Origin of the sequence: Canicola haemoglobinophilus (genome assembly GCF_002015075.1) — a bacterium.
GTDB lineage: Bacteria > Pseudomonadota > Gammaproteobacteria > Enterobacterales > Pasteurellaceae > Canicola > Canicola haemoglobinophilus.
The window spans coordinates 1-56,875 of sequence record NZ_MUXZ01000011.1 but is presented as its reverse complement, the minus strand read 5'-3'; the positions used below and the strand labels follow the sequence as shown (position 1 = coordinate 56,875).

Genomic DNA, 56,875 nt, shown 5'->3' with positions numbered 1-56,875 from the left:
CAAACTTACCGTGCCCAGGACCTAAAGCGTGAAAAATACCATAAATAAAACTCATCACAATTAATCCAACACCTGAGTGAATTGGCGCTTGTTTTATTTGGTGCAAATAGCCTGAAATTAATTGGTTAAACTCTCTTTGCCAAATGAGCACTTGTGAAAATAAATAAGGAAATAAATAAATGCTGCTGAAAGATAAAAATAAAAACAGCAATATGAGTTTATAGTTGGTTTTTATTGACATTGAATTACCACTTTTTGTGCAAAAATAACGCCGAGTGAACTATCTTCACCACGCTGATTACGATCTAAAGAGGCGGCGTATTCCTGTAATTTTTGATCCACTTGGGGTTCGACAATATTTCCTTTGCAATGTTGCGGAAGTTTTGAAAAATCTACCGCACTTTCCTCTTTATTGTCTTTATCGTAATACATAGAAACATAATAAGTGGGATCATAAGTGGATAACTCAAATTTGTTATTAGATAAATTCTGTGGTTTAGTTAGAAAAAAATCAAAATAATACAAAACTTGAGCACCATTAGACTTTAGTCCATAGTTTTTTGGTTGCGCAGAATATTTTATCTTGTCGCCTTTCTTATCAAAGAAATAGCTAAAGTAATGCTCATTGACAACATTTTGGATCATATCATCAATGAATTTCTGCAATTCTTTTTCATTATCTTTCACAAAAGCCAGATCATATAAAACAGCTGCAGAGCTCGCCTCATCTAGAATCCATTGCATTGAAAAACCTGTTAATTTTTGCTCTTCAATTATTGGTTTTGTGCGCATTTCAATAAACGCATGGGGATGAGCTAAGCTATATATAGGTAGAAGGCTGAAGATAATACTAAGTAGGCGAATCAATTTTTGCATAGATTTCCAGAGATGAGATTACATTAGCGATATGCTATCACAATATATTCCTTATGTTCAGTTCTTCTGGAAAAATCATATGCTCTATTTGAATACAACATTAAGACAAAAAGACATAAAAATATGATTTATATCAATAAAATACTAAATGCCGGTTGGTTTGAAGGCTAAAATTATGTAGTATAACCGCCGTCAAGTGATAGCTTGATATTCATAAAGTTCCTAATAAATAAAATAATCATAAAATAAATAGCTAAACTACTTTCCTACCTCCCTTTTGGGAGGTTTTTTTGCTTAAAAATCAATAAAATAGAATAATTTTTTATTTATGATTTTATATCTGTGGCGATTTTGTGGCGATTTGATTTTTGATTTCATAAACCTGAAAGGAATAAGTGAAATATATTTCACTCATTAGAGCCACGTAAAATCATTTATTTCTTATATATTTCAGTTAGTTATTAAATTTTTTCTTTAATTTTAGATCTTCTTTAAGTGAAAAAAACTGAAATTAACTGAAATCTTTTCAGTTAAGATCTAATTGTCTTTATTTTAAGATCTCTTTTACTTACTGACTTCTAATAAGTTTCCCCTCTGAAAATTAACTGAAAAAATGGGAATTTTTAACGAAAATTTCGAAGGGTAGGAAGTGGATTTTACGTGCCTTCGCCGTTGCCGTGAAAATTTTCCGTGAGTTCCTACGCATTGCACCGCGCGTAGCTAACTCTTTATTATTAAAAGAAATCTCGCGCGCAAAAGAAAAACCACGTCAATGCGTGGCTTTTGGTGCTTATAATCGTTCTTTATTCAATTATCGGGCTTAACTTAGCTTTTTCTGCTTTTGCTCTGCTGTTCTGTTGTGAGAATTGCCCGCCCTGGTCTGGCGGGGGTGATCCGTTGTGTGTGTGACTGCTTGCAGTGTCTGCAATATCAGCAACAATCTGTATCAGTTCTTCCAGTATTTTAAAAATATTTTGCCCGCCTGTTCCCATGTAGCTAAGTGGCGCGACTAGTTTGTTTTTAGTATCTGATACTCGCAACGCAATGCCCGCGATCCGCTCTTGCAACGTTCCGCCAACACCCGCGCTTTTATTGCTTGCTATTGTTTCGTCATAGTTTCCCACAACGCTCACGCTTTTATTGCCGCCGATCATCTCGTCCGCGTCTGCATCGATTGTCTTTTCTGATGTACCTATCGATTTAGTTTCTTGATCGCACTCAATAACCCGCGTGAATGATTTATCTTTGATTTGTTGATCAGTTTCCCGCGTTTTATTGCCCGCCGCGTCCGTTCTTTCGTAAACTTCAGGGCGCTGTTGTTTTAACTGTTCGCCAGGTTCAACACTTGGAATCGTCTTATCTTGTGCTAACATTGTTCGCACGAATGGCTTATCAGAACGCCCGTAAGCAAAGCCCACTTCTACCACCGTGCCAACTTCGGGAAAAGCAAAATCGCCGCCCTGTGAGCCTGTACTCGTCACCGGCAACGGCACCGCGGGATAGACCGGCACGGTCTGATCAACTTCGCCGTGTTCGTCCAACAATTGTAATTCTACTGCGTATTTTGGACGGAATGGATCAGAAATATCACCCGCACCCGACGGATCAGCCACGCCTACAACTTTCGCATAGCGCGGCAAATGATAACCGCCCGCAAGCTCTGGGAATGTTTTTTCAATTTGCCGACGCTCTGGGCTTTTCTGTACTGGCTTGCCTTCTTTGTCTAAATTTTCCCAGGACAACACATAATCATCGCCTTTTAACTGCACCGTTTTTATTTTGTTACCGTTAATCAGTGCACCCGGTCGAATAGCAGCCGCGATAGGAATCGTCATATCATTACTTCCGCTTGATAAAGTCACGCTTTCATCTATGCGCACATCACGCCCAAACCAGCGCGAATCATCGTGCGAACCGACGAAAAGTGAACCGTCCGCCGCTTGTTGCCACATATAATTCTGAATCTGATATTGTCGCCCGATATTGTTTAAAAGCTGATAACCGCTGCCAGTATGAGTGAAAAGCGGTATCGGCGTGTCTGCATAACTCGCCGCCGGCACTTTAACATTGATCCCCGTCGCGCTTGTAATCCACGCGCAAAGGTCCCTTAACGTGATATGACGATGCGAACAATTAAGCGGTCTTTCAAAAATCGCCACTTTCTCGCGCACAAATAACTTTTTATAGCCATTTTCGGCTAATTGCTCACGCTCGACGAATCCATCAAACCATTTATAAAAATTGTCATACTCGCCGACGAAAATCACCGCACTTTTACCTTCACAAGGCTTATCCGTGCGAACTGTCACGAACCCGCGCCCCGTGTTGTTTAACTCTAAAATAAGATCCTCTTGCGCAAGCTCTAATTCTTCGCCGTCGATCTCTACTGTTTTAATAACTTTCATTATCCCCCCAACGCGTCATCAATCCATTTCCAAATTGATTTATCTTCCGCCTGCGGTTTTTCTTCAGCTTTCGGCGCACTTGTTGTCGGTTTCGACGGTTCAGCCACTGGCGCGCTTTCTGCTTGCGTCTTCGCTTTCGGTTTCGGCTTGCGCTGTTCTTTTTTCTCTGCAATTGAATTCACTTCGCGCAAGGTAAAGGATACTTGCCACGCCAAGCGCCCGCCCATTTCTGTTGCGCTTACTTGTCCAGTGAATTGCACTTCTCGCATATTGATTGCCTCTGCGATCAAGCACGAAACGCGATACTTCACTTGCTCGCCTTTCTCATTCTCTGCCTCTGCTAAATTAAACAGGCTAGTGAGCCATTCTTTGCGATCATAAGGAATCACGCCGCTCACGTTTAATTCTTTCGCTTTTACGCCCTTATCTGTTTTTTTCGTGCTAGATTTCTGCCCACTCATATCTTTATCATCGCGTTTTACGCTCGCGTTTATATTAATATCGTGTAAATAAATCGGCTTACCGTCTAACGCTAACTGCACGCTAGGATTGCGCTTAATCGTTGCCATTTAACATTCCCTTAATTGTTGAAAGATCCGCACCGATAAACATCACGCAAGCTGTGAATACATTGCTTGCCGGCGGGATATTTAATTTTATTTGCGCGTCTGCTGATTCTAAAAAATCCGATGCAATAAACGCATCAACTAAAACGCTTGTTTCTAACATTTCCGCCACGCGTCGCGCGTTCTGTTGTTCTTTTTCACGTTTTGCCGCTAAAAGTGCGGTTAATTTTGCTTGTGGATCGCCCGCACTTGCCGCTTTCGCTGCGCTCATTGCATTGCGTAAAATTGACTGCATTTCACGATTTGCTCCTGGCGTAATATCTGCCGATTTCGCGAACGCGGGGCTTTGAATTGTCGGCGTCTTAATCATCTTCGTTTCTTGCAAGTCTTTACTTGCTTTCGCATAATCTAACGCTTGCTTAAAAGCCGGTTCTGGCATTAAAACGCTCACTTTCTCAAGTCTATTAATAAAATCTTGAATATCATTGCTTGTTATCATCACCGCGATCACATCTTGACGCCCGCGCGGGCGGTTTGGATCAGCATAATCAACCAATTTCACCGAAAGCGCCTTCACTGCGTTTTCTGGCGATAAATATCGGTTTGATTTCTCTTTTATGCCGTGCGTCCAGTTATGCACCCCAATTTTCACACCTTGCGCCGATAACGAAAAAGGGGAAATAATCCCCCTTTGTGCTTGCTCAAGTGTGTTTTTCGCTTGTGGGGATAATTTTAATTCCTGCTTTTTCCACATAAAACACCCTTATTTTTTAGTCAATCGCTTGAAATACGCTTGGATATTGCTTGCGATTTACTTCGCTTTCATAAGCGGTTTTGCAATGATTTTTATCAAAAAACAAACCATTGACAAAATGAAACCAAAATCGCCAGCGTTTTTTAGGCTGTTTGGCTAAAACTGCGCCACGGTAGCAACGGCTTGAAAAAGTTTCATCTGCGGCACCGCCAGCGACTGCATTTAAAAATTGGTCAAGTCCCACAAAAACATGGTAAAAATAATTTTTTAATTTCTCCATTATTTACCCTCCTCATAAATTTCCGCCCAACCGCTTGAATAATCATATTCCAGCGGATTTTCTACGCTCATCATCGCCATTCTGTGCTTTTCTGCGTTGATATGGTCGGCATTTTCCGTCACGACCATCTGCAAAAAGATTTCATCAAGCAAAGTGCGGTTCATTTTAATGAAAGAATTATCCGCACATTTCCAGTCGATTTCTTTTAATTTATCGATAACTTTATCTAAACCAAGGTATTTTGTTTTCTCTTCCTCGCCTGTCTGAAACCATTTTCCGACCCGTGCGATATAAACCCCGCCTAAGCCATTTTCATAGCGTTTTTGTTTTATTAGTTCCCAAACTTGCGCCTGTTGGTCGGTTTTAATTTGATTTTGCTTTGCATCATCTAAAATCCATTTGCTACCGTCCCAAATATGCAATTCTGAAGGCTGTTTATCGACTAAAATATACTGAGATTGATACTTTATAAGCTGTTTGTTATTAAGCTCATTTTCGTTTTCAAGCTCAATTGCAACAAAATTATCTAAGTTTTCTGGCATTGGGAAAATTTGATACTGATTTAGGTCTGCTTTTAAAAAATAAACGTACATATACCCCCCTTAAATTGCACTAATTTGTTTTAAGTACATACCACCAGATTCCCTTAGTCTAAGTGATGTATCGTCAAGGCATTCGAGTTCAATCGTACACCAACTTGACCCATTATATACCCCTGTACTAATCCCTTTATACTTTCCGCTAGGTCCCGTATTAATAAGATTCTCATCCACAAATACAGATGCTACACATACCCTTTGCGTGTCAGTAAGGGTATGTAAGGATGACACCTGTAAAAATAAGATAAGATGTTTATTAAGCATAGATTCCGATAGTGTAATTCTGCTTTCTATTCCAGCTGTTAAATTCCCTCGCCAAATCACTTTTGCTTTACTGTTTTTTTTCAACCCCTCAAGCTGTTGAAGTTTTGCATCATGCTGTTGGAGTTTTGTATCATGCTGTTGGAGTTTTGTATCATACTGTTGGAATTGTGTATCATGTCGCTCGGTGCTTGCTCTTATGTCTTGGATATCTTGTGCCAAATGAGCGGCATTCATTTGACCTTCGTTTTCAACACTGCCGAATGCCTTAATCCAAAAACGCACATCATCAAAACTATTTTTTGCCTTGATGCAAAGCTTAAACGCAATAGCTTTGGGGCGAGTTTCAGCGCCACCTGTAGCATATTTTGAGGTATTAGTCGGCTTTATCCAACCATTGTCATCTAACGTCCCATCACCCCATGAATCTACCGTTGATCTATCTGTTTGTGGCTCAAATTCAAACCCCTCTCCATACAGTGCAGTGTTTTCATCATGTCTGCCATAATAGGAAATGAGTTTATGCGTATGCGCTTTAATCTCATCATTTTGCTTCTGCCCAACCGCTAAACTGCCATGCGCACTGCGAATAAATCTATCCTCAGCCAACGGGACATTATTGATTGAACCATATTTCGCCACTAAATGCTGATAAAGCTCTGGATAATTTTGTTGTGTGACCGTGGTGCGAATGCTATCAAAGTCAATCCAACCATCAGGGATATTATCCGTTGGAAAATACGCCAACATTCCCACATCTGACCGCTTGATATTAGACACTTTGTTTTTATTGCCTAAAGCCCGATATAAATCGGGATAGGTTTGTGGATTAAATGTTAAATCCTCTACTAACAAAAATCCTTGTGGATTAGTTACCTCTTTAGGGAATGCTACAATAGCCCCAATAGGTATGCCATCACCGCCTGTATCTTTCCAAGAGGTCCAACTTGAGCCATTAAAAAAGCGGGTTTTGATTTTTGTGTCATTGGCTTTACGTGCGATTTGTCGCACGGCATTAGCCTGTCCACCGCTTACCACTTCAATATGCCAAGCATTGCTATCTGGCAAATTTTGACCGTTAGCAAAATAATAGTTGCCGTCCGTTTTATAGTCATTGGCATTACCTGTACTTTGTTCGATTTTAAAATTAGCAATGCCGTAGCCAGCTAATGTATCTGCTGGGGATTGTTTGCTTTCAGCGAGTTCTTTAACCTCTTTGACCACCTTCGTTGTTGCTGCCATTTCTTCGCTGTCGCTGTCGGTGCCTGAATACAACTGCACAAGCCCTTTTTCGATTAGGCTTGCAAGTGGCAATTTGTGGGTGTGTCCTGTTTTGTCGCGCATGCTTTCTGTTGTATCGTCTAAGTCTTTCGGTGTAATACCGAACCACTGCGATAATAAACGGCGATCTGTTACCGCCCCCGCGCTGTCAATATCTGCAATGATTTGCACGTAGTGCTGTCTATTTGCGGAGTCTAAATAGTCGCTTTTCGATTGTTTTAAAAACTTGATTTCTGTTTCGTATGCGCCTGTTACTGTGCAATGGTGAACAACGTCTAAATAAATTGAGCAAGGTAGCGATGCAGCCTGAATTGTCTGCGCTTGTTTAATCTCTGCGCGCACGCCCTCAACGTACGCATGCCCCGCATCAATTGTGTAGTGAGTCCCCGCACCACGTTTCACTAAAAACGCGTCATCGAAAAACACCGCGCGACCGTAAAGATCGCGATTTGTTAAACGGATTTTTTCATCAATCCCGTGCAAGCGCACTGTAAAATCGATTTGCCAAGTATCAGCACTTACATTAATTTGCGTGAGTTTTTTGGCGCCAGCAAACTCTAATAAAACGTTGCGCGTTAAGCTGTTGCCTTGAACGTTGTTTTTGTTGCGCGTTTTCTTGATTGTGTCTGCTTGCACCGCCACGGCTAACTTATTTGTGCGCTTGTTAATCAGCCCGATCCAGTTAAAATCAAAGTCGCCGATCTCCGTCCCAAGCGTTACAGAATACACCACCGCATTTTCATTAATCACGCCCGCTTTACTCACCTCTTGACGATGTTTAATAAGGTTTTCGCTCGGTATTGTTAAATACTGTGCTAGATTGTCTGCGGTCAAATTCGGAATCATTGCAAAAATAAACTCGTCGTATTGAATCACGCCGCCGTTTATTGTTTTTTCTGCGATCTCGCGCTCAAAATCTTGTGTGACTAAAGTCGCCATTTTTTCACCTTTTTATTAATTTATTTTTATGTAGTGACATTCATAATCGTGATCAAACTCGCCGTGCTGTATTGTGACTTCTGTTTTTGAAATCACTTCAAAGGTATAGCGGCGGCAAGTGCGCCCGTATTTTCGAATAATTAAATTTAAAAGCTCGTGATTTTTCGCCAGTTGTGAATCACTTAAATGAATTTTGATAACGTCCCAGTTTTCAACGTCGAATCGCTCCGTTATTTCCACATAACCAATTCCCAAGCGTTCAAAAATACGAATAAATCCGGCTTTGCTGCCGGCGTCTTTTGCGTTTAAAAACGCATATTTCACACGCTTTCTAAATAGCTCGATCGGCTCACCGTCGAACCGCTCAACGTCGCGCTGATACGCGATTAAATTAAGTATTTTCTCGCCACACGTTTCTTCATCTAAAATATTAAAAGGAAATTTCACCGCGCTTAACACATACGCCCACCACTTTTCAAAAAGTAGCGCGATTTTGTTTAATTCGCCTTTATCCATCCAAAACGGTAATTTTATTTTTATCATTTTGTCACCGTCACTGTTAAAGACTGAATGCGCGGGATCGTTAGCTCGCTTTTAATATCTTGCTGACCCCAAACAAGTGAATCAATTTCACTGTGTTTTGCGTGAATTTCTTCCCCCAATTTCGACCAACTGAAACGCGAAAATGGGTAAGTTTTCGTGACTTGATAATTGCGATTTTCACGAAAGGCACAACGGACCATATTTTCAACATCTTGCTTTATTTCGCCTTTTCTCACTTCGCCGATCGCAATGCGCGGATCAAAATAAATCGTGCATGTGATATTGTGTTGTGTTTCCGGCATGGCATAACAGATCAGGTCGTCGCCGTGTCCGTGATTGCCTTCTGTTTGTACATAATTATTCACAACGTCAATAAACGGCTGACTTGTCACGCCAGTATCCAACAACAAATATGCGTTCGCTGTACCTGGACCACGCGGCGCATCATGCTTAAAATAAATACGGTCAACTGATAAGCCCGCCACTTTTGCAATCATTCCACGATAGACGCTATCAATATGATGCTGTCCCACGCTTGCGAACTGCGTGCGATAACGTTCGCGCAATTCGTCGTTCGTTTCTCTGTCCGCACCCGGCTTTGTTAGCCAATCGTCTAAGTTTTCCACTTTCACAACACCAGGGATATTTTCCGCTAAAATACGATAGTAGCCCGTCGCCAAGTTGTAAGCCGTCCCCGCGTGCTCTGCCACAACTGGCACAGGCGCGGTTAACGTCCCGCTCGGGATAATCGTGTTTTCAGTCACAATCAATTTAAAAATCACGTCGTTAATACGCTCCGTTTGCACGACTGTTCCCGCTTTGATTGTTAAGTCTGTCAAGTCGCTTTCTTTTGTGAAATGCACCACGCCTTGCGCCTTTGTTGCGTCTTTAAAATCAAGCCCCACTTGCCATGCTTGGAGCTGGAGCCACTTATCGCGGGCGGTTTTAACAAATAAATTCGGCAAAATCTCAATAATTAAATGATCTGTAAGCCACTGCACTGGCTTGACCGCAATCGCGGTAATTAAGCGCCAAAATGGCGACATTCTCGACGTATTTGTGATTAAACCCGCCTCGTTCGTAATTCTCTCAAACTCTTGGCGGATCTGCGTTTCTTCCGTCGGCAAGCCGTTTTCTTCTAACATTTGCTTAAAATCACTCATTTAATACGATCCCCAAATTCTCAATTTTTCCAAATTCATAAGTTTCAGCCGTCAACCGTAAACGCCCTTGATCTTCTTCCTCTATAAAAATCGTTCCTGGCACTAGCCGTCGGTCTTCTTCAACAATTAAAATCATCTGCAAAATAATATCGCGGCGCAAAATTCGGCTGCGTTCTGCGATTAAAAGCGTCGCAAGCCCGCTTTCAATTAGCGCGTGTTTAATATCTTGCGCGATAGAAATGCGGTTATCGCAAATAACGGGCTGATTACCGCTATCTAGCGTTAAATCTTCACCTGTGATTAATAAATCAAAATACAGTTTTTTAGTCATTTATCACCCCGCGTTTAACTGCTCACGGTCGCGCATCCACTGCTCGAACTTTCTCGGGTCGTCTGCTTTCACAACGACACCGCCGTGAATATTGACTGAACGATTAATATTTTGATTTGTTGTTAATTTACTGCTTACCGAACCGCCCGCGATCTGCGTGCGTTGCGGTTGTGTGCTTGAACCTAGCGCGAATACTTGCCCGCCTTGCTGTTGTGGGCTACCCGCAGCGTTAATTGTTTGCCCCGCGATTTGCGTCGCAAGTGTGGCTGTTTGTGAAAAATCGGCTAATTGTGTCGGTTTTTCGCTCACTGTTGGGATCAGTGGAATTTCTAAGCCTAACTTGCTGCCAAGCTTGTTTGCTTTGGTGATCACCCAGTTCAATGTATCGATAAACATATTTTTAAGACCATTGAATATTTCGCTAAAAATATTCGTTATTCCGCTTGTTAACGCTTTAAAAATCTGTTCCGGGTCGCTTTCTTGCCAACCTTTGATCACACCGTCCCACATCTCAATAATAAAATCCGCCACGTTTGCGAACATATCCGCCATTTTTGTGATATTCGTCACGATTAATTCAATGACTTCAACAACTAATTCAAGCGACCGCCCAACAAAAACCCCGACTTTTTCCCCTGCAGTTGTGAACATATCGACCGAATCTGTCGCACCGCCGAACAAGCTGAATAATTGGGAAATTGTTCCCCATAATCTCTTCAAACTGTCCCACAATTTACCGAACGCCCGCGAAATTGGCTCAAATGATAATCCGACGGATTTAAATCCCTTTATAAAGCCATCAATATATGCCATGAGCTGCTTTCTAAACGTATAAATCACAGTGCCAATACCAACAATTAACGCCATTACCGCCCCAATAGGACTAAATAGAACACTAAAAGCGACACCAATCGCAGAGATAACCCCACTCATTAGTGTTAACCCCGCAGTTAATCCGGTAAATCCAATTAAAGCGCCCACAACATAACCAATCCAGCGCGCGATATTCTTATAAGTCGAAAGCCATTTCACAAATGCCGTTCCCATATCTGCTATTTTGCTTGCGATAGGCTCAATTACGCGCAATACTTCTGCACCAATAGCTGACTTGATATTATTTAAGGTTTGTGAAAATCTAGCCCAGGGATCAGTCATCGCTTGCGCCATTTTTTCCAAGTCGTCCATTCCTTTAACATTTGATAATTCTTGAATAGACCCTTTTAGATTATTGACCTTCGGTAAAAGCAATTTAATCAATGCTACCGCCTCGTCACTACCGAATGCTTTTTTTAGCGCATCAGATTCTGCAAGCTCTAGCGTGTCGCCGAATTTCCCTTTGATTTTGTTCAATATGCTGACCATATCTAGCATATTGCCGTTTGAATCTGTGAATTGTAGATTTAACGCTTTCTGCGCGTTACCAACGCCCGCCAAAAACGCTTTATATTTTGTTCCCGCCTCGCTGCCGCTCATTGTTGCTTGTAATGAACCCAGTACCGCGAATTGCTCCGCAACGTCAATGTGCGCGGATTTCGCCGCCGCACCTACCGCGGTAAAAGCTGAACTCATACCATCGCCCGAGGTTTTAAACATTTTCACCGCAAGCGCCGTTTTCCCCGCAATTTCTTGCACCCAGTTGGCGTTACCCAGTGCTTTTGCGTCTTCTTCAAAAATGCCGTACATCGTCCCCATATAGTTTGTAATTGTTGCTGCGCTGGCTTTTGTGCCTTTCGCTAATAAGTTCGATGCTTTTGTGAATTCGGCTAATTCATCGCCTTGAAGACCCGCGATCGCGGACTGTATATCATAAGAAGAGCGGACGAAATCCGTCGCGGATTCGCCGTATTGTGACGAAAACTCCAACGCCGTGTCTGTGAGTTTTCTAAGTGATTCTTCCGCAACTGATAATGACCGCACTTCACCAATCGCGCGGTTCATCTCAATTGCGGGGGCAATTGCGGCTTGTAATGCAACACCCGCCGCGACAATACCACCGACGCCCGCGCCGATCTTTATCATCGCGTCTTTGCCGCGGTCGCCTATATCATCAATTGATTTCATTACACCTTTAAGGGGTGCACTCACTTGATCGACAAGGCTAATTACATACTCCAAGCCCTTAACTGCCATTTTTGAACTTTCCTAAAAACATTTCGCGATACCGCTTGCGACTGCGTTCGCCATATTCTCAAAATATTGCTTGTTCAGCCAAAGCGCCCGCGCTAAATTTTGTTCGTTGTTGTCTTCGTGCGGTAAGTAGTGCATACGTAACGCAACGGCTTGTGAAAATCCGTTGCGCTCAATTGCACTAACCCGCGCATTTAGTTTTTTACAGTTACCTCAATTTTAGGCACTAAAACTTTATTGACCGCGCCCGCGACTTGAATCGCCAAGCCCGCCACATTGATCACTTGTAAAAAGTCATCTTTCTGAGAAGGTTCAATAATTGCGAGTAAATAATCTTTGATTGGCGTCACTTTATTGCCAGAATCAATTTCATTAATCATTGTGTCGTATGCTGCATTGTCGCGATTGAATTTAAAATCAACGCCCGCCACGTTTACGATCACGCTATCTTTCACGCCCGCGTTTAACTTTTCTAAAAGTGTCTGTGCTTGTGTTTTTTCCATTTTGATTTACCTTTTTGTTTCTGTTTTTTGATTAAAATTGTCGATACATTCATGTGTGTTTTCGTATGCGATAACGCACATTTCTATGCGATTGAGCGCGCTTTCTAACGCGTGCGCTAAATCGCCGTTTGTCTTAATCTGCACGCTTTCCGCGCGGCATTCCGTTGTTTTCGGGCAAATGACTTTGACCGACGTCGCTTTGTCGCTCGTTGAACAAGCGACGCACATCATCAGGCACATTGCCAGCGCTCCAACTTTTAACATCTTCACTTGTTAGCACCTCATTTAATGCTTTTGCGCGCTGTTCTGCTTGCGCTGTTGCGTTCGTTAGTTTATGCGTTAAAACTTTGAGATTTTTTTCATAGTTTTTAATGCTTTTTTCTTGTTCTCTGTTCTTTTCCACTTGCGTTTTTAGTGTTTCCGCCGTTGTTTTGTATTCGCTTTTGTAATAGCTCGCACCAATAAAAAATACTGTACAAAAGAACAGTAAAGCAAAAATTAAATAATCTTTTAAATTCATTTTAAACAGAGTGCCTTTTCTGCTTGTCTGCGAATCGTCAACCCGCGCACTTTGCGACCGCCTGATCTGTCAAAATCGGTAATTCTTCCGCACATTTGCGTAAATTGTTTTGCCTGTGCGCGCTTGTGAATTGTTGTTTGTAATCGCTTGCCTAAGCGCTGGCTATAATACGTTTTTAAATTACCGCAACCGACATTTAGCCCTAACGACACCATGGCATCGAATTGTTTTTGTGTCATCAGCGCGCCGTTGAAATACTTATTCAAGCATTGTTCTACTGCTTTAATATCTTTCTTATAACGCGCCGCAATTTCTTCGTTTGTGTAGATTTTACCTACTTCGATTTTTTCACCGCCCGCCGCTGTACTGCCGATCCCAACGGTCAAAACATCATTGGGGCATTTATATGCTTTTAAGCTGCACCCTTCAAATTTAGCAATAAGCGCTAAACCTTCGGCACTTGTGCGAATCTCCGGAGCTGTGCTTTTCACGTTAGCAATAATCAGCGCGATTGCGCACGCGATGATTGCGCCTTTAGCTTTTCTCATTTCTGTATTTGTCTCGCATTAGTTCTAGCGCTTTCTCTGCGCGTTTATCTTCTTTTCGCTTGAAATACCAGTTTGTTAGCACCGTCAACAAACCGAACAAGATCCCAAAAATCGCCCAATATCGCCCCAACTTAACTGCGCAAAAAATCCCGCAACTACTGAGCCAAAATACGCATTGTGTTCTGTATTTTTAAACATTGCCGATCCCTTAAACTTTTAGCCAAACGACCGCACTTTATTATTATTGTTATCGGCGGTCGTTCGCTAAAAACTGCTGTTAGCCGATGAGATCGCGTGTATCATCTTGTGAGAGATAGGGCACGCCGTTAATGCGCACAAAATCTGGGCTTGTTACAAAATACTTGATTTTTTTCGTTGATTTTGCACCCCCCTTCGGATCGATATTTAACACATCAGTAATCAACATCTTGCACCCGAATGCTTCGACCTTGTCGCGCACATCGCCACGTTGCGCAAAGAAAGTGAAATCACTTTCAGGGATTGAGCGATAACTCCCCGCTACTGCGGCTGCGGCGGTTAATTTCTGAAAGTTTTTTGCATCCAGTTCGATTTCACCTTCAGCACTCACATCACCAGATACCCAACCATCAGGGATTCCGCGCGTCTGTGCTACTGCTGAATTATCCGTGATACTCAATGAAATAGACTCTGCGTGAACTGGAAAGCCCAACACAAAAAAATCAAAACTCATTCCGCTGATTCTTTCCATTTTTTAGTCTCCTAACGTTTCTAAATCTAAGAAAATATTCACTGTGATTTCTTTCGGGCAATCGTACGGACGCACTTTAATATAGATTGTGACTTTCGTTTTACTGTGCCAAACAATCGTCACTGCATCATCTTTAGGCGGCATACATTCGCCTGGGAATTCTTTGCCGTTTACCGTCGCCGATTTGCTCATATCGCGCATAGGTTTTGCGAAATAATTTTTATGAAATTCAGTACTGGACGCGGTCGAATTAAACGAACGATCCGCAATTTTCTGAATGGCTAACAGGCGAACGCGGCGCGCCACTTTATCCACTACGCGAACGTTTTCGATCACTTGATAATCGCCCCCCTCTACATCAAGCGTGCGACCGTCCGCCCAGTAATACCCGTCATAGTCTGGATACCACATCGGTACCGAATAGCGCGCTTGCTCAAGCGTTTTCAAGTGTGACAAGTCAAGTAAAGTGCCATCTTTATCTTTCGGTTTTTCTGCGCTGCCTAAGTCAATCAGCGCACCAGTTAAGACGCGCGCCGGACTGTCTGCCACTGTCACCGCGCGATTAGCTAAACGCCCCGCAATCACGCCCACTTCATTACCAAAAAGCAAGGGTACAAGCATTACATGATCCGCGACAACGGTTTGCTGCAACGTTGTCAACTTCTGCACATATTGCGCCCACGTCTCACCGTCACTACTATCCGGATTCGCGCCCGCAATAGCTTGAATAAAAAACGTTCTGCGCCCAAGTTTCGTTAATAATTCGATATATAATTCTTGTAACTTATTAATTGCGCCTTTATCGACGCCTATCGCGTGTGTATTCACCGCATATTCAAATGATGCAACTTCATTCGCTTTTTTCACGGCGGCGCTAAAATCGTAGCTATCCTGTGGCACGAGCATTACATGCGCAATCCAGTTTTGACCCGCATTAAGCATTGCTGCGCGCACTTGCTTTTTAATTTCATCAGCACCCTCGCCGAAAACTTTGTCGAAATCACTGTCGGGAGTGATGCTTGTGAGTTTCGTTTCTCGTTGCGTTGTTACTCCGACAAATAGCGCATGGCGCTCAATTTCTTTCACTTCACCGCTTAATAAGTTCAGTGTGTTAATTTGTACACTCGGGAACATTTCTTGATCCTCTTATTGTTATTTTTCGATACCCGAAAACTTCAAAATAAATTCTTTTAAAATCTCGGCATTTTCTTTTTCCCGTTCATCTAAAAACGGGCGCAATTCAGTTGGAATAATCCATTTTGTTAAACCTTTGCCTTTACCTTTTCCTTCTTTCTCTTGAAAGTAGCGGATAAGTAAACTTGCTTTTGCGCGTGATAACGTCGCGACAATCTCACGCGCGCTCGGTCTTCGATAGCGTTTTTTTCCGCTTTTCGTCGTACCACTTGGCACTGTATAGCCAAGATCGCGCAATTTTTTCGCTTGTCGCATTGTCGCTGGGTCATTCGGTGTGCCTGCCGGCTCTTTTTTAAAGTCGCGCTTTTTAAATTCGTGATCTAGCCCGCGTTGGTGTTCTTCTGCGATCTGCCCTGTTCGTTTTTTTGTATAGTGCAAGCGCGCTTTATTTTCTGTCAGCGCTTGTGAATTTAAGAGTTTCGCAATACGCCGCAACATCTTCGCATTGCCATTCTTACGAGGTTTCCAGCTTGAACCCGTTGGGGTGCGTTGATTACTTGCACTTTTCATCGCACGTCTTTTCATTGCCTGCAACGTGCGGATTAAAATTTCTTTTTTCTTTTTCGGCGGTATATTTAAAAGCTCTAACGCTTTCAGAAAATCGCGTAAATCGTCTGGATTTACGCCCATTTTGATTGCCGGTTTCATAACATGATCGTTTCTTTCAATGCATCATCGTGCTGCGCATGGCTTTGTTCTTGCGGCATTTTCGGCGTTGGATAGACAAGATCAATGCTGTTCACGATATTAATTTCGATTTCATCAAGTCGATATGTTTTACCGTCAATTTCAAGATCGCCGCTTTCGTCTTCGATGGCGGTTAAAGGTTCTTGAAAAGAGATTGTGAACGTTAAATCCGCCACGTCATCATTGATAATCTCTAGTTCAAACGGCGTTTCATATTCATCTAACACATCGCGCAGATAGTCGTTTTCATTTAGCCAAATTTGAATATCTGCCATTATTTTTTGTGCTGAAATTTCCCGAAATGGGAATTCATCAAAAAATAAAACGGCGTCATATTGAATATGCGCGATCTCAATTCCCGTATCTGTGATACGTTTGCCTTGATTGAGTAATTTGCCGTTTTCTATCCACGCGTGAAAGTGCGCGTGATAACGCTCAGGCAACTTTGTGAGCAAAAATTCGGTTAGCTGTTGATAAAGCATTTTTCTCATATTAAATGCACCGATCCCCGTCTCTTGCCTTTTAACGTGCGAATAGCGCGCGTTGCCTCAGCTAACAAGCTCTTTTGTTCTTCTACGTAGTCGCGGTTTTGATGAACTTCGCGCGACGATAACGCAAAAAACTCAGGTAATAGATCCGCTTTTGCTCGTGCAAAAACTGCTTTTTTATACAGTGTTTGTGCGGGATTTTCGTTGTTCACTGTACTTTCTGCTATTTCTCGCACGTTGTTTATGCCACGTGCTTTATAGCGTTGTTCAACCTCTTTTAAATCCAGCGCTAATTCTTGCATCGCTGTGATTAGCGCCGACTTTACTGTTTCAACCGGCATTTGCAGCGGGATATTTCTTTCTTTTTGAAATTCCGCAATATTAATATCCGCCCAAAATCCACTGTTTAAAATAACAGTATTTTCTAATTGTTGATTTCTGCCATTGAACATTCTTTTACTTCTTCATTAAGTTGCCCGCGTCTTAACTTTTTAACGACTTCTGAAAAATTAATTTCAACCGTGTCCAAGCTAAGAGCGGGCACTGGGGTAAGCTCATTCGGGGTAAATACCCCCTCTTTTTCCAATGCGCTAAGGCGCATATAGCAGCGTTCAATCATACTTTTCACGCCGCTTTTATGATTGAGCTGAAACGCTCGAATACACAATTTAATTGCTAAGATCAGGCTATCGGGATCATCAATTCCCGATGCCTTCACTTCGCCATTTTCATTTCTTAAAAGCAGTGCTGCGGCCATTTTTAGCCATTTCGATTTGACGATTTCGTGCAATTGCCACTTCGTCGCTACGTTTTCAAACACCTGTGTAAAATATGGCTCAACCGAACCGCCCGCACTTGCTGTTTTATTCGCCCAGGTAAAGATTTGATCCGCGATAAAATTCGGCAAAGTCGAATTAAAACGCGCTGGCAAACTTTGTTTTTGCTCGATTGCAATTTCAGATAGCTGTAAAGCTTTGTCGAAATCGCCCACGTCAAACAAATACACAATGCAATAAGCAAAATAATCATTCTGATAAACTGCCTTTTTCTCTAAATATTCATCAACAAACGGCAACCACTTCGGTAAAAAGCGGTTGCGCTTGTGTTCTGCTCGTAGCTCAAGCGTCGGGAGCGCGCGAATTGCATTGACATCATTCGCAAGCGCGATTTCTAGCACGGAGTAATCATTTCCATGCTGTGCAACGACTTCACTTTGTAAAGTGCTGTCATTTGTCGCTTGTTGAATCTGTTGTAAAGCTCTGATTTGCTCTTGAAATTCGCGCACGCCCATATTTACTACTTCCAAGCTCCTTTGCCGTCAGATAACTTCACTTTTGTGAAGTCAAGCGCCATAAACTTACCGCAATCTTCGACCGCATAAGCCTCGTTACGATAATAAGAATCGCGTACCGCTTTTTTATCATCGTCATCTTTCATTCCGCGACGGATTGAACCTTCTTGCGTATAGATTGAAAGATTGCTCAAGCTAGTCACGATTGCCGCACGCGGTGGCATATTCGGCACAATCATCGCCGGCATACCGCCGAATGACTTCATCAAGTCGTGTGTGTTCAATGCTGCTTTTTCAGTTGCAATCAAGCCATTGCCTTTGTAAACAAGGCTTGCCTCTTTCGCTACCAAGTCTGCACCAACTAAGAACACAAGATCGCCTGCGTCGCGATGGCGTGCATCTAAGCCTTGTTTTAAGTCGTAAGCCAATTCATCAAGGTTGACATAGTCCGCGCCTTCACCAAATAAGCGAATTTCACCGCTGTTCGCGCCTTGCGTTAAAATTTGTGTTGCTTTGTTATCTTTCACAAACTGAATCCAGCCTACATTCACATCAGCTAGATTAGCATCGCTTGTGTTTGTGCCGACGGACGTGCCGTAGAATCCAATCTTAATCATATCTAGCGCGATCTGATTTTGTACGAACTCGGCATACAATGACGCGAATTTGTCTTTTAAATGCCCCCATTGGTCTAACTTCGGCCACGGGATAAGCACGCCCGAATCCGTCGGTTGGCATTCATAGACATAACCCGATGCATCCAGCGTTGCTGTATAGCGTCCATCGGCTTTGCGTCCTGTGATGCCTTTTTCTGTCGCACCGTAGATCAATTGACCTTTAATATCTTTTACTAAAACACAATTGATTTTTTCTAAGAAGTTAGATCGCTGTTGAATTGCGCCTAATAAAACACTTTCTTTCGGGGCCTCAATGCTAAATTGCTTGCCCGCTAGTGCTAAAGCGGGGTTTGCGCCGTAATATTCCGCGGCGTCGCTGATTAAGCTGTAAAATAATTCTTGTGCTGTTTTATTCATTTTTTAAATCGCCATGTTGAATTTTTTCTCTGCCGTAGGTACAACATTCGGCACTTGCGTTACTTCTTGGGTTAACGCTTGATTAAACTTATTGCCCAGGTCTTCTACTTGTTGCATAAGTTTGTTGAATTGATCGGCTGTGACACCCGTTTCTACCGGTTTTTCTGCCGGTTCTTGTTCTTCTGTCACTACTTGGGGTTGCTGTGCATTAAAATGCTGGTCGATTTTCTCGCCCAAGCCTTGCACCGCACCGATCAGCTTGTTGAACTGTTCTTCGGTCATTTCGTTTTCCTCTTTTTTATTATTATTGTCGGGAGTGATTGCGGGAATTTCTGTTATCACTTCGTTAGTACCAAACAGTTTTTTCCCAAGATTAAAAAATTTATTTAAAAGGCTTTCGCGCGTTTCATCTTCTGAAAAGGTGATTTTTGAAAAATCTAATTGCTCGCAATTGCCTACTTTTACGCTTTCATCTTTGATACGCTTTGAAAAATTAAGCTGGGTTGTTCCAAGACTTGCCGGCTGATCGGTAAAGGCTAACCCACTCAAATATGCGCGCCCAGTGTTTGCAAAATTCGGCGTAATTTCAATGCTAGTAAAAAGCCCTTGCCCTTCTTTGTTTAACTCAATCATTTCAAGTGAAGGCGCAATGCGCGCATATAAACGCGTTTTTCCGTCTTCGCCGTCTTCTGTTTTTACTTCAACGACGCGCCCAAAATTACGCCAACGCCAATGCTCCCACCAAATGACCGCCGTATATTTTGCTGGATCGTAGGTTTCTGCCATATCTTTAAGGTCTTGCGCGTCAATATGACGACCATCTATCGTATTTCCTGACGTCGCAACACATACAAAATCTGTAACTAATTCGGTTTTATTTCCCATCTTTACACCTGAATTTCATGTAATTGATGTTAATTTTCCTGATTTTTTTCTATAAATCATGCGATTAAATTCGGATATGTTTGGATATAACCCCACTATCTTTAATAACCGTCCATAACCTATTTTTTGTTACTTTGCTACTGGTCTTTGCATTGTCAAAATACCCCTAAAAACTATAAAAAGAACCTAAATGACAACCAAGCTCAGAATAAGAAAAACAAAACGCTATGATGATGAAGTGATTTACTCGGCTAAATTTCTTTATTTGAAAAAATGGACGCCGAATGAAATTGCGAAAGAATTAGGGCTTAATTCTGCTCGCCCGATCTACTACTGGGCGGAAAAATATAACTGGCGCAATCTGATCAATGAAAACGGCATTGAAGAATTAATCGCGCTACGCATTATCACGCTCACCGAACGCGAGAACAAAACAGATCAGGAAATCAAAGAACTTGAGGCATTGATCGATAAAGATATTGAGTACAAAAAACAACGCGCAAAAAAAGCGGCAAACGCGCAAAAAAGTGCGGTTACTTTATCGGAAAGTTTCGGCGATTTCGCGGATTCTGGCGACGGTAACGAGGGTAAAAAGAAAAACAAAAAGCGGGCCAGAAATGACATTTCCCACGTTACACCAGAAATGATGCAGCCGTTTATTGATAGCCTTTTTGACTATCAGAAACATTGCCGCGCGAATAAGCATCATAGCGTGCGGAATATTCTTAAATCTAGACAAATTGGTGCGACTTACTATTTTGCATTTGAAGCATTGGAAGATGCGATACTGACGGGCGACAATCAAATATTTTTATCGGCGTCGAAACGACAAGCCGAAATTTTTAAAACGTACATTATCAAAATGGCGCGCGAATATTTCGACGTGGAATTAAAAGGTAGTCCGATTATTTTAAGCAATGGCGCTGAATTGCACTTTCTAGCAACGAACGCGAACACATCGCAAGGGAATAGCGGTCATGTTTATGGCGATGAATACGCTTGGATTCGGGATTTTGAGCGGTTCAACACAGTTTCATCGGCAATGGCAACACATAAGCATTGGCGTGAAACCTATTTTTCTACGCCGTCTTCTAAATTTCATCCGTCTTACGCGTTCTGGTCTGGCGATATGTGGAAAGAAGGCGATCCGAAACGAGCAAATGTAGCTTTTCCAAGTTTTGCAGAAATGCGCGACGGCGGGCGCGTTTGCCCGGATGGTACTTGGCGTTATGTAATCACAATTGAAGATGCGCTCAAAGGCGGCGCGGGTGTGCTTTTCGACATTGACACGCTAAAACAAAAATACAGTAAATACGCGTTTGCACAGTTGTTTATGTGTGTGTGGGTCGATGATGCGGACTCTATTTTCAACATTAAAAAACTCTTGAAGTGCGGCGTGGATATTACGAAATGGAAAGATCACAATCCAAACGATGCACGCCCATTCGGTGCGCGTGAAGTGTGGGGCGGATATGATCCCGCGCATAGTGGCGACGGGGCTAGCTTTGTCATTGTCGCACCGCCCGCATTATTGAAAGAGAAGTATCGCGTTCTGGCTCGCTATCAGTGGAATGGGCTTTCGTACAAATATCAAGCTGCGCAAATTAAGCAACTCTTTGAAAAATATAATATGACTTATATCGGGATAGATGCGACTGGCGTAGGTTATGGCGTTTATGAACAAGTAAAAGAATTTGCGGGGCGGAAAGCCGTGCCACTGCTCTATAACCCCGAATCTAAAACGGAAATGGTGCTAAAAGTTCACGATCTCGTTGAACATGAGCAAATAGAATGGGACGAAAACGAACGCGACATTGTGCCTTCTTTTTTAATGATTAAACATACATCAACGAAAAGTGGCAATACAATGACTTTTATTGCTGAAAGAACAGTAAAAACACAACACGCGGACGTATTTTTTGCAATTGCGAACGCGATCAACAAGAAATCACTCACAGATAAGCCGCGCCGTAAGTCGCGTGGCTGGAGAATGTAAAAAAAATGGCTAAAAATAAACAAAAAAACGTAAAAAGCACGTCGATTATTTCAATAAATGGCTCGGATTACTCTTATTCTGCCGCGCCTGCGCTGGATTATGTGGGACTTATGCACGATGATATTTATAACTGCTTTATGCCACCAATCAACCGCCACGCGCTCGCAAAATTGCCGCACCAAAATGCACAACATGGGGGCATACTTCATAGCCGCGCAAATATGATTAGCGCGGGCTATATGGGCGGGGCGTTATTATCAAAAATGGATATGCGTGCACTATGCCTAAACTTAATTCAATTCGGCGATGTTGCGCTGTTAAAAATTCGCAATGCGTTCGGGCAAGTCGTGCGCTTACACGTTTTATCATCGCTTTATATGCGAGTTTGTAAAGACGGGAACTATAAATATTTAATGAGAAAATCGCTTTATGATACGAAAGCCGATATTTACGAATACAACAAAAACGACATTATTTTTATTAAATTATACGATCCTATGCAGCAAGTTTATGGCTCGCCTGACTATGTCGGCGGGATTACATCTGCGCTTTTAAACTCTGATGCAACGATATTCCGTCGCCGTTACTACTCAAACGGTGCGCACATGGGCTTTATTCTTTACTCAACCGATCCCGATATGACGGAAGAAATGGAAGATGAAATCGCGGAAAAAATCCGCGACTCTAAGGGCGTTGGAAATTTCCGTTCAATGTTTGTAAATATCGCTAACGGTCATCCCGACGGCTTAAAAGTTATTCCGATTGGTGACACAGGACAAAAAGACGAGTTCGCGAATATTAAAAATATTTCAGCGCAAGACGTGCTTACCTCACACAGATTCCCTCCTGGACTCAGTGGCATTATTCCTGTGAATACGGCGGGGCTTGGCGACCCGCTAAAAATTCGTGAAGCATATCAAGCTGATGAGGTTTTACCACTACAAGATATTATTGCTGAATCAATCAATAGGGATCCAGAAATTAAAAACTCTTTAAAAATCAAGTTTAAACAACCCGATAAAAAAGAATAATTCTTCGTTTTTATTCTGTATGAAATCACAGTGTTTTGATAAAATAAGCTCAATTATTTAATGGTGAAAGGATTATTAAATGGCTAGAACGCTTGATATTTACTGCGATGTTTGCAACTCTAAAGCAATTGTTACACGTACTGATCGAATACACAGCAATTTTAATAAGCTATATTGTTCTTGCCGTAATAAAAAATGCCAACACAAATTTGTTTTTAATTTAGAGTTTAGTCATTCTACGTCATCATCTTTACTGACAAAAGATAAACTCCTCACATTAACACTTCGCCAACTTTCAAAAGAAGATAAAGAAAAAATTAGGCAATTATTAGATGAAGAAAATCGCTAAATTTTAGCGATTTTTTTATGAAAAACTTGCTTTTATTATTATCTTTAGTATAATAAAAACATCTAAAGCAGAGGGCGTTAGATACAAGAAAGCCCCGACTTGTTCAGTTACGGGGCATAATACGGAGTAAGAATGATGAAATCTCTAGCAATCATCATAATCTTATTAGCGTTGTTGGTAGTAAGTTCTCCAGCTTACTAAACGCTAATCCAAAGGGGGAAAATTGAGGAATTCCCCCGATGGCTCCAATCTTAAACAATTCAAGCATAAAAAGCAAGGGTAAAACATGGCAAATTCAAACACAGAACACAGCAAAAAACTACGGGCTAAAACTGCAGCAGCACATATGAAGAAATTGCGCGAACAAGGGCTAATCAAGCAGATTAGTTTGTCACTTCCTACTGAATTAGCCGTTGAATTTGATGCTATTTTAGCAGAGCTTGGGGAAAATCGTGTTTCGGGTATTCGCGCGCTTTGTACCTTTTATCGCCAGTATCAAGGCTAGTTTTCTTGTTGTTTTTCCTTTTGTGAAATAATGTAGAAAATACTAAAATAAATCTTGTCTTATATTTTAGTATGTACTATAATAATTTTGTTTTCAGCGAGGGGTTGAAAATGAAGAAACCGCCCTTCAAGAGAGCGGTAACAAATAGGAACTGGATTATGTATCTTAAGTTGTTAATCCTAGTAATTTTAATCTTAGCAAGCCTGCCAGCTTACTAGATTAGAGTTCTAAAAGTCCTAGCGGTGACTGCCATCATCGCTAGGCAGTTCCTAAACTATATAACATATAAATTTAAAAAGCAAAGGTAATTTATGGGGCGCTTAAAATCAAATTTAACACGGCAAGAGCAACAAGCGAAAAGCGATAAAAAACGTGGGGTGCGTTTGCAATCTTATAAACTTCATGAAGATGTTATTGCTTTGCTTGCTGAAATTTCAGAACAAACAGGGCTTTCTAAGACCCAGATTGTGACCGAGGGAATTAAGTTGTTTGCTGAAAAATGCTAGTTTTCCTTTTGCTTTTCCTTTTGTGGCGGTAAAGGCGGAAGATCATAACCTCCGCCTTTTTTCTTGGTGACTGGGATATGTTTAAATGGTTCGTAAATCGTAATTTATTCCTCCACTAACTCCGATAGCGCCCGTGTTCGCACGGGTGCTTAATACCTAAACAATCCCCTCAACTTCGCTAAATAACTCGGTTCAGTTCATTATCGTCATTTAGACGCAGTGGAGTTGAGTGTTTTGTAATAAACACATCATCAGTGATCATTTTCTCTTACCATGTCACGCACTTCATCGATTTTCTTTTCAATTCTATTGAGCTTAGAAAAAAAGCACATCACAAGTAACACAAAACTTAAACGGGCGGCTTGATATTTATCTAAATCATAAATACCAATAAAGTTAGCGAGTAAAATAACGCCAATTAAATACAACACAATGACTACTAATTTATCCAAAATATATAGTATTTCATAGGAAGGGCACTGCTTCCCCCACTCATCAATTTTTTTAATCATTTTTTTCAAATTCATATTATTCATTCCTTACTTAATACCTAAACAATCCCCTCAACTTCGCTAAATAACTCGGCTCATTGTCGTCATTTAGGCGCAGTGGGGTTGAGTGTTCAGTAATAAACACATCATCATTAATCACTTTTATCGATTGTTTATCGTTCAATCTTACTATTCTGCCTTTCAATAAATGATTTATCACATGATCATTTAAAGGCTTGCTGATTGGTCTGACTGCTTCTTTTATTTTTTTGATGATTTCCTCCCTTTTTTCTAGGTTTTCAAGGTTACAGTTACTGACACAAGTCCAAGGGCGCACGCTGTGCGCATTGTTTGTGTCGCTACGCTCCAATTCTTTGTTATGTCGATTTGGATCCCCTTTCTTAATGACCCACTTTTTAAGACGCGTTTTAATAAAATCGCCTAAACTAAATTTATTGGTCACGCCGTTTATTTTCTTATGGCTTTCTTGGTATTGATTGACCTCGCTATCTTCATAGTGCAAACATAAAGGTACTTCTTTGCGCAGTGCCAAAGGTCCCCCGAGACGTTTCATAAATGCGGCATAGTCGCCAAGGTCAGTACAAATTCTTGCCTCCTCAACGAGTTCATCATCAGCTTGTCCATAAACAAGGCGACGTAACTCACGCCAAACGCCTACATACTTATCGCCATAAAACTGAAATTGACGAATGCCCCAAAGTCTTGCCCAGGCTTGCGCTTTTTTCGCGTTATCTTTTAGATCCATGTTGGCATCTTCGTCCGAGCGTTCGCCATCTAAGGCAAAACCATTAATATTTTTAGAAATATATTTAGCGATATAACCTGTTGGCGTGCCTTTTGCTTTGTCGCAATCTTCGATTTTGCAACGGTGTTCTTGTGCGCCTTGCTCATCGCCTTCAAGCTCCAAGGCTTTTTCACGGAATAATCTTGCCACTTCATCACGGTGCGATTTATGGATATAAACTAATAAATGCCAGTGCGGTGTTGCGTCATGATGCGGCTCCGCTACTCGCATGCCATAAAAAGCAATTTTGCGTTTTTTTAGTAAAGCTCTAAATTGCCCCCAAACTTTATTTAAATAGGCTTGTGTTTGTTTCGGGCTTGCGCCTTGCCATTTCTTGTTTTGTGTACCGTCATTGTGTGTCGCATGAAATTTTGAAGGTGCGGTTAAGGTCAAAAATAAAGCGTGATGCTCGGCGTCTTCCGCCCATTCCTCTAAACCTCTCAAACGGGTCATTAGCTCGATACGACGTTGAGCAGGATTAGCGGAGGATTTCAAATACATATCAAACAGTTCTGCTTGTTCTGTTGGATCGTCAATATTTTCAATAATCATCTGTTTTAAAAAATCATAATTTTTCTTGAGATCGGATAAATAACTGGCAAAACCACTACGAGAAATATAATTACTTCTACGCTTACAAACCTCGCCACAAGCAATGGCAATATGCTCAACCATTTGCTTTTGCACCTTTCGCATACTTTTTAGCCAATGTTTTTCACAGGCAATTTTATGAAAAACCGTATCAATATAATCTAAGCGGACTTTTTGCCCTTTCTTGTGCTTATTCCAGTGCGCCACAGGAAAACCGATGCTTTCGCACGCCTCGCCACAGATTTGATAAATCTTGCGCATGTGTTCATTAAACTCATCATCAGTTAGCGCCGTTTGTCCTTTCTCCACTAAATCCAACATATAACTACGCTGAACTTCTGCGAACATGCTTGCCAACTTATAAGCAATTTCCTTGAGCTTTGTTTCGCTCAATAAATAAAAAGGCATTTTGGCGCGTTGACGTTCTTCACGGCTATAACGCTCAAAATTCTTGCGTAAGGTTAAAATCTCATATTGCTCACTTAATAAACGGCTTTCATAATCCTCAATGGCTTTTTCTTCTTCCGCTAAGTCTGCGGGCGTTTCCGTTCTGGCTATATCAAACTTTAAATCCGCTAACCATTTCGGATCACGTTCATCAAAAGCTAATAACCAAGCCATGTTGCAACGATACTGTGCAAACACAAGGCGGAGTCGAGCGCCCAAGGTTTCACGTAGCCAAGTATTCGCATGCCGGCGTTGCTTATTACCAAAGGCAAAAGCAATGGAACCGTCATCAGCCACAGAACGATATTCACGCAAATACAAATTGCGAAAATGTTCTTGCAACTGCTTACGAGGTAATTTAGCTAATAATTTTTCAATAAACTCATAGCTATCTGGAACTGTTTTAAATAGTTCCAACTGTGCGGCTGTGCCTGTTTTTTCTTGTTGGTAGGTCACGTAGGGAGAGCGCTGAAAAAAAGGTTCTTTTGGACGCTCATGAGGACACGAGCGCCAGCGATTATTTGCAGAAACGTCAACAAATGACATAAGAACCCCAGCCTAAGAAAAGATAAAATTATTGCGGAATATGCGCTTTTAGCTCATTCACTTCCGCGCGAATGGCTTTTAATACATCACGACAATCAGCTAATGTGCTTTTGTCCTCATCACACAACTCACACAGAATTAAGGTATCGACCACGGCATCAAAGGTTTTACAGGTTAACCCCTTGCCTCTTTTCCAAACGCCTTTTTTCATTTAGTGCCAATTGATACAATACATAACCTCTATTACTTAGCTTTAAATGATAACGGTTAGATAATTCAAAAATATGCTCAACCATGTTCAATCCTTAACTCATTGTTTCGTCAATATTGATAAAATCTTTAATTGTCATCTGCGCGGGGAATGCCTTACTAATCATGCGAATTTTAAACATCGCTATTGCGATTTTGCGTCTGCCTATTTGGGTGTAATGTTTTAGTTTTGATTGTTGATTACTTACAGGGTTAACTAAATCACTACTCTCTACATCAGCCAGTGCCAGTACAATTTCTTTATATTCTCTTTCCAAACTATCAAAAGCACGCTCTACAGGATTACCGCTTTTATCTAAGACATGCCACACTAAAGCGAACCCCTCTTTGCACACTTCGTCATGATTAGGTAAGCGTTCAGGTATCATACTTTCTGCATCAAAATGACCGCCCATATTCCCCTCCTGTTGCTTTATGCCCTAACGCCCCAACATATCCCAGAACTTCGCTAATAAACGACGCACACAGCCTTGTTTTTGTTGCGGTAAAGCAATGCGCTCTAATTCGTTTAAACGTTCAAAAATTTCTTCTTTTGTGATTTCATCAAGTTTGTTATGTTCGCTTTGATAGCGGTTTATTCTTCCTTGTATGCGCATTTGATTTTCCAGAACGGTTACACGCTGTTCTAACTTAAAAAGATTGATACGTTTTTTATTAAGTGCGGTGACTTTTTGGCTATTTTTTTGTTTAATCATTTTTCTATCCTCTTATTTCAACTTTATGCGCTAGTACTCACTTGAATTAATTCATTGACTTTATCTTCGACCGTGCTCACAATTTCCCGATATTTCTCGTCTGATGTTGCGCCACGCTTTAACAAAATCGCTTGTAACAACAACTGATTGACTAAATCCACATCCCATATAAACAACAAAGGAGCATAAACAGATGAAAACAGAAAATGCGCTGTCTTATTTTTTGTATCATTATCCGTTGCAAGACGATCAAGCACCGCTTGCAACTCTGTTTGAAGTTGCGCAAAAGACACATGCAAACCAGCCATTGCTTGCGCTAACTCAGAGCATTGTTTTAAGTCTTCTGGATAATGCCGATCCCATGCTTGACGCAAAAAAAGCAACTGTTCAGCTATATCAATCCTTGATAACCCTAAATCCGCAATGGCAACGTGAGATAGAGGGCTTTTTGCGCAAGCACTTTCATTACCTACTGGATCAGCAACAATACGCACAAGTTGTTGAACTTTCTCTGTTGTATCGTCAAGCAACAAGAAATAGCCCATATCAGTCTGAAATTCCTCTTTTTGATTTATGTCGATTGCCAAAGGCGTATAAGCTCCAACATTATCAAGGCTTAAAGCGACTGGGGATTGCTCCATAAGAGAAATGGAAGGCACTACATCTGAATTAACTTGGCTCAAGCCTGTTTCAACAGGCTTAATCTCCACAACCTTTTTCACTGCTTTTTCTTCTTTCGCCTTTGCTTTTTCTACTTTCTTTAATGGTTTAGCCTCTATATCGAAATCCACATGCGGAATTTTTGGACTAATCTCATGCGTAACATTCAACTTATCGATATAGCCATTCAGCCAGCGTATGACATTGCCTTTCGCCATAGTCTTATGGCCAAAGTAGTCAATAAAGCCGTTGATCATAATTTTGCCCTGAAAATATCTATCTTCTTGGATAAGCTGAACCTGATATTTAGCCCCGCTTTTACTCTTATGCGTTTTGTCATAAAGATAGTTCATAAAGCCCCCCTTTATTAGTTCCCTTCATTCAGCATCTGATTTTTAGCAGATTGGAAACTGTCTTTTTTAATCTCGAACCCATAGCTATTACGGTTTAGTTCTCTTGCTGCTCTGAGCGTTGAGCCGCTCCCCGCAACAGGATCGATCACTACATCGCCTTCATCGGTAAAAATCTCAATCAGGCGCTTTAATACGTCGATTGGCTTTTGTGTTGGGTGTAATTTCGGGTATTTCTTGCGGTCGTCCCTTGTCCATTCCATCCAGTTTTTGATCATCTTGCCGTTGTTGTTGAACTTCGGTAGCTTTTCACGGTAGAGGATCAAGGCGTATTCCGTTGCGCCGACGACTTTCATATTGGCTTTTAATACTTGCGGACTTGAAGATTTAATAAAGACCAAGGGGATATGCTTTTTAAAGCCGTGCTTTTGCGCATATTCAAGAACCATTTGAATTTGTTGGAATGCGCAGAAGACAATCATGCAAGGCGCTTGATTACGCTCTTTTGGCTCTTTCACAAGCATTTTTGAACAGAAATGCATAAATTCCGCAATACGAAAGTTTTCGTCCGTATCAAAAAAGGCTTTATTGGCTTTGTCACTTTCGCCGTTTTTGTTATCGCCGTTGACATACCATTCTGGGCTACTGGCATAAGCGTTATTACCGAGGTTATAAGGAATATCCGCAATCACTAGCTGTGCTTTTGGGATGTGATAGCGTTTGTAGTTTTGAAAATGGTCGTTAAATAGTTCGCATTTCATCGTCTTACTCCCGAATTAATTCTCTGTTGCTGGATTGCTTTCTATCGCTGTTTTAACTTGTAAAAACTGCGCATTTGTGGCTTTTGTGGCGCAAATGAGCGCAGTCGCGATGACATTCACAAAAACGCTAGAATTTGCGCTTTTTTGTCCGGGCTTTGCATTCGCTGGTGATACTTTTTCAGTCACGATAAGCCCTTGTTCTCGCATTCGCGTTAAGGCTCCGCGCTTAATATTGGACTTTGCTGAAAAATCTTTGAGGGTCATATAGGGTGTTTCTAAATTTAAATTTAGTGTGATTTTGTTTTCTATATGGCTCATTTTTTAACCTCCTTACTGTTTTCAGGGTGCAAAAATCCTACGGCTTGATTTTTTATATTCAGCCGTGGGGATTAATGCTTTCGATTATGGGTTAGGTTGTTTTTTGATTTAGCTTACTGCGTTGCAAGCTGTTCTGGATAAAGTTGCCCTAGGCGCTCTTCGATAAGTTTTTTCACAATATACGCATGTGAACGGTCATCATCTTTTGCCATCTTGGCGATAATCTCTGCAATTTCGCCTTTGAAACGCACTGCGGCTTGAATTTCTGTTGGTCTTGTCATGTTAGTTTCCTCTTTGTTTATTCATCTTCTTCAAAAGGGTATTTATCATTTTTTGTACATAATTCCACCCTACGCTTAGCTTCTAAAAATGCGCGAGTTGCATCTTCATAATCAATCATGGCTTTTAATCCCTCCTCGCCATATTTTGCGAGTACTTTAAAAGCACAACTGATGACTATCTCTTCTCGTGCGTTTTCTGCCTTAATAGACGACCGCACTTTTTCTCTTCCACCCTCTACAACACATTGATAAATCTTTTTCATCAAGACTAAATCAGCCTCTTTTATTAAGCGTTCTTTAAGCGCCTGTAAAAATAGGTTTAGATCATTTTTTGTCATGGTTATCCTCTACTTAATATCCTTTAAATACCTAATTGATTTTTTCTTAGCTGATTTAATTTATCTTTCGCCTTCGCAAGCGCTAATTCAGCACGCGCCATTTCAATGCCCTCCCGCTCAGCGATAGTTAAGAAAACGTCTGCGCAAGCTAATTCGCTTTCAATACTCTTATTAAATTTGTTCTCTTTTGTGGCTGAATTGCTAAAAACTACTTCTTGAAATACATTCATATACTATCCTCCGAATAAAGGGCTTTCGCCCTATTAGTGAATGGTTTGTGCGGTTGTTTGGATAAAGCTTTCAATGCTTGCCACACGAGCCGCTAATTTAATGTCTAATTCTTCTGCTTTTGCTTTTTTGTTGAAGTTGCGAGCAAGTAAGGCTTTTGCGGCAGTTAATTCTTCTTCAATACCACGAGCAAAATCTAAACCTTTTGCACCGCACTCTTCTAAATATTCTTTTCTCCAGCGTAATTGACGGCTGATTTCAAATGCTTCTTTAAAACTTACTGCTTTTTGGTTTAATGCGTTCATTTTTTCGCTCCTTTGTGGTATTGTTTCTTATTGTTTAGCTTGCTTTGCTTTTTTTGCTTTACATTGCTTTGCAATCTTTATTTATATGTATTTTAATCTTTAATTAAAAGATTTCAAGATTATTTTTAAGGATTTTATTCAAATGATTAAATTTTCATCAACTGAGGTATTTAAACGCCTAAGACAACTTGAAGGCGTTTCAACAAATAAAGAACTTGCAAATCGTTTAGGAGTAAATGAAAAAACTCTATCTGGTTGGCAAACAAAGAACACTATTCCTTTAGACACTTTACTTGAGTTTGCTAACAGATATGAGGCTTCTGTTGACTGGTTACTTACTGGTGAAAGCAAAGGTACAGAACTAGATGAAATGGAGCAGTTGCTATTAAATAACTATAAGCAACTAGATCCTATCCAAAAATTACAATTATTAAATGCTTCACAGGGCAATATTGTAGAAAGTGTTGTGCAAAATGTGGGCAATGGAAGTCACATTGCTAATTTAGCTGGTGGCAGTATTCACATCACAAAGTAAATCAGGAGAATAAAATGAGTAAAGTCTATGAACTCCCAAAAGATATACAAAATATATGCGAAATTGTTAATACAGCTAATAGTGGAATTCCTGATTCTTTAAAAAATTTTTATCAAAGTCCTTTATATAAACAGATGAAGGCATTGAATGATACATTTCCTCATTATGCTTTAAATATTTTAGATAATCCTATATACAAACAGATTGAATCAATAAATAAACTCGCTTTAAATAATAGATTAAGGGTGCTATTTCATTCTGATTTATTTAAATTTGTAAGATCAGAACAATTTGAAGACTTAAAAGAAATTATAGGTATTGTTAAAAATATAGATAACTTCATTAATGATAATCAACTTAACAATGAAGATTTAAACAATGAAGAAAAAGCAGAGTTAGATAACTTAAATAATGTATTTAATCGTGAATTTTTAAAAGAAAATGGGAAAAAGCTAGTTGGGCTTGTTGTTACTTTTTTGATGGGTGCCAGTATAAATTTTGTTCTACAACAAAATAATAATTATATTGAGCATCAACAAATATTTGATGGACCAGTTTCAATACATTATGAGTGTGATACACAAAAATCTAGCAAACAACAAAATAACACAAATATAACTGTTACGCAGACTATAGGTAACAACTCTAAAATTGAAAATTTAGCTGGCGGGGATATTACAATCAAAAAATAAAACGATGCAAGGAGATTGTTATGAAAGAGGTTCCTCAAGCTGTTAAAAACAGCAGTTTGGCGAGTAGATTAGAATAGAAGGAAATAATATGACGATACAATTAACTGAGAAATTCCCCCTCACCGACACAACCTTATCGCATAAAGAAGATGAATTTTTATTCACTTTTGAAGAGATGAAATGGGCCGCTGAAGCCAGTGCTGAATGTTATAAACGAATTGAGCAAAACGAGGTTAAGCCATTAGCTTTTAGGAAATAAATTATGTATCAAGTTATTACCTCTCATTCCTTACTTGATGAATTTATTGAAACTTATTTAACTGATGATGAGGCTTATAATCAATTTTTAACGACGCTTTCCCATTTTCCACATACTCGCCCTTTTTGGGGGAATACTCGCTTTAAATATATTGTTAGTCATCATATTTATTTTTTATATGAGATTGATGATGTGAATAAGTTTGTGTTTATTTTAGGAGTTAAATTTAATAATAAGCGTAAAACCTTTAATTTCTCTCGCACTTCAACACAGCGAAAAACATTAAAAAAATGGATTGAGAATAAGAAAACAGGCATATATTAAAGGTTATGGGTGTAAGAAAAGACGAAAGCAGGGGAAAATGGCTTGCTGAATGTTATTTAGGTAAAAAGCGGGTGCGCCGTTGGTTTTCTACGAAAATTGAGGCTACTCGCTTTTTTAATGCGGCAAAAGATGAAAAAAGTTTGTTGCATCAGGCGATTGAAGTTAAAACATATTCTGAACGTTTATCTGATTTAATTAATCTATGGTTTGATTTATATGGGCAATCACTAAGAGATGGCGAGGGACGTAAGCGTAAGTTGCTGTTGATGGCTGACGCTATGGGCGATCCCGTTGCTCTTAAGTTTACGGCAGAGATTTTTGCGGAATATCGTGCAAGACGTTTGCGCGGTGAAATTGATTTCAGGCGTAAAAGTTCGCCTGGTATTAAGGCGCGTACTTTGAATTATGAATTGGATATTTTGCAAGCCGTTTTCAATGAATTAAAACGCTTGGATAAATGGCAAGGCGATAATCCGTTAGCTACTTTGCGCCCTTTAAAAACAAACGACCTTGAACTTCGTTTTTTGCGTGAAGATGAAATTGTGCAGTTGCTTGATTGTTGTTTTGAGATTTCGCCATTGTTAAAAGTTGCGGTTTCGCTTTGTTTGGCGACTGGCGCACGCTGGGGCGAGATTTTGAAGTTAACTTCTTCTAATGTTATTCCTTATAAGGTCACTTTTACTAATACTAAAGGCGGTAAAAATCGCTCAATTCCTATTTCTCCAGAACTTTATTCACAATTAGATTTTAGCCGTCATTTGCTATTCCATGGACTTACTCATAAGCATTTTGAGAAGGCGATAAAACTCGCTAATATTACTTTGAGAGATAATCAATTAACTCATGTTTTGCGCCATACTTTTGCTAGTCACTTTATGATGAACGGGGGGAATATTTTAGTTTTGAAGGAAATTTTAGGCCACTCAGATATTAATATGACGATGGTTTATGCTCATTTTTCGCCTAATCACTTAGAAACCGCCTTGACTTTAAACCCTCTGCAAAACTTAAAAAATAAAGCCTAGTATGTGGCGATTTTGTGGCGGTAAAAATAACCCTATTTAGCTTTATTTGACATTATTCAGCATTATAAGTCTATGATTTTTATATAAGTATTTGTTTTTATTGGATGTACTTAAATTGCTAAACTACTTTCCTACCTCCCTTTTGGGAGGTTTTTTTGCTTTGAATTTTATGTTCAAGTCGCTAAATTCTAGAATTTCAAGTAAAATAACCGCACTTTTTTTACATTATAGAGAGAGTATATGTCATCACAATTCGTTTATACCATGCACAGAGTAGGCAAAGTTGTCCCGCCGAAACGTCATATTTTAAAAGATATTTCTTTGAGCTTTTTCCCTGGGGCAAAAATCGGGGTCCTTGGCTTAAATGGTGCGGGTAAATCAACTTTATTACGCATTATGGCTGGGATTGATAAGGATATTGAAGGGGAAGCTCGTCCACAACTGGGAATCAAAATCGGCTACCTTCCACAAGAGCCAAAACTTGAACCACAACAAACTGTACGCGAAGCTGTTGAAGAGGCTGTTTCCGAGGTAAAAAATGCTTTAGTGCGTTTAGATGAAGTTTATGCTTTATATGCGGATCCTGATGCTGACTTTGATAAATTAGCAGCAGAACAAGCCAATCTTGAAGCTATCATTCAAGCGCATGATGGTCATAACTTGGAAAACCAATTAGAACGTGCTGCCGATGCGTTACGTTTACCAGATTGGGATTCAAAAATTGAATATTTATCTGGGGGTGAACGTCGTCGTGTTGCCCTTTGTCGTTTATTGCTCGAAAAACCAGATATGTTATTGCTCGATGAGCCAACCAACCACTTAGATGCGGAATCAGTTGCTTGGTTAGAACGCTTCCTACATGATTACGAAGGCACTGTGGTGGCAATTACCCACGACCGTTATTTCTTAGATAATGTAGCAGGCTGGATCTTAGAGCTTGACCGCGGCGAAGGTATTCCTTGGGAAGGTAACTACTCCTCTTGGTTAGAGCAGAAAGAAAAACGCCTAGCCCAAGAACAAGCAGCGGAATCAGCTCGTCAAAAATCCATTGAGAAAGAGTTAGAATGGGTACGCCAAAATCCAAAAGGCCGCCAAGCGAAAAGTAAAGCGCGTATGGCTCGCTTTGAAGAGCTTAACTCTGGCGAATATCAAAAACGTAACGAAACCAATGAGCTCTTTATTCCACCTGGTCCACGTTTAGGGGATAAAGTGATCGAAGTGCAAAACTTAACTAAGTCTTACGGCGACCGCACTTTAATCGACAATCTCTCTTTCAGTATTCCAAAAGGGGCGATTGTAGGGATTATCGGGGCAAACGGTGCAGGTAAATCTACCCTATTCCGTATGCTTTCAGGACAAGAACAAGCAGACTCAGGCTCTATCACTTTAGGTGAAACAGTCGTTCTTGCATCTGTTGACCAGTTCCGTGATGCAATGGACGATAAGAAAACAGTTTGGGAGGAAGTGTCTGGCGGATTAGATATTATGCGCATTGGCAACTTTGAAATCCCAAGTCGTGCCTATGTAGGACGTTTCAACTTCAAAGGCGTAGATCAGCAAAAACGTGTTGGCGAATTATCAGGCGGTGAGCGTGGTCGTTTACACTTAGCGAAACTGTTACAAGTGGGCGGAAACGTATTGCTACTGGACGAACCAACCAACGATTTAGACGTAGAAACCTTGCGTGCGTTAGAAAATGCGATCTTAGAATTCCCAGGCTGTGCGATGGTCATTTCCCACGACCGTTGGTTCTTAGACCGTATCGCTACTCATATTCTTGACTACGGTGATGAAGGAAAAGTGACTTTCTATGAAGGTAACTTTACTGACTACGAAGAGTGGAAAAAGAAAACCTTTGGTGCAGAAGCAACGCAGCCACATCGTATTAAATACAAACGTATTGCGAAATAAAAATTAAAATTCAACAAAAAGTGCGGTAAAAAACCGCACTTTTTATTTCTATTTTCTATTTGTCATCTTTTAATTGCTGAATTTTTTTGATGACGTTAGTTGTTGAACAACCATTTTCAAAATTTAAGACTTTAACTTCACCACCATTTTGCCAAACCTCTTGGCTTCCAGCGATATCTTCAGGTTTATAATCGCCACCTTTAACTAATAAATCCGGTAAAACCTCGCCAATTAGACGTTGTGGTGTATCTTCATCAAAAGCAACGAGCCAATCCACAGAAGATAATCCTGCCAAAACTGACATTCTCGTCGTCAAATCATTAATTGGACGTGTTTCACCTTTAAGGCGTTTTACCGAATTATCTGTATTCACCGCAACAATTAAACGATCACCTAATTTGCGTGCATTTTCTAAGTAAGACACATGACCTGGATGCAAAATATCAAAACAACCATTTGTCATCACAATCTTTTCACCTCTTGCTTTCGCAAGTTCTACCGCTGCTTTTAACTGATTTTCTTCCATAATACCGAAGCCTGTTGTGCTTCTACCATGAATAGCATTCTCTAATTCAACGGTTGAAACTGTTGATGTACCTAACTTCCCTACCACAATACCAGCAGCAACATTGGCTAAATAACAAGCTTCTTCATAACTACGACCGTCAGCAAGTGCGGTCGCTAATACGCTAATAACGGTATCTCCTGCACCAGTTACATCGAAAACCTCTTTGGCCTCAGTCGGCAAATGGAATGGCTCAATATTTGATCTTAATAAGGTCATGCCTTTTTCAGAACGCGTAACTAATAATGCGGACAAATCAAGATCTTTTATTAACTGTAAACCTTTTTCCGCAATATCTTCTTCACTATGACATTTTCCTACAACCGCCTCAAATTCGGACATATTTGGCGTAAGCAAAGTTGCCCCACGATAACGTGCAAAATCTGTTCCTTTTGGATCAATCAGCACAGGAATATTCACTTTACGAGCAATTTGGATCATTTTCTGCACATCATTTAACGTACCTTTACCATAGTCAGAAAGGATTAAAGCACCATAATTTTGCACCGCACTTTCTAACTTATCTAATAACTCTGCACTGTTCACATTCTGAAAATCTTCTTCAAAATCAAGGCGTAACAACTGTTGATGGCGTGATAAGATGCGTAACTTGGTGATAGTTGGGTGGCTGTCTAATTGAACAAAATCGCAATGAATATTTTGCTTTTCTAATAATTTTGTTAATGCACTGCCCGCCTCATCTTTTCCAGTTAAACCTAATAATTGAACTGGCACATTTAATGAAGATATATTCATGGCAACATTAGCCGCACCGCCTGCCCTTTCCTCATTTTCTTGTACTCGAACCACAGGAACAGGTGCTTCAGGCGAAATTCTATTTGTTGCACCAAACCAATAACGATCGAGCATTACATCGCCAAGTACCAAGACTTTAGCTTTATTAAACTGTGCCGAATATTGCATCATTTTTCTTCTCTCTTTATAAAATCATTAAAATTTTGCTGATTTTACCACAGTAAAAATGCTATTTCGTCAAATTTCCGTTAAACTATGGCATAAAATCAAAGTTGTATTAGATTAAGTAACATTATGGCAAAAACATCAATTCCACAATTTCGTATCGAATTTATTAAGCCTAAATATTGGTTCTTTTGGTTAGGATTTCTATTTTTCCGCCTTATTTTATTACTTCCCTACCCTATCTTGCTGAAGATTGGTAATGGTTTAGGTACTTTATTTTCTCGTTTAAATGTAGGTAAACGCAGAGCCAAAATCGCTCGCCGCAACTTACAATTATGTTTCCCAGAAGCTTCAGAACAAGAAATCGAAGATATATTACAAGCTAATTTAAAAGCCACTGGCATGGCAATTATTGAAACTGGCATGGCTTGGTTTTGGTCAGATAAACGAATAAAAAAATGGAGTAAAATCGAAGGGTTAGAATATTTAAAAGAAAATCAACAAGATGGCATTATTCTTGTTGGTGTTCATTTTCTCACTTTAGAATTAGGGGCAAGAATAATTGGTTTAGCTCATCCCGGTATCGGCATTTATCGACCACATGATGATCCTTTAATGGATTGGTTGCAATATCGTGGACGTGCAAGATCGAATAAAGGTTTATTAGATCGTAAAGATTTGCGTGCAATGATTAAATCTATTCGTCATGGCGAAATGATTTGGTATGCACCAGACCATGATTATGGAAGAAAAAACGCAGTCTTTGTGCCTTTCTTTGCTGTACCTGATGCTGCCACAACAACAGGAAGTTACTACTTATTGAAATCCTCGCCTAAAAGTAAAGTTATTCCTTTTGCACCACTTCGCAATAAAGATAACTCTGGATATACCCTGAAAATTTCAGAGCCGGTTGATTTTTCGGATATTTTAAATGATGAAGTGGCAATAGCCACAAGAATGAATAAAGTGGTGGAACAAGAAATCTTGAAAGGAATTAGCCAATATATGTGGTTGCACCGCCGCTTTAAAACCAGACCAGATGAAAATCAAAGCTTGTATGAATAATAATGGGGCATTAAGCCCCATTTTATTACTCACTAAAAATGACCTTTCATAAAAAACTTAGTCTTCACTTTCTTCTAATTCATCAGCCATTGCCGATAAAATTTCTCGAGAAAGCAAAGCTAAAGCACGATAAAAAGGCAAATTAGCCTGTTTTTCAACTTGATTAAAAAACTTGCTCGCACAAGGCAATAAAAAAGTTTCAAATAATTCTTTCTGAGCTTGAACCGAGTTTAGATTATCTTCAATCCAAGAGGCTGTTAAAAAAACTAATCCAAAATGATCCGCACTTTCTATTTCAGGCATGCCGCGCTCTTGTCGGAACATAAGAAAATGTTCAGGTTTAATCCCATAATCAGAAATTCGCGCAGACACCAGCGCATTATCTCCTGTAAATAAACGCTGATATTCTTTTTCTAGCGCTTTTAAATCCACAGGCATTTGTACAGTTTCTAAAGCATCTTTACTATCTTGATCTGTTTCTAAGCACCAAACTTGTTCCAAGCCTTTTTGTTGTAGCCAAGCAAATACATTCGCCATAATAGGATCTGTCGGTTGGCGATAAAATAAATTACCGAACAAGCGACTTATTATGGAAAAATTGTTTAATTGTGTTTCGACTGTCATTCGATTTTTTCCTGTTGCAAAGCAAAAAGTGCGGTGAGATTTTGTGTCGTTTTTTCTCGTACCTCTTGCAAAATATTCTGTCTAGTTTGTTCATCAAGAATATGAATATCACCAAACAAACAATGATCAATATCTGTAATTCCACAATAATTAAACAGACCATCAATCAAGCAGTTTTGTAATGATTGAATAAAGCCAAGATCTTCATATTTTTGCAAATTATTGCCAATAGTAATAAATTGCTGCATTTTTTTACCATGCAAAAGACCTACTGACACCCCATTTTCTGTTTTATACGCAAAACCATGGCTTAAAATGCGATCTAAATAGCCTTTTAAGATCGCAGGAAATCCCATCCACCATAATGGATAAATGAGGGTTATAAGATCTGCTTGATCTATTAATTCCTGTTCATAACGAATTTCAGCAGGCGTTATTTTCTGTTGCGCTGCTTGCAATTCTTCCCAAGATAAAATGGGATTAAAATCAATAGCATATAAATCCCTGACTTGTGTTTCAATCCCTTGCTCTTGGCTCGCTTTTATAGCTTGCTCTAATATCGCTTGATTAAAACTCGTTTGATTATTCGGATGAGCAAAAATAATTAAATGTTTCATTTCTTTCTCTTATATTTTCTGAACAATTAAAGTAATTCCATGCACGGCTTGAACTTCAACAATATCCCCTTGTTTCAGTCCATCACCTTGGATACGCCAAGTGGTATCCCCAAAAGCACCACGCCCAATACCATTATCCGCAATGGTTTCAACTTTACCACGACAACCAAGCATTGCATGATCTCGTTGATTTAAAGAAGAATTTGCCTGATCTTTTTCATCTTTAGTATGCTGATATTTCCACCATGCAACGCTCAAGATTATCGCTAAAATACCGTAGATAAAACATTGTGCAGTCAAAGATAAATCAGGAATCAAGACGCTGATAATGGAAACCACAATCGCCGCTAATCCCCACCATAACAAGAAAATGCCAGGAACAATAATCTCGGCAATCAAAAGTACAAATCCTAAAATCAACCAATGCCAAGAAGTCCAAATATTAAGCCATTCCATTTTATATATTCCTTCACAATAAAGGACGCCTGAGCGTCCATGATTATTATTGTTTGTCGCCTTTTAATAATTCAGCAATACCAGCAACGGAACCAATTAAATTTCCAGCCTCAAGTGGCATAAGAACCACTTTGCTATTATTTGCACCACCAATTTCTTTGAGCGCTTCAGTATATTTCTGAGCAATAAAATAATTGATAGCCTTGGTATCTCCACTTGCAATAGCCTCAGAAACCATTTGTGTTGCTTTTGCCTCTGCTTCAGCTGCTCTTTCGCGAGCTTCAGCTTGTAAAAATGCTTCTTGACGCTCACCTTCAGCTTTTAAAATGCGTGATTGTTTTTCCCCTTCAGCACGCAAAATTTCAGCTTGACGTACACCTTCAGCCTCTAAAATATCAGCACGTTTATTACGCTCAGCCTTCATTTGCGCATTCATCGCTGCGATCAACTCTTGCGGTGGGCGCACATCGCGAATTTCAATACGAGTAACCTTAATTCCCCAAGGGTTTGTTGCCTCATCAACAATAGCTAATAAACGGCTATTGATGTTATCACGCTGAGAAAGCATTTCATCTAATTCCATTGAACCTAAAACTGTACGAATATTGGTCATAGTTAAATTAATAATCGCTTGTTCAAGATGATTAACTTCATAAGCAGCACTACGTGCATCAATGACTTGCACGAAACAAACCGCATCAATAGACACGTTCGCATTATCTTTAGAAATCACTTCTTGTGATGGAATATCTAATACTTGCTCCATCATATTAATGCGGCGACCTACACGATCCACAAAAGGCACCACAAAATTTAGCCCTGGTGTTAAAGTGCGGGTATAGCGCCCAAAACGTTCAATTGTCCAATGATAGCCTTGTGGAACCGTTTTTAAGGTTGAATATAAAATAAATCCAACTAATAAAACGAAAATAATTGTTGCAACAGGTAAACCATCAAATAGTTCCATTACATACTCCTTTAAAAATATAATAAAAATGCCGACATATAGTAGCCTATTTTGCTTTATTTATCTAACTAAAGTGCGGTCTGAATAACATAAAAAAAGCGGATATTTTCATACCCGCTCCGTTTAAAATTAGATAAAAAATTATGAATTTTTACCTTCTTCACTCCAACATACTGCTGCTGTGAAAACAACGTCAGTCGAAGAGTTTAAAGCCGTTTCCGCAGAATCTTGTAATACGCCGATAATGAAGCCTACACCAATTACTTGTGCAGCGATGTCATTAGAAATACCAAATAAGCTACAAGCTAAAGGAATTAATAATAATGAACCACCAGCAACACCAGATGCACCACAAGCACAAATACTCGCAACTAAACTTAGTAATACTGCTGTAGGGAAAGAAACCTCAACACCTAAAGTATGTACTGCTGCTAAAGTTAGTACAGTAATTGTAATTGCTGCACCAGCCATGTTGATAGTTGCACCTAATGGAATTGAAACAGAATAGGTTTCTTCATCTAAATTTAAGCGTTTTGATAATTCCATATTCACTGGAATATTTGCCGCTGAACTACGAGTAAAGAATGCCGTTAATCCACTTTCACGCACGCAAGTCCATACAAGTGGGAATGGGTTACGGCGAATTTTCCAATACACTAAAATTGGATTGATAACGAAAGCAGTAAATGCCATAGAGCCAATTAGTACAACAAGTAACTGAGCATAGTCTAATAATGCACCTAAACCTTTGTCTGCGAGTGTTTCTGCAACCAAGCCAAACACCCCGATTGGTGCAAAGCTAATGATGAAATGAACGATTTTAGAAACCGCCTCTGAGAAATCATTCATGACATTTTTAGTTGTATCTGAAGCATAACGTAACGCTACCCCTAATCCAATTGCCCAAGATAAAATACCAATGAAGTTAGCATTAAATAATGCATTAATTGGATTATCTACCATGTTCAACACCAAAGTGCTTAATACTTCGGTCACTTCACTAGGCGGAGAAAGAGAACCTTCTTGAGTTTTTAGTGCAATTTCCGTTGGTAATGCAAAACTGAATAATACAGAGGTAAATGCAGCTAAGAAAGTACCTAATAAATACAAAACAATGATAGACTTCATATTGCTTTTTGAGCCTAATTGTTTATTGGCAATTGCTGAGATCACTAACAAGAAAACTAAAACAGGTGCAACTGCACGTAATGAACGTACAAACACTTTACCTAAGAAACCTGCTTTCTCTGCAAGATTAAAGCCTAATGCACCTTGTAATGATGGTGCAATTAAAGCCAATAAAAGTCCTAAAATAAGACCGATAGAAATCCGTTTAACTAGACTTCCATGAAAAAATAATGAAAAAAGACGTGATGTATTCATAATATAATGTTGTGTTATTTAAGTTAAAAATCCAGATCTATCAAAGATCCACCAAATTCAATGTAAAGATAGCGTAAATTTATTATAAAGAAAATATTAAAATAAAAATTTTTGCTTATTTCTTTTATAAATTAAAAAAAATGTTTCAATAAGACCATTTTTAAAAAAAATTTATATTCTGATATTGACCCCATGTATATAAAAACAGTATTATAAACTGTATAAATAATCAGTTATAAATTTAGAATCAAGCTTGGAGAAAAAAATGGGTTACTTAAATCAAAATCTTAGCAATATGGGCGCGGCACTTTCCTACCAGCCTATGCCATTTTTTATTGATACTGAACAGCGAGATAGAAGTTCGCATAAAAAGCTAGATCTCAATCTTTACTGCATTAAACGCCCTCAACAAACTTGTTTTGTGCAAGTTAAAAATCCCAATTTATTAGCATGGGGAATTGAGGAAGGAGATATACTTATTGTCGAAAAACAAGATAGCTTAGCGATTAATGATTTAATTGTTTTAGATTTAAATAATCAATTTCAATTGTATGAATTGATTGCTTATGAAAATAGTGAATTTATTTTCTTTCCTTTGGACAATAAAGCACATTCAATCAAAACTGATAGCTGGAAAGACTTATCTATCGTTGGCACAGTAACCAACACAATCCATCAAATGAAACCGAAAGGAAAGGAAACCAAATAAAATTTGCCGCATAAAAGTGCGGTACTTTTTGGAGCAGCTCATTTTTGACCGCACTTTTAACGCAAAAAATAAAGCGATCTATAAAAGATCGCTTTACGATTTCTAGCTGATTAGCCTATTTTTTCTTTTTCGCTTTTGGATTTGGTAAATCAGTGATTGAACCTTCAAAAACTTCTGCGGCTAAGCCAACAGATTCATGTAAAGTTGGGTGAGCATGGATAGTTAATGCAAGATCTTCAGCATCACAGCCCATTTCAATTGCCAAGCCAATTTCACCTAATAATTCACCGCCGTTAGTACCAACAATTGCGCCACCAATCACACGATGTGTATCTTTATCGAAAATTAATTTTGTCATACCATCTGCGCAATCAGAAGCAATTGCACGTCCAGATGCAGCCCAAGGGAACTTAGCCACTTCGTAATTAATACCTTCAGCTTTACATTCTTTCTCAGTTTTACCAACCCAAGCAACTTCTGGCTCAGTATAAGCAATAGATGGAATTACTTTTGGATCGAAGTAATGTTTTTGTCCTGCGATAACTTCTGCAGCTACATGGCCTTCATGAACACCTTTATGCGCAAGCATTGGTTGACCAACAATATCACCAATAGCAAAGATATGTGGAACATTTGTACGCATTTGTTTGTCTGTACGAATAAATCCACGATCATCAACTTCAACACCAGCAACACCAGCATCAATTAATTTACCATTTGGTACACGGCCAATCGCAACTAAGACCGCATCATAACGGCGAGTTTCATTAGCTGCTTTACCTTCCATTGAAACATGAATACCATCTTCTTTTGCTTCAACTGCGGTCACTTTAGTTTCTAATAGTAAGTTGAATTTTTTCTCAATACGTTTGGTATAAATTTGTACCATATCTTTATCCGCTGCAGGAATAACTTGGTCAAACATTTCTACCACATCCACTTTAGAACCTAATGCATGATAAACAGTTCCCATTTCAAGACCGATGATACCACCACCCATGATTAATAAGTTTTCAGGCACTTCTTTTAATCTTAATGCGTCTGTAGAATCCCAAATACGTGGATCTTCATGGGGAATAAATGGTAATTGGATTGGGCGAGAACCTGCCGCAATAATTGCGTTATCAAAAGTAATTGTGGTTTCCCCTTCTTCACCAGCGACAATAATTGTATTTGGGCCAGAGAATTTACCATAACCATTAACAACTTGTACTTTACGCTGTTTAGCCATACCAGCTAAACCGCCAGTCAATTGATTAATTACTTTTTCTTTCCAACCACGAATTTTATCAATGTCTGTTGTTGGCTCACCAAAAACAATACCATGCTCAGATAAAGATTTCGCTTCTTCAATCACTTTAGCTACATGCAATAATGCTTTAGATGGAATACAACCTACGTTTAAACACACCCCACCAAGAGTTGAAAAACGCTCAACAATAATAGTTTCTAAACCTAAGTCTGCACAGCGGAAAGCTGCTGAATAACCTGCGGGACCAGCTCCTAATACAACAACTTGTGTTTTAATCTCTTTATTCATTTTTTACCTCGTTAAAACTTGACGGTTTCTTACCGCACTTTAACAGTTTTAACGCCCCTAAGAAAATTTAGGGGCGCAGAATATTACATAACTAAACGACGAAGATCGCTTAATACACCATTAATGAAAGTAATAAATCTTGCACCATCAGCGCCATCAATTACTCGGTGATCATAAGATAATGATAACGGTAACATTAAGCGAGGAGTGAAGTCTTTACCATTCCATACTGGCGTCATTTCAGATTTAGACACACCTAAAATTGCAACTTCTGGAGCATTCACGATTGGCGTAAAGTGTGTACCACCGATACCACCTAAACTTGAAATTGTGAAACAGCCGCCTTGCATATCAGATGCTGTTAATTTACCAGCACGCGCTTTCTTAGAAATCTCAGCTAACTCACGAGATAATTCAATAATGCCTTTTTTGTTCACATCTTTAAATACAGGAACCACTAAGCCATTAGGTGTATCAACTGCAACCCCAATATTGATGTATTTTTTCAGAATTAGGCTCTGCGCATCTTCAGATAATGAGCTATTAAAGCGTGGGTAAGCTTCTAACGCTTTAGCAACTGCTTTCATGATGAATACTAATGGTGTAATTTTCACATCAAGTTTTTGTTTTTCAGCTAATACGTTTTGTTCTTTACGGAATTGTTCTAGATCCGTAATATCCGCTTTATCCCATTGAGTTACATGCGGAATCATTACCCAGTTACGATGTAAGTTTGCACCAGAAATTTTCTGAATACGACCTAACTCAACTTGTTCAATTTCACCAAATTTACTGAAGTCAACTTTCGGCCATGGTAACAATCCTAATCCTGCACCATTTGCTGCGCCATTAGTCGCTGGGGTTGCAGAAACACTGCCACTTTCAACAGCTTTAATTGCTGCTTTAACATAAGCCTGAACGTCTTCTTTTAAGATACGACCTTTACGTCCCGTACCTTTAACTTTATCTAGGTTTACACCAAATTCACGAGCTAAACGGCGAACAACTGGAGTAGCATGTGCAAATACCGCACTTGCTGTTACATCAGCTTGAGAAGCTGGCGCTGCTTGACTTGCCTGTGGCGCTGGTGCCGGTGCTGCTTTAGTTTCAGCTACTGGAGCTGATGCTTTTCCTTGCACTTCAAAGCGCATGATTAATGAACCAGTTGAAACTTTATCACCTGATTTCACTAAAATTTCTTTTACTACACCAGCAAAAGGCGCAGGAACTTCCATTGACGCTTTATCGCCTTCAACAGTAATTAAAGATTGTTCTTCTGCAATAGTATCGCCTACCGCTACCATGATTTCAGTCACGTTTACTTCGTCGCCACCAATATCAGGAACGTGAACATCTTGCACCGCACTTTCAGTTGCTGCTGGAGCAGGCGCTGAAGCTTGAGCTGCCTCAGCCACTGGAGCTGCACCTGCAACTTCAAATTTCATCACAAGGGTGCCTGTAGAAACTTTATCGCCAACCTTGATCAAAATTTCTTTGACTACACCAGCAACAGGAGCTGGCACTTCCATTGATGCTTTGTCGCCTTCAACGTTTAAAATAGATTGTTCTTCAGCAACATTGTCACCTACTGCCACCATAATTTCAGTGACATTCACTTCATCACCACCAATGTCTGGTACATGAATTTCGATGATAGATGCAACCGCACTTTGCGCTTGTGGTGCAGGCGCAGCCTCTGCTACAGTTTCTGCTGGTTTAACTTCTGCCGCACCTTCTAATACAAACATAGATGTGCCAGTAGAAACTTTATCACCTACTTTTACTAAAACTTCTTTGATTACTCCTGCCTCTGGCGATGGAACTTCCATTGATGCTTTGTCACCCTCAACGTTAATCACTGATTGATCAACAGCAACAGTATCTCCAGCTTTAACCATAACTTCAGTGACAGTAACTTCATCTCCGCCAATATCTGGAATTTGAATTTCTTTAGCCATTTTATCTTATCCTATTTTTATGGGCGGATTTCTCCGCCCTGTTAAAATATTGATTATGCGTATAAAGGATTGATTTTATCTGCATCAATACCATATTTAGCAATTGCTTGAGCAACTACATCTTTGCTGATAGAGCCTTGTTTCACTAATTCAGTTAATGCAGCGATAACAACGTAATGAGCATTCACTTCAAAATGCTCACGTAAGTTTTCACGGCTATCTGAACGACCGAAACCATCAGTACCTAATACACGATAGCTTTGTGCTGGTACATAGGCACGAACTTGTTCTGCGAATAGTTTGATGTAATCAGTCGCAGCCACGGCTGGTGCATCGTTCATTACTTGAGCAATGTAAGGTACTTTAGCTTCAGCTTCTGGATGTAATAAGTTCCAACGATCTGCATTTGCACCATCACGAGCAACTTCCGTGAATGAAGTCACGCTGTAAACATCAGAGGTAATACCGAAGTCATCAGCAAGTAATTTAGCAGCTTCACGCACGTGACGTAAAATCGCACCTGAACCTAATAATTGAACTTTGCCTTTACCTTGACCAGTTACAGTTTCAAATTTGTAGATACCTTTACGAATACCTTCTTCAGCACCTTTTGGCATTGCTGGTTGGTCATAAGTTTCATTCAAGGTTGTGATGTAGTAATACACATCTTCTTGCTCAGGACCATACATACGGCGTACACCATCTTGCATAATAACCGCAACTTCATAAGCAAATGCTGGGTCATAAGAAATACAATTTGGAATAACAGCAGATTGGATATGGCTATGACCATCTTCGTGTTGTAAACCTTCACCATTTAAGGTTGTACGACCTGAAGTACCACCGATCATGAAACCACGAGCGCGCTGATCACCAGCTAACCACATTAAATCGCCGACACGTTGGAAACCAAACATTGAATAATAAACAAAGAATGGAATCATAGGTACATCATTTGTTGAATAAGATGTAGCTGCTGCTAACCAAGATGCTACTGCACCTTGTTCATTGATACCTTCTTGTAATACTTGTCCATCGATTGCTTCACGATAGTAAGATACTTGTTCACGATCTTGAGGGGTATAATTTTGTCCGTGTGGGTTGTAAATACCAATTTGACGGAATAAGCCTTCCATACCAAAAGTGCGGGCTTCATCTGCAATAATTGGAACAATGTGTTTACCCACAGATTTATTTTTCAATAGCACGTTTAATGAACGAACAAATGCCATTGTTGTAGAAATCGGACGGCTTTGTTCTTCAAATAATTGTGCAAATTCTTCTAATGCAGGAACTTCTAATTGCTGTGTGAAACGTGGTAAACGAGTTGGTAGGTAACCGTTTAACGCTTGGCGACGTTCATGTAGATATTTATATTCTTCGGTACCTTCTGCAAATTTAACATAAGGTAAGTTATCAATTTCTGCATCAGATACTGGAACATTGAAACGATCACGTACGTGTTTAACGCCTGACATATCCATTTTCTTAACTTGGTGAGCGATATTACGGCCTTCAGCTGCTTCACCCATACCATAACCCTTGATGGTTTTAACTAACAACACAACAGGTTTGTCTTTAACTTGTTTTGCTTTATTAAATGCTGCAAATACTTTTAATGGATCATGACCACCACGGTTAAGTGCAAAAATTTCATCGTCTGTCATTTCTGCCACTAATGCTTCAGTTTCTGGGTAGCGACCAAAGAAATGTTTACGAACATAAGCACCATCTTTAGATTTGAAGGTTTGATAATCGCCATCAACAACTTCCATCATTAATTGTAATAATTTACCTGATGTATCACGTTGTAATAAACGATCCCAACGACGTCCCCAAATAACTTTAATCACTTCCCAACCTGAACCATTGAATTGCGCTTCAAGTTCTTGAATGATTTTGCCATTACCCGTTACCGGTCCATCTAAACGTTGCAAGTTACAGTTGATAACGAATACTAAATTATCTAATTTTTCACGAGCTGCGAAAGCAATGGCACCACGAGACTCTACTTCATCCATCTCGCCATCACCTAAGAATGCGTATACAGTTTGATCTGAAGTATCTTTTAAGCCACGGTTATGTAAGTATTTTAAGAAGCGCGCTTGATAAATTGCATTCAATGGTCCAAGACCCATTGACACTGTCGGGAATTGCCAGAATTCAGGCATTAATTTAGGATGTGGATAAGAAGATAGTCCTTTACCTGCAACTTCTTGACGGAAGTTATCTAATTGTTCTTCAGTTAAACGACCTTCTAAGAATGCACGAGCATAAATTCCTGGAGAAATATGACCTTGGAAGAAAACTAAATCTCCGCCGTTTTTCTCTGTACGAGCTTTAAAGAAATGGTTAAAACAAACTTCATAAATCGTTGCTGAAGATTGGAAGGAAGACATATGTCCACCTAATTCTAGGTCTTTTTTCGATGCACGTAATACCATCATCATCGCATTCCAACGAATTGCACTGCGGATACGACGTTCTAAATCTAAATTACCTGGATAGTTAGGCTCTTCTGATGGTGAAATAGTATTGATGTAATCTGTACTTACACCTGTTGGTAGGGATACTGCATTTGCACGAGCGTGTTGCATTAATTGCTCAATAATGTATTGAGCACGCTCAATACCTTCTTCACGAATTACTGAATCGATCGCTAACAACCAATCGTTGGTTTCGACCGGATCTACGTCATTTCTTAACATATCTGACATAGTCTTTTCCTTATTGTGTTAAGTTAAAAGGTACGTTTAATTTATAGTAATAAACTAAACAACGGATTGATAACTAAAATTCTGATAATTTTGGCAAAACTCACAACGAAACTAATCACAAAATATAGTTTGCGTTACAAATTATTAACAAATTCTGTAAATGTTATTAGATTTTTTGAAATAAAGATAGTAATTTTTATATGAAAGTAAGAAAAAGCCTCAGAATTCTTACTTAATAAAAAGTTTATTGATGTAAAAAACGGATTAGTTATTAACTAATCCGTTTTAAAATAATCTCTCTTATTATTTTTTTAACACTAGAACAACAGAGTCACCAGCAACAACCTCACCAGATTTCTTCTCCATTCCACTAATTTCATCCATATTTGAAATAACTGTTGGCGTTAATACAGATTTTGCTTTTGCCTCTAATAATGCTAAATCAAACTCAATGATAGTTTCACCACGTTTTACTTGTTGACCTTCTTGTGCAATACGAGTAAAGCCTTCGCCTTTTAGTTCTACTGTATCAATACCAAAGTGGACGAATAATTCAACTCCATCTTTGGACTCCATTGAGAAAGCATGATTGGTTTCAAATATTTTACCAATGACACCATCTACAGGAGCAACAATCTTATTACCAGTAGGGCGGATAGCAATACCATCGCCTACAATTTTCTCAGAGAAAACAACATCTGGCACATCTTCAATGTTAACAATTGTTCCTGAGATAGGCGCATAAATTTCAACATCAACAGATTTGCTTTCCTTTGAACCAAATAATTTATCAAAAAATCCCATTTAAATTCTCCTACTAGTGAATAATTGCGCTATTCTAGCGTAATTTTTTGCCAAATGGTATTAATTAAGTGCTTTTTCTGCTAAAAAATCAGCGACTAAATTCGCAATACCAGCTGCTGTTGGCTGCTGTAATGCTTGCTCTGCAAGTAATTTAGCATCTTGGTAATTAACGTTGCGAATTAATTTTTTAATACGCGGCACAGAAATTGCACTCATACTAAACTCATCTAATCCCATACCTAGTAACAATACAGTAGCATTTTCATCGCCCGCTAATTCACCACACATTCCAGTCCACTTACCTTCAGCATGAGATGCATCTATTACTTGTTTGATTAAGTTTAATACAGCTGGTGTCATCGGGTTATATAAATGTGAAATAAGCTCATTACCACGATCAACTGCTAAAGTATATTGTGTCAAGTCATTCGTCCCAATACTAAAGAAATCGACTTCTTTTGCTAAGAATTTCGCATTAACCGCAGCTGCAGGTGTTTCAACCATTACCCCAATTTGAATATTTTCATCGAAAGCTTTACCTTCATCACGTAACTCCTGTTTCAAGCTTTCAATCACAGATTTTAATTCACGAATTTCTTCAACAGAAATAATCATTGGGAACATTACAGCTAATTTACCAAATGCTGAAGCTCTTAATACCGCACGTAATTGCGCATGTAAGATTTCACGACGGTCCATCGCAATACGGATTGCACGCCAACCTAAGAAAGGATTCATTTCTTTTGGTAAATCCAAATATGGCAAATCTTTATCACCACCAATATCCATTGTACGTAGAACAACTAGACGACCATTCATGGCTTCAACAACTTCTTTATAAGCAATAAATTGTTCTTCTTCTGTTGGCAACTGATCACGATCCATAAATAAGAATTCCGTGCGATATAAACCAACACCTTCAGCTCCATTACGATCAGCCCCTTCACAATCACGAATAGTACCAATATTCGCAACCACATCAACTTGATACCCATCTAAAGTCAATGCCGGCAAATCTTTTAATTTTGCCAATTCAGCTTTTTCTTCTGCTAATTGTCTTTCTAAAGCTTTTAAACGCTCAATTTCGTCATGTGTAGGATTTACATAAACTGCATTATTCACTGCATCCAAAATGAGATAATCGCCAGTATTTACCTTTGAAGTAACATCGTTAGTACCTACGATAGCCGGTAATTCAAGTGAGCGTGCCATAATAGAAGTATGTGATGTTCTACCACCAATGTCAGTAATAAAACCTAATACTTTATCTAAATTTAATTGCGCTGTTTCAGAAGGAGTTAAATCATAAGCAACTAAAATAACTTCCTCATTAATATCTCCTAAATCAACAATATTCATACCCAAAATATTTTTGATCAAGCGATTACCAATATCACGAATATCGCCAGCACGCTCTTTGAGATATTCATCATCAATTTCAGATAACATTGCCACTTGTTGATCAATAATCTTACTTGCTGCAACACCTGCATTAACTTTATTTGAACGTAAATAATCCAAGATTTCTTCTTCTAATTCTTCATCTTCAAGGATCATTAAATGCCCTTCAAAAATTGCAGCCTTTTCTTCGCCTAAAGAAGCTAAAGCGCGATCTTTAATTGCAATGAGTTGCTCAATAGCAGCAGTGCGACCTTCATAAAAACGAGCAATCTCAGTTTCAACTTGCTCATCTTTAATTTTTTGCATATCAAGAACAATTTGTTCTTCTTTAAGCACTAACGCCTTACCAAATACAATACCTGGTGATGCTGGAATACCTGAAATCATATTAACCTTCCGAAATAATTTTTAAATTACAATATGCTAAATAGAATAATAGCCATAAACTTTGCCATTTATAAAAATGGCGTTAAGTTATGGCTAATAAATATATTTGCTTATTCTAAAGTAGGAATTAATGCAACTAGATGTTCAACTGCTTTTTGCTCATCTTCGCCTTCAGCAGAAATAGTGATTACAGTACCTTGAGTTAAACCTAAAGTTTGTAATTTAAATAAACTTTTTGCACTCGCACTTTTACCAGCAGAAGTAACTGTGATTTCGGAAACAAAGGCTTTTGCTTCTTTCACGAATTGTGCAGCTGGACGAGTGTGTAAGCCGTTTGGCGCAATAATTTCAACATCTTTTGAGTACATAATTGTATCCTCTTGTTTAAGTTATTCTATATGTATGTAAACAAATCTAACAGTTTCAGAAACAAACTTGCTAGTTTAAATTTATATTTATTTTAAATAAAAAAATAAATCCAGCGCATAGTATCAAGGTTCAAACTAGAATAATCAAGGTAAATCACATTAAAATTTGAACTACATCACAAAAAAAGCACCAAACTGTTTATTAAACATGCAAAAATTAACCTTTCATTAACCTAAGGCTCCGATATAAAATGCCTTTTAGACTTAGTTTCCGCTAAACTTGCTATTAATCTATGGTAATTTTCAAAACGTAGCGGATGAATTTTTCCCTCTTCAACAGCAAGCTGTATAGCACAACCTGGATCATGCAAATGTTTACAATCTCGGAACTTGCAAGTGCCTAAAAAATATTGAAACTCTCGATAACCTTTTGTAATTTGATCTTGCTCCAAATGCCACAAACCAAACTCCCGAATACCTGGGGAGTCAATCAAATTTCCGCCTTGTGGTAAGTGGTATAAACGAGAAGATGTTGTAGTATGCTGACCTAAACCAGAAACTTGGCTGACATCGCCAGTTTGAGCTTGTACTTCTGGCAAAATATGATTAATTAAACTTGATTTTCCAACCCCTGATTGCCCAACAAAAATGGAGGTTCCTTGAGATAAAAGTGCGGTAAATTTTTCCATATTTTCACCGCTCTTTGCAGAAATCAGTAAAGTTTCATAGCCAATTTTCTGATAAATTTCGAGCTGTTGTTCAACTTCTTCCCTATCTTCCAGCGTTAATAAATCAGCTTTATTTACAACAATAATTGCCGGAATATTTGAGCTCTCACAAACAACTAAATAACGGTCAATAATATTAAGAGATAAACTTGGTAGTACAGCTAAAACAATAATAATTCGATCAATATTCGCAGCAATTGGTTTTAATCCATTATAATAATCAGGTCGTGCAATTTCGTTCTGACGAGGTTGAACGGCTTCAATAACGCCGCTCACACCTTGTAATTGCGCTTTTCCTTTACGCCAAACAACATGATCTCCAACCACAACACTTTTTAAAGTGCGGCGTAAATTACAGCGAATAATTTCGCCTTGCTCATTTTCGACATCTGCGTGGGCAGCGTATCTTGTCACAACAATCCCATCTTGCGAATTCCCAAGCATATCTTCTTGCCAATCAATATCAGATTTACTACGGCGTTGATGACGATGTAATGTCTTCGCATTATTAGATTGAATTCGGCGTTGTTGATTTTGGGTTAATTTACGTTTACTCAAAGAGAAGTCCTTAAAGTGCGGTCGTTTTTCAGATAGAATACAAAAAATTTTGTATAGGATACCTTTATTATGCAATTAGATAAACAAAATCTTATTTGGATAGATTTAGAAATGACGGGCTTAGATCCTGAAAAAGAACGAATTATTGAGATTGCCACAATTGTCACAGACAAAGATCTCAACATATTGGCGGAAGGTCCTGTTTTGACCGTTCATCAATCAGAGGAATTACTCGGTAAAATGAGCGAATGGTGTGTAAAAACACATACAGCCAATGGCTTAGTTGAACGAGTAAAAAATAGTAAATTAACGGAGCGTGCAGCCGAATTGCAAACCCTAGATTTTCTCAAAAAGTGGGTGCCTAAAGGCACATCTCCGATTTGTGGAAATAGTGTCGCTCAAGATAAGCGTTTTTTATATAAATACATGCCCGAACTAGCCGAATATTTTCATTATCGTCATTTAGATGTAAGCACACTAAAAGAACTGGCTTCAAGATGGAAACCTGAAATTCTAAAGAGCTTTGAAAAAAAGAATACGCATCTAGCGCTAGATGATATTCGTGAATCAATTGCAGAATTAGCACATTATAGAAAAACATTTATCAACTTAGACGATAAATAGACAATTTGAATGATAACTAAGCAAGTTTAATTTTTTTCAAATTTTAAACTTGCACCTTAATAAAATATTTGTATAATACAGCCCGTTCCTCAGCGAGGAGGGACAAATTAAGCGGGAATAGCTCAGTTGGTAGAGCACAACCTTGCCAAGGTTGGGGTTGCGAGTTCGAGCCTCGTTTCCCGCTCCAATCTTTTCTATATATGCGGGAATAGCTCAGTTGGTAGAGCACAACCTTGCCAAGGTTGGGGTCGCGAGTTCGAGCCTCGTTTCCCGCTCCAGTTTAACATCTAAAATTATCTACTCTATCCCTATATTTACAAATAAAAGTAACCGAACTAATATTAGCCATCTCGACTTTTACAATGAAATATTGAATATGTTAACTAAGCTACTTATTTCCATAATTTTACCGCCCTTTAACTCTCTTATTTTATGGTTTCTTTCCTTATTTCTTTCTAAACTCCACTTAAAAAAAAGCGCACGCTTTTGCGGTCTTTTGGCAATATTTAGCTTATATATTTTTAGTATTCCTTACACCGTGACAAAACTACACGATAGCCTGCTAATTAATCAAAATTATTCTCTAAACGAATATAAACAAGCACAAGCAATTGTTGTGTTAGGTGGTGGTTTGCGTCATAGCAATGAACTCTCTGCACCAAGCTCATTAAGTATTCCCCCCATTCCGCTCGAACGTTTGCGCTATGCAGCATTCCTACATAAACAAACTCAACTTCCTATTTTGCTCACAGGAAGTGACATAAATGGAAATTCTGAAGCAAAAGTTATGCAAAACTTTAATACACCGGTAAAATGGTTAGAGGAACAGGCGACTAATACATCTCTAAATGCCTATTTTTCAAAGAAACTTTTGGAAAAAGAAAATGTCAGCACAATTATTTTAGTCACTAATGAATGGCATATGCAAAGAGCAAAACTCACTTTTGAAAAGCAAGGGTTTAATGTATTGCCCGCAAATGTTGGTAGTGGCCCAACTCCAAGTTACTACAAACTTGATTTGATGTACTTTATTCCACAAGCAATATCACTCAATACAAACACACAATTATTAAAAGAATGGATTGGATATTGGAAAGAGAAATATATGTAATAAACACTTACAGTGTTTCAGTTTTAAATAACACAAGAGAACTAAAATGTAAATTTTAGATACTCAGGGATAGCAGAAACCTAAGAATTGAAAAAGCCACAAGCAATTTATTTACTTATGGCTTTTTACAGAATACTGGCGGAGGAAGTGAGATTCGAACTCACGGAGGGCGTAAACCCTCGCCGGTTTTCAAGACCGGTGCCTTCAACCACTCGACCATTCCTCCGTCTTGACGGCGCACAATATAATACAGAAAAAAATATAAGTAAATTAAAAAATGAGACAAATTGTTTAAAAGTCTATTATTTAGTCATGCAACGACATATTGCAAAATATCTCATAATAAATCAACTATATTAATAGTTGACATTGCGCTGACTAGGCATTAATTTATTTTTTTATTTTTACATTGTTATTTACATCATATAGGAGCGTTTATGCAATCTCGAATTATTATTGACAGTAGAGAAGAATCGGTATTATCAACAAATAAGGTGCTACGTAATACATACTTTCTACTCGCATTGACATTGGCCTTTTCCGCTCTAGTGGCTTTTATTGTAATGCAATTAGCTCTTCCTCCACTTCATGTTGGCGTTATGTTAATCGCATTTTATGGCTTGTTATTCTTAAATAATATGCTAGCAAATAGTGCATGGGGGCTTTTATCAACATTTGCATTAACCGGATTACTAGGTTATTCGTTAGGACCTATTTTAAACTATTATGTAGGTGCGGGATTAGGTGATTTGGTTGTTCTTGCACTCGCTGGAACTGCGGCTGTTTTTTTCAGTTGTTCCGCTTATGTTCTCACAACTAAAAAAGATATGTCATTTTTATCAGGTATGATGCTTGCGCTATTTATTGTACTTTTGGTTGGAATGATCGCTAGTTTCTTCTTTAATATGAATGGTTTCCATGTTGTTTTCAGCTCTTTATTTATAGTGTTTTCCACTATGGGAATTTTATATGAGACGAGTAATATTATTAATGGTGGTGAAACAAACTACATCCGAGCAACCGTAAGCCTATATATTTCTTTATATAATATATTTGTTAGTTTATTAAATTTATTAGGCATTTTCAGTAGAGATGAATAAACTATACAAATAAAGCCAAGCCCCTTTAATGTGATCTGCACCCCAAAA

Annotated in this window: 67 protein-coding genes and 3 tRNA genes (1 of these 70 cut by a window edge); 18 read left to right on the top strand and 52 right to left on the bottom strand. The window is 39.2% G+C overall.

The genetic code is table 11. The features are described 5' to 3' along the window. From zevB to B0186_RS04875, 26 genes are all read right to left on the bottom strand, one after another. Positions 1-241 carry the start of a zinc transporter permease subunit ZevB gene (zevB, locus tag B0186_RS04990; protein ID WP_078218294.1) on the bottom strand. 767 nt of this gene lie to the left of the window's left edge, so only the first 241 of its 1,008 coding nucleotides appear in the window; it begins with the start codon at positions 239-241; its stop codon lies beyond the left edge, outside the window. Continuing rightward, the gene (locus tag B0186_RS04985; protein ID WP_078218293.1) at positions 232-876 is read right to left on the bottom strand and encodes a DUF1007 family protein; all 645 of its coding nucleotides are present in this window, start codon (positions 874-876) and stop codon (positions 232-234) included. The genes zevB and B0186_RS04985 overlap by 10 nt, the downstream gene beginning before the upstream one ends. An 803-nt stretch (positions 877-1,679) precedes the next feature. Further along, positions 1,680-3,281, bottom strand: coding sequence for a hypothetical protein (locus B0186_RS04980; protein ID WP_078218292.1), 1,602 nt, complete (start codon positions 3,279-3,281; stop codon positions 1,680-1,682). After that, on the bottom strand, positions 3,281-3,850 hold the full coding sequence (locus tag B0186_RS04975) for a baseplate complex protein (RefSeq protein ID WP_078218291.1): 570 nt from the start codon (positions 3,848-3,850) through the stop codon (positions 3,281-3,283). The genes B0186_RS04980 and B0186_RS04975 overlap by 1 nt, the downstream gene beginning before the upstream one ends. After that, complete coding sequence (locus B0186_RS04970; RefSeq protein WP_078218290.1) at positions 3,837-4,601, bottom strand: hypothetical protein; 765 nt, start codon at positions 4,599-4,601, stop codon at positions 3,837-3,839. The genes B0186_RS04975 and B0186_RS04970 overlap by 14 nt, the downstream gene beginning before the upstream one ends. 16 nt (positions 4,602-4,617) lie before the next feature. After that, a complete protein-coding gene (locus B0186_RS04965; RefSeq protein WP_078218289.1) occupies positions 4,618-4,881 on the bottom strand; it encodes a hypothetical protein in 264 nt (87 codons plus the stop codon). Then, a complete protein-coding gene (locus B0186_RS04960) occupies positions 4,881-5,474 on the bottom strand; it encodes a DUF4376 domain-containing protein (RefSeq protein ID WP_078218288.1) in 594 nt (197 codons plus the stop codon). Before B0186_RS04960 ends, B0186_RS04965 begins: the two co-directional genes overlap by 1 nt. 9 nt (positions 5,475-5,483) lie before the next feature. Next, positions 5,484-7,961, bottom strand: a complete 2,478-nt coding sequence (locus tag B0186_RS04955; protein ID WP_078218287.1) for a phage tail-collar fiber domain-containing protein — start codon at positions 7,959-7,961, stop codon at positions 5,484-5,486. A 15-nt stretch (positions 7,962-7,976) separates the two neighbouring features. Next, a complete protein-coding gene (locus tag B0186_RS04950; RefSeq protein ID WP_078218297.1) occupies positions 7,977-8,501 on the bottom strand; it encodes a phage tail protein in 525 nt (174 codons plus the stop codon). Then, positions 8,501-9,667: a baseplate J/gp47 family protein gene (locus B0186_RS04945; protein ID WP_078218286.1), complete on the bottom strand. Its 1,167-nt coding sequence runs from the start codon at positions 9,665-9,667 to the stop codon at positions 8,501-8,503. Before B0186_RS04945 ends, B0186_RS04950 begins: the two co-directional genes overlap by 1 nt. Beyond that, a complete protein-coding gene (locus B0186_RS04940) occupies positions 9,660-9,998 on the bottom strand; it encodes a DUF2590 family protein (protein WP_078218285.1) in 339 nt (112 codons plus the stop codon). Before B0186_RS04940 ends, B0186_RS04945 begins: the two co-directional genes overlap by 8 nt. A gap of 3 nt (positions 9,999-10,001) precedes the next feature. Then, complete coding sequence (locus B0186_RS04935) at positions 10,002-12,128, bottom strand: phage tail tape measure protein (RefSeq protein WP_078218284.1); 2,127 nt, start codon at positions 12,126-12,128, stop codon at positions 10,002-10,004. Positions 12,129-12,140: 12 nt separating this feature from the next. Further along, entirely contained in the window at positions 12,141-12,263 is a 123-nt protein-coding gene (locus B0186_RS12210; protein WP_407919724.1) for a DUF6890 family protein, read from the bottom strand. 56 nt (positions 12,264-12,319) lie between these two features. After that, a complete protein-coding gene (locus B0186_RS04930; RefSeq protein WP_078218283.1) occupies positions 12,320-12,628 on the bottom strand; it encodes a putative phage tail assembly chaperone in 309 nt (102 codons plus the stop codon). 6 nt (positions 12,629-12,634) lie between these two features. Continuing rightward, positions 12,635-12,856 (bottom strand): Rz1-like lysis system protein LysC, encoded by a 222-nt coding sequence (gene lysC / locus B0186_RS12205; protein WP_407919733.1) that lies wholly within the window; start codon positions 12,854-12,856, stop codon positions 12,635-12,637. Beyond that, positions 12,762-13,148 carry a hypothetical protein gene (locus B0186_RS04925; RefSeq protein WP_078218282.1) on the bottom strand — a complete coding sequence of 129 codons (387 nt, stop codon included), beginning with the start codon at positions 13,146-13,148 and terminating at the stop codon, positions 12,762-12,764. The genes lysC and B0186_RS04925 overlap by 95 nt, the downstream gene beginning before the upstream one ends. After that, positions 13,145-13,696 (bottom strand): lysozyme, encoded by a 552-nt coding sequence (locus tag B0186_RS04920; protein WP_078218281.1) that lies wholly within the window; start codon positions 13,694-13,696, stop codon positions 13,145-13,147. Before B0186_RS04920 ends, B0186_RS04925 begins: the two co-directional genes overlap by 4 nt. Further along, positions 13,683-13,778: a phage holin family protein gene (locus B0186_RS11985; RefSeq protein WP_328587432.1), complete on the bottom strand. Its 96-nt coding sequence runs from the start codon at positions 13,776-13,778 to the stop codon at positions 13,683-13,685. Before B0186_RS11985 ends, B0186_RS04920 begins: the two co-directional genes overlap by 14 nt. A gap of 195 nt (positions 13,779-13,973) precedes the next feature. Further along, positions 13,974-14,426 (bottom strand): DUF2597 family protein, encoded by a 453-nt coding sequence (locus tag B0186_RS04910; RefSeq protein ID WP_078218280.1) that lies wholly within the window; start codon positions 14,424-14,426, stop codon positions 13,974-13,976. A 3-nt stretch (positions 14,427-14,429) separates the two neighbouring features. Then, positions 14,430-15,560, bottom strand: coding sequence for a DUF2586 domain-containing protein (locus B0186_RS04905; protein WP_078218279.1), 1,131 nt, complete (start codon positions 15,558-15,560; stop codon positions 14,430-14,432). 18 nt (positions 15,561-15,578) lie between these two features. Then, complete coding sequence (locus B0186_RS04900) at positions 15,579-16,250, bottom strand: hypothetical protein (RefSeq protein WP_235817179.1); 672 nt, start codon at positions 16,248-16,250, stop codon at positions 15,579-15,581. Positions 16,251-16,264: 14 nt separating this feature from the next. After that, positions 16,265-16,798 carry a phage tail protein gene (locus B0186_RS04895; protein ID WP_078218277.1) on the bottom strand — a complete coding sequence of 178 codons (534 nt, stop codon included), beginning with the start codon at positions 16,796-16,798 and terminating at the stop codon, positions 16,265-16,267. After that, positions 16,795-17,247 carry a head completion/stabilization protein gene (locus tag B0186_RS04890; RefSeq protein WP_078218276.1) on the bottom strand — a complete coding sequence of 151 codons (453 nt, stop codon included), beginning with the start codon at positions 17,245-17,247 and terminating at the stop codon, positions 16,795-16,797. Before B0186_RS04890 ends, B0186_RS04895 begins: the two co-directional genes overlap by 4 nt. Further along, positions 17,220-18,101, bottom strand: coding sequence for a phage terminase small subunit (locus B0186_RS04885; protein WP_235817178.1), 882 nt, complete (start codon positions 18,099-18,101; stop codon positions 17,220-17,222). The genes B0186_RS04890 and B0186_RS04885 overlap by 28 nt, the downstream gene beginning before the upstream one ends. Further along, entirely contained in the window at positions 18,092-19,120 is a 1,029-nt protein-coding gene (locus tag B0186_RS04880; RefSeq protein ID WP_078218274.1) for a phage major capsid protein, P2 family, read from the bottom strand. The genes B0186_RS04885 and B0186_RS04880 overlap by 10 nt, the downstream gene beginning before the upstream one ends. 3 nt (positions 19,121-19,123) lie before the next feature. After that, complete coding sequence (locus tag B0186_RS04875) at positions 19,124-20,005, bottom strand: GPO family capsid scaffolding protein (protein ID WP_078218273.1); 882 nt, start codon at positions 20,003-20,005, stop codon at positions 19,124-19,126. 190 nt (positions 20,006-20,195) lie between these two features. Here B0186_RS04875 and B0186_RS04870 point away from each other — a divergent pair, with 190 nt between their 5' ends. From B0186_RS04870 to B0186_RS04850, 5 genes are all read left to right on the top strand, one after another. Next, positions 20,196-22,001, top strand: coding sequence for a terminase ATPase subunit family protein (locus tag B0186_RS04870; RefSeq protein ID WP_078218272.1), 1,806 nt, complete (start codon positions 20,196-20,198; stop codon positions 21,999-22,001). 5 nt (positions 22,002-22,006) lie between these two features. Then, positions 22,007-23,032, top strand: a complete 1,026-nt coding sequence (locus B0186_RS04865; protein ID WP_078218271.1) for a phage portal protein — start codon at positions 22,007-22,009, stop codon at positions 23,030-23,032. 79 nt (positions 23,033-23,111) lie between these two features. Continuing rightward, positions 23,112-23,381 carry an ogr/Delta-like zinc finger family protein gene (locus tag B0186_RS04860; RefSeq protein WP_078218270.1) on the top strand — a complete coding sequence of 90 codons (270 nt, stop codon included), beginning with the start codon at positions 23,112-23,114 and terminating at the stop codon, positions 23,379-23,381. A 286-nt stretch (positions 23,382-23,667) separates the two neighbouring features. Further along, the gene (locus tag B0186_RS04855; RefSeq protein ID WP_078218269.1) at positions 23,668-23,886 is read left to right on the top strand and encodes a hypothetical protein; all 219 of its coding nucleotides are present in this window, start codon (positions 23,668-23,670) and stop codon (positions 23,884-23,886) included. 311 nt (positions 23,887-24,197) lie between these two features. Then, positions 24,198-24,392, top strand: a complete 195-nt coding sequence (locus B0186_RS04850) for a ribbon-helix-helix protein, CopG family (RefSeq protein ID WP_078218268.1) — start codon at positions 24,198-24,200, stop codon at positions 24,390-24,392. A gap of 251 nt (positions 24,393-24,643) precedes the next feature. On the opposite strand, the gene B0186_RS04845 is transcribed toward B0186_RS04850, so the two are convergent. From B0186_RS04845 to B0186_RS04795, 12 genes are all read right to left on the bottom strand, one after another. Beyond that, positions 24,644-24,919, bottom strand: coding sequence for a hypothetical protein (locus B0186_RS04845; protein ID WP_078218267.1), 276 nt, complete (start codon positions 24,917-24,919; stop codon positions 24,644-24,646). Positions 24,920-24,935: 16 nt separating this feature from the next. After that, entirely contained in the window at positions 24,936-27,272 is a 2,337-nt protein-coding gene (locus B0186_RS04840; protein ID WP_078218266.1) for a replication endonuclease, read from the bottom strand. Positions 27,273-27,300: 28 nt separating this feature from the next. Next, on the bottom strand, positions 27,301-27,483 hold the full coding sequence (locus B0186_RS04835) for a hypothetical protein (RefSeq protein ID WP_078218265.1): 183 nt from the start codon (positions 27,481-27,483) through the stop codon (positions 27,301-27,303). Between the two features lie 94 nt (positions 27,484-27,577). Next, positions 27,578-27,937 (bottom strand): hypothetical protein, encoded by a 360-nt coding sequence (locus tag B0186_RS04830; protein ID WP_078218264.1) that lies wholly within the window; start codon positions 27,935-27,937, stop codon positions 27,578-27,580. A 24-nt stretch (positions 27,938-27,961) separates the two neighbouring features. After that, on the bottom strand, positions 27,962-28,237 hold the full coding sequence (locus tag B0186_RS04825) for a hypothetical protein (RefSeq protein WP_078218263.1): 276 nt from the start codon (positions 28,235-28,237) through the stop codon (positions 27,962-27,964). Between the two features lie 23 nt (positions 28,238-28,260). After that, entirely contained in the window at positions 28,261-29,250 is a 990-nt protein-coding gene (locus B0186_RS04820; protein WP_078218262.1) for a hypothetical protein, read from the bottom strand. Positions 29,251-29,264: 14 nt separating this feature from the next. Further along, on the bottom strand, positions 29,265-30,008 hold the full coding sequence (locus B0186_RS04815) for a DNA-methyltransferase (protein ID WP_078218261.1): 744 nt from the start codon (positions 30,006-30,008) through the stop codon (positions 29,265-29,267). Between the two features lie 15 nt (positions 30,009-30,023). After that, positions 30,024-30,326, bottom strand: a complete 303-nt coding sequence (locus B0186_RS04810) for a hypothetical protein (RefSeq protein ID WP_078218260.1) — start codon at positions 30,324-30,326, stop codon at positions 30,024-30,026. 113 nt (positions 30,327-30,439) lie between these two features. After that, positions 30,440-30,607: a hypothetical protein gene (locus tag B0186_RS11645; protein ID WP_158077961.1), complete on the bottom strand. Its 168-nt coding sequence runs from the start codon at positions 30,605-30,607 to the stop codon at positions 30,440-30,442. Between the two features lie 17 nt (positions 30,608-30,624). Further along, positions 30,625-30,945 carry a hypothetical protein gene (locus B0186_RS04805; RefSeq protein WP_078218259.1) on the bottom strand — a complete coding sequence of 107 codons (321 nt, stop codon included), beginning with the start codon at positions 30,943-30,945 and terminating at the stop codon, positions 30,625-30,627. Positions 30,946-30,968: 23 nt separating this feature from the next. Beyond that, positions 30,969-31,175 (bottom strand): hypothetical protein, encoded by a 207-nt coding sequence (locus B0186_RS04800; RefSeq protein ID WP_078218258.1) that lies wholly within the window; start codon positions 31,173-31,175, stop codon positions 30,969-30,971. Between the two features lie 33 nt (positions 31,176-31,208). Then, positions 31,209-31,478: a hypothetical protein gene (locus tag B0186_RS04795; RefSeq protein WP_078218257.1), complete on the bottom strand. Its 270-nt coding sequence runs from the start codon at positions 31,476-31,478 to the stop codon at positions 31,209-31,211. Positions 31,479-31,620: 142 nt separating this feature from the next. Between B0186_RS04795 and B0186_RS04790 the strand changes: the two genes are divergently transcribed. From B0186_RS04790 to ettA, 6 genes are all read left to right on the top strand, one after another. Next, positions 31,621-32,013 (top strand): helix-turn-helix domain-containing protein, encoded by a 393-nt coding sequence (locus B0186_RS04790; RefSeq protein WP_078218256.1) that lies wholly within the window; start codon positions 31,621-31,623, stop codon positions 32,011-32,013. A gap of 14 nt (positions 32,014-32,027) precedes the next feature. Further along, the gene (locus tag B0186_RS04785; protein ID WP_078218255.1) at positions 32,028-32,705 is read left to right on the top strand and encodes a hypothetical protein; all 678 of its coding nucleotides are present in this window, start codon (positions 32,028-32,030) and stop codon (positions 32,703-32,705) included. An 88-nt stretch (positions 32,706-32,793) separates the two neighbouring features. Continuing rightward, positions 32,794-32,964 carry a hypothetical protein gene (locus B0186_RS11640; RefSeq protein ID WP_158077960.1) on the top strand — a complete coding sequence of 57 codons (171 nt, stop codon included), beginning with the start codon at positions 32,794-32,796 and terminating at the stop codon, positions 32,962-32,964. 3 nt (positions 32,965-32,967) lie between these two features. Beyond that, positions 32,968-33,288, top strand: a complete 321-nt coding sequence (locus B0186_RS04780; protein ID WP_078218254.1) for a hypothetical protein — start codon at positions 32,968-32,970, stop codon at positions 33,286-33,288. A gap of 5 nt (positions 33,289-33,293) precedes the next feature. Further along, positions 33,294-34,313, top strand: coding sequence for a phage integrase (locus tag B0186_RS04775; RefSeq protein WP_078218253.1), 1,020 nt, complete (start codon positions 33,294-33,296; stop codon positions 34,311-34,313). A 240-nt stretch (positions 34,314-34,553) separates the two neighbouring features. Continuing rightward, complete coding sequence (ettA, locus tag B0186_RS04770) at positions 34,554-36,224, top strand: energy-dependent translational throttle protein EttA (protein WP_078218252.1); 1,671 nt, start codon at positions 34,554-34,556, stop codon at positions 36,222-36,224. A 55-nt stretch (positions 36,225-36,279) separates the two neighbouring features. On the opposite strand, the gene hldE is transcribed toward ettA, so the two are convergent. Then, on the bottom strand, positions 36,280-37,716 hold the full coding sequence (hldE, locus tag B0186_RS04765) for a bifunctional D-glycero-beta-D-manno-heptose-7-phosphate kinase/D-glycero-beta-D-manno-heptose 1-phosphate adenylyltransferase HldE (RefSeq protein WP_078218251.1): 1,437 nt from the start codon (positions 37,714-37,716) through the stop codon (positions 36,280-36,282). A 123-nt stretch (positions 37,717-37,839) separates the two neighbouring features. On the opposite strand from hldE, the gene lpxL reads away from it, so the two are divergent. Further along, complete coding sequence (gene lpxL / locus B0186_RS04760) at positions 37,840-38,775, top strand: LpxL/LpxP family Kdo(2)-lipid IV(A) lauroyl/palmitoleoyl acyltransferase (RefSeq protein WP_078218250.1); 936 nt, start codon at positions 37,840-37,842, stop codon at positions 38,773-38,775. A gap of 57 nt (positions 38,776-38,832) precedes the next feature. On the opposite strand, the gene B0186_RS04755 is transcribed toward lpxL, so the two are convergent. The 5 genes from B0186_RS04755 to sstT all read right to left on the bottom strand — a co-directional run bounded on the left by B0186_RS04755 (position 38,833) and on the right by sstT (position 42,822). Next, positions 38,833-39,399, bottom strand: coding sequence for a TorD/DmsD family molecular chaperone (locus B0186_RS04755; protein WP_078218249.1), 567 nt, complete (start codon positions 39,397-39,399; stop codon positions 38,833-38,835). Continuing rightward, on the bottom strand, positions 39,396-40,016 hold the full coding sequence (locus B0186_RS04750) for an NAD(P)H-dependent oxidoreductase (protein ID WP_078218248.1): 621 nt from the start codon (positions 40,014-40,016) through the stop codon (positions 39,396-39,398). Before B0186_RS04750 ends, B0186_RS04755 begins: the two co-directional genes overlap by 4 nt. 9 nt (positions 40,017-40,025) lie before the next feature. Next, positions 40,026-40,472 (bottom strand): NfeD family protein, encoded by a 447-nt coding sequence (locus tag B0186_RS04745; RefSeq protein ID WP_078218247.1) that lies wholly within the window; start codon positions 40,470-40,472, stop codon positions 40,026-40,028. Between the two features lie 46 nt (positions 40,473-40,518). Continuing rightward, a complete protein-coding gene (locus B0186_RS04740) occupies positions 40,519-41,439 on the bottom strand; it encodes an SPFH domain-containing protein (protein WP_078218246.1) in 921 nt (306 codons plus the stop codon). 141 nt (positions 41,440-41,580) lie between these two features. Continuing rightward, positions 41,581-42,822 (bottom strand): serine/threonine transporter SstT, encoded by a 1,242-nt coding sequence (sstT, locus tag B0186_RS04735; protein WP_078218245.1) that lies wholly within the window; start codon positions 42,820-42,822, stop codon positions 41,581-41,583. 265 nt (positions 42,823-43,087) lie between these two features. On the opposite strand from sstT, the gene B0186_RS04730 reads away from it, so the two are divergent. Further along, a complete protein-coding gene (locus B0186_RS04730) occupies positions 43,088-43,531 on the top strand; it encodes a LexA family protein (protein WP_078218244.1) in 444 nt (147 codons plus the stop codon). A gap of 115 nt (positions 43,532-43,646) precedes the next feature. On the opposite strand, the gene lpdA is transcribed toward B0186_RS04730, so the two are convergent. The 7 genes from lpdA to rsgA all read right to left on the bottom strand — a co-directional run bounded on the left by lpdA (position 43,647) and on the right by rsgA (position 53,992). Continuing rightward, positions 43,647-45,071 (bottom strand): dihydrolipoyl dehydrogenase, encoded by a 1,425-nt coding sequence (gene lpdA / locus B0186_RS04725; RefSeq protein ID WP_078218243.1) that lies wholly within the window; start codon positions 45,069-45,071, stop codon positions 43,647-43,649. Positions 45,072-45,154: 83 nt separating this feature from the next. Next, positions 45,155-47,029: a pyruvate dehydrogenase complex dihydrolipoyllysine-residue acetyltransferase gene (gene aceF / locus B0186_RS04720; RefSeq protein ID WP_078218242.1), complete on the bottom strand. Its 1,875-nt coding sequence runs from the start codon at positions 47,027-47,029 to the stop codon at positions 45,155-45,157. Positions 47,030-47,082: 53 nt separating this feature from the next. After that, positions 47,083-49,746, bottom strand: a complete 2,664-nt coding sequence (aceE, locus tag B0186_RS04715) for a pyruvate dehydrogenase (acetyl-transferring), homodimeric type (protein WP_078218241.1) — start codon at positions 49,744-49,746, stop codon at positions 47,083-47,085. A 303-nt stretch (positions 49,747-50,049) separates the two neighbouring features. After that, positions 50,050-50,550 (bottom strand): PTS glucose transporter subunit IIA, encoded by a 501-nt coding sequence (gene crr / locus B0186_RS04710; RefSeq protein WP_078218240.1) that lies wholly within the window; start codon positions 50,548-50,550, stop codon positions 50,050-50,052. A 60-nt stretch (positions 50,551-50,610) separates the two neighbouring features. Further along, the gene (ptsI, locus tag B0186_RS04705) at positions 50,611-52,338 is read right to left on the bottom strand and encodes a phosphoenolpyruvate-protein phosphotransferase PtsI (protein ID WP_078218239.1); all 1,728 of its coding nucleotides are present in this window, start codon (positions 52,336-52,338) and stop codon (positions 50,611-50,613) included. A gap of 110 nt (positions 52,339-52,448) precedes the next feature. Beyond that, positions 52,449-52,706, bottom strand: coding sequence for a phosphocarrier protein Hpr (gene ptsH / locus B0186_RS04700; protein WP_078218238.1), 258 nt, complete (start codon positions 52,704-52,706; stop codon positions 52,449-52,451). 233 nt (positions 52,707-52,939) lie between these two features. After that, positions 52,940-53,992 carry a small ribosomal subunit biogenesis GTPase RsgA gene (rsgA, locus tag B0186_RS04695; protein ID WP_078218237.1) on the bottom strand — a complete coding sequence of 351 codons (1,053 nt, stop codon included), beginning with the start codon at positions 53,990-53,992 and terminating at the stop codon, positions 52,940-52,942. 69 nt (positions 53,993-54,061) lie between these two features. Here rsgA and orn point away from each other — a divergent pair, with 69 nt between their 5' ends. The 4 genes from orn (at position 54,062) to B0186_RS04675 (ending at position 55,727) form a co-directional block, all read left to right on the top strand. Then, the gene (gene orn / locus B0186_RS04690) at positions 54,062-54,616 is read left to right on the top strand and encodes an oligoribonuclease (protein WP_078218236.1); all 555 of its coding nucleotides are present in this window, start codon (positions 54,062-54,064) and stop codon (positions 54,614-54,616) included. A 111-nt stretch (positions 54,617-54,727) separates the two neighbouring features. Further along, positions 54,728-54,803 (top strand) — tRNA-Gly (locus tag B0186_RS04685). Between the two features lie 15 nt (positions 54,804-54,818). Beyond that, positions 54,819-54,894 (top strand) — tRNA-Gly (locus tag B0186_RS04680). A 98-nt stretch (positions 54,895-54,992) separates the two neighbouring features. Beyond that, entirely contained in the window at positions 54,993-55,727 is a 735-nt protein-coding gene (locus tag B0186_RS04675) for a YdcF family protein (RefSeq protein WP_078218235.1), read from the top strand. Positions 55,728-55,863: 136 nt separating this feature from the next. On the opposite strand, the gene B0186_RS04670 is transcribed toward B0186_RS04675, so the two are convergent. After that, positions 55,864-55,953 (bottom strand) — tRNA-Ser (locus B0186_RS04670). Positions 55,954-56,164: 211 nt separating this feature from the next. Between B0186_RS04670 and B0186_RS04665 the strand changes: the two genes are divergently transcribed. After that, positions 56,165-56,827, top strand: a complete 663-nt coding sequence (locus B0186_RS04665) for a Bax inhibitor-1/YccA family protein (RefSeq protein ID WP_078218234.1) — start codon at positions 56,165-56,167, stop codon at positions 56,825-56,827. The last annotated feature ends 48 nt before the right edge of the window (positions 56,828-56,875 follow it).

Coding starts and splice junctions, on each gene's coding strand:
- B0186_RS04985 (WP_078218293.1), bottom strand. CDS start 876: ATGCAAAAATTGATTCGCCTACTTAGTATTATCTTCAGCCTTCTACCT.
- B0186_RS04980 (WP_078218292.1), bottom strand. CDS start 3,281: ATGAAAGTTATTAAAACAGTAGAGATCGACGGCGAAGAATTAGAGCTT.
- B0186_RS04975 (WP_078218291.1), bottom strand. CDS start 3,850: ATGGCAACGATTAAGCGCAATCCTAGCGTGCAGTTAGCGTTAGACGGT.
- B0186_RS04970 (WP_078218290.1), bottom strand. CDS start 4,601: ATGTGGAAAAAGCAGGAATTAAAATTATCCCCACAAGCGAAAAACACA.
- B0186_RS04965 (WP_078218289.1), bottom strand. CDS start 4,881: ATGGAGAAATTAAAAAATTATTTTTACCATGTTTTTGTGGGACTTGAC.
- B0186_RS04960 (WP_078218288.1), bottom strand. CDS start 5,474: ATGTACGTTTATTTTTTAAAAGCAGACCTAAATCAGTATCAAATTTTC.
- B0186_RS04955 (WP_078218287.1), bottom strand. CDS start 7,961: ATGGCGACTTTAGTCACACAAGATTTTGAGCGCGAGATCGCAGAAAAA.
- B0186_RS04945 (WP_078218286.1), bottom strand. CDS start 9,667: ATGAGTGATTTTAAGCAAATGTTAGAAGAAAACGGCTTGCCGACGGAA.
- B0186_RS04940 (WP_078218285.1), bottom strand. CDS start 9,998: ATGACTAAAAAACTGTATTTTGATTTATTAATCACAGGTGAAGATTTA.
- B0186_RS04935 (WP_078218284.1), bottom strand. CDS start 12,128: ATGGCAGTTAAGGGCTTGGAGTATGTAATTAGCCTTGTCGATCAAGTG.
- B0186_RS12210 (WP_407919724.1), bottom strand. CDS start 12,263: ATGCACTACTTACCGCACGAAGACAACAACGAACAAAATTTAGCGCGG.
- B0186_RS04930 (WP_078218283.1), bottom strand. CDS start 12,628: ATGGAAAAAACACAAGCACAGACACTTTTAGAAAAGTTAAACGCGGGC.
- lysC (WP_407919733.1), bottom strand. CDS start 12,856: ATGTGCGTCGCTTGTTCAACGAGCGACAAAGCGACGTCGGTCAAAGTC.
- B0186_RS04925 (WP_078218282.1), bottom strand. CDS start 13,148: ATGAATTTAAAAGATTATTTAATTTTTGCTTTACTGTTCTTTTGTACA.
- B0186_RS04920 (WP_078218281.1), bottom strand. CDS start 13,696: ATGAGAAAAGCTAAAGGCGCAATCATCGCGTGCGCAATCGCGCTGATT.
- B0186_RS04910 (WP_078218280.1), bottom strand. CDS start 14,426: ATGGAAAGAATCAGCGGAATGAGTTTTGATTTTTTTGTGTTGGGCTTT.
- B0186_RS04905 (WP_078218279.1), bottom strand. CDS start 15,560: ATGTTCCCGAGTGTACAAATTAACACACTGAACTTATTAAGCGGTGAA.
- B0186_RS04900 (WP_235817179.1), bottom strand. CDS start 16,250: ATGGGCGTAAATCCAGACGATTTACGCGATTTTCTGAAAGCGTTAGAG.
- B0186_RS04895 (WP_078218277.1), bottom strand. CDS start 16,798: ATGAGAAAAATGCTTTATCAACAGCTAACCGAATTTTTGCTCACAAAG.
- B0186_RS04890 (WP_078218276.1), bottom strand. CDS start 17,247: ATGTTCAATGGCAGAAATCAACAATTAGAAAATACTGTTATTTTAAAC.
- B0186_RS04880 (WP_078218274.1), bottom strand. CDS start 19,120: ATGAATAAAACAGCACAAGAATTATTTTACAGCTTAATCAGCGACGCC.
- B0186_RS04875 (WP_078218273.1), bottom strand. CDS start 20,005: ATGGGAAATAAAACCGAATTAGTTACAGATTTTGTATGTGTTGCGACG.
- B0186_RS04870 (WP_078218272.1), top strand. CDS start 20,196: ATGACAACCAAGCTCAGAATAAGAAAAACAAAACGCTATGATGATGAA.
- B0186_RS04865 (WP_078218271.1), top strand. CDS start 22,007: ATGGCTAAAAATAAACAAAAAAACGTAAAAAGCACGTCGATTATTTCA.
- B0186_RS04860 (WP_078218270.1), top strand. CDS start 23,112: ATGGCTAGAACGCTTGATATTTACTGCGATGTTTGCAACTCTAAAGCA.
- B0186_RS04855 (WP_078218269.1), top strand. CDS start 23,668: ATGGCAAATTCAAACACAGAACACAGCAAAAAACTACGGGCTAAAACT.
- B0186_RS04850 (WP_078218268.1), top strand. CDS start 24,198: ATGGGGCGCTTAAAATCAAATTTAACACGGCAAGAGCAACAAGCGAAA.
- B0186_RS04845 (WP_078218267.1), bottom strand. CDS start 24,919: ATGAATTTGAAAAAAATGATTAAAAAAATTGATGAGTGGGGGAAGCAG.
- B0186_RS04840 (WP_078218266.1), bottom strand. CDS start 27,272: ATGTCATTTGTTGACGTTTCTGCAAATAATCGCTGGCGCTCGTGTCCT.
- B0186_RS04835 (WP_078218265.1), bottom strand. CDS start 27,483: ATGAAAAAAGGCGTTTGGAAAAGAGGCAAGGGGTTAACCTGTAAAACC.
- B0186_RS04830 (WP_078218264.1), bottom strand. CDS start 27,937: ATGGGCGGTCATTTTGATGCAGAAAGTATGATACCTGAACGCTTACCT.
- B0186_RS04825 (WP_078218263.1), bottom strand. CDS start 28,237: ATGATTAAACAAAAAAATAGCCAAAAAGTCACCGCACTTAATAAAAAA.
- B0186_RS04820 (WP_078218262.1), bottom strand. CDS start 29,250: ATGAACTATCTTTATGACAAAACGCATAAGAGTAAAAGCGGGGCTAAA.
- B0186_RS04815 (WP_078218261.1), bottom strand. CDS start 30,008: ATGAAATGCGAACTATTTAACGACCATTTTCAAAACTACAAACGCTAT.
- B0186_RS04810 (WP_078218260.1), bottom strand. CDS start 30,326: ATGAGCCATATAGAAAACAAAATCACACTAAATTTAAATTTAGAAACA.
- B0186_RS11645 (WP_158077961.1), bottom strand. CDS start 30,607: ATGACAAGACCAACAGAAATTCAAGCCGCAGTGCGTTTCAAAGGCGAA.
- B0186_RS04805 (WP_078218259.1), bottom strand. CDS start 30,945: ATGACAAAAAATGATCTAAACCTATTTTTACAGGCGCTTAAAGAACGC.
- B0186_RS04800 (WP_078218258.1), bottom strand. CDS start 31,175: ATGAATGTATTTCAAGAAGTAGTTTTTAGCAATTCAGCCACAAAAGAG.
- B0186_RS04795 (WP_078218257.1), bottom strand. CDS start 31,478: ATGAACGCATTAAACCAAAAAGCAGTAAGTTTTAAAGAAGCATTTGAA.
- B0186_RS04790 (WP_078218256.1), top strand. CDS start 31,621: ATGATTAAATTTTCATCAACTGAGGTATTTAAACGCCTAAGACAACTT.
- B0186_RS04785 (WP_078218255.1), top strand. CDS start 32,028: ATGAGTAAAGTCTATGAACTCCCAAAAGATATACAAAATATATGCGAA.
- B0186_RS11640 (WP_158077960.1), top strand. CDS start 32,794: ATGACGATACAATTAACTGAGAAATTCCCCCTCACCGACACAACCTTA.
- B0186_RS04780 (WP_078218254.1), top strand. CDS start 32,968: ATGTATCAAGTTATTACCTCTCATTCCTTACTTGATGAATTTATTGAA.
- B0186_RS04775 (WP_078218253.1), top strand. CDS start 33,294: ATGGGTGTAAGAAAAGACGAAAGCAGGGGAAAATGGCTTGCTGAATGT.
- ettA (WP_078218252.1), top strand. CDS start 34,554: ATGTCATCACAATTCGTTTATACCATGCACAGAGTAGGCAAAGTTGTC.
- hldE (WP_078218251.1), bottom strand. CDS start 37,716: ATGATGCAATATTCGGCACAGTTTAATAAAGCTAAAGTCTTGGTACTT.
- lpxL (WP_078218250.1), top strand. CDS start 37,840: ATGGCAAAAACATCAATTCCACAATTTCGTATCGAATTTATTAAGCCT.
- B0186_RS04755 (WP_078218249.1), bottom strand. CDS start 39,399: ATGACAGTCGAAACACAATTAAACAATTTTTCCATAATAAGTCGCTTG.
- B0186_RS04750 (WP_078218248.1), bottom strand. CDS start 40,016: ATGAAACATTTAATTATTTTTGCTCATCCGAATAATCAAACGAGTTTT.
- B0186_RS04745 (WP_078218247.1), bottom strand. CDS start 40,472: ATGGAATGGCTTAATATTTGGACTTCTTGGCATTGGTTGATTTTAGGA.
- B0186_RS04740 (WP_078218246.1), bottom strand. CDS start 41,439: ATGGAACTATTTGATGGTTTACCTGTTGCAACAATTATTTTCGTTTTA.
- sstT (WP_078218245.1), bottom strand. CDS start 42,822: ATGAATACATCACGTCTTTTTTCATTATTTTTTCATGGAAGTCTAGTT.
- B0186_RS04730 (WP_078218244.1), top strand. CDS start 43,088: ATGGGTTACTTAAATCAAAATCTTAGCAATATGGGCGCGGCACTTTCC.
- lpdA (WP_078218243.1), bottom strand. CDS start 45,071: ATGAATAAAGAGATTAAAACACAAGTTGTTGTATTAGGAGCTGGTCCC.
- aceF (WP_078218242.1), bottom strand. CDS start 47,029: ATGGCTAAAGAAATTCAAATTCCAGATATTGGCGGAGATGAAGTTACT.
- aceE (WP_078218241.1), bottom strand. CDS start 49,746: ATGTCAGATATGTTAAGAAATGACGTAGATCCGGTCGAAACCAACGAT.
- crr (WP_078218240.1), bottom strand. CDS start 50,550: ATGGGATTTTTTGATAAATTATTTGGTTCAAAGGAAAGCAAATCTGTT.
- ptsI (WP_078218239.1), bottom strand. CDS start 52,338: ATGATTTCAGGTATTCCAGCATCACCAGGTATTGTATTTGGTAAGGCG.
- ptsH (WP_078218238.1), bottom strand. CDS start 52,706: ATGTACTCAAAAGATGTTGAAATTATTGCGCCAAACGGCTTACACACT.
- orn (WP_078218236.1), top strand. CDS start 54,062: ATGCAATTAGATAAACAAAATCTTATTTGGATAGATTTAGAAATGACG.
- B0186_RS04675 (WP_078218235.1), top strand. CDS start 54,993: ATGTTAACTAAGCTACTTATTTCCATAATTTTACCGCCCTTTAACTCT.
- B0186_RS04665 (WP_078218234.1), top strand. CDS start 56,165: ATGCAATCTCGAATTATTATTGACAGTAGAGAAGAATCGGTATTATCA.